The 55,877-nt window shown below is 64.5% G+C and carries 52 protein-coding genes (2 of these 52 running past the window's edge); 34 read left to right on the top strand and 18 right to left on the bottom strand.

The genetic code is table 11. The annotated features are described in order from the left end of the window. The 3 genes from MRBLMU1_RS06375 to MRBLMU1_RS06365 all read right to left on the bottom strand — a co-directional run. Positions 1-688 carry the 5' portion of a sensor domain-containing diguanylate cyclase gene (locus MRBLMU1_RS06375; protein WP_363498689.1) on the bottom strand. Its footprint begins 353 nt before the window's first position, so 688 of the gene's 1,041 nt are visible here — the first part of the coding sequence; the start codon lies at positions 686-688; the stop codon falls past the left edge of the window. A 489-nt stretch (positions 689-1,177) separates the two neighbouring features. After that, positions 1,178-1,786 carry a hypothetical protein gene (locus tag MRBLMU1_RS06370; protein ID WP_363498686.1) on the bottom strand — a complete coding sequence of 203 codons (609 nt, stop codon included), beginning with the start codon at positions 1,784-1,786 and terminating at the stop codon, positions 1,178-1,180. A gap of 364 nt (positions 1,787-2,150) precedes the next feature. After that, positions 2,151-4,382: an NADP-dependent isocitrate dehydrogenase gene (locus MRBLMU1_RS06365; protein ID WP_363498683.1), complete on the bottom strand. Its 2,232-nt coding sequence runs from the start codon at positions 4,380-4,382 to the stop codon at positions 2,151-2,153. Between the two features lie 303 nt (positions 4,383-4,685). On the opposite strand from MRBLMU1_RS06365, the gene MRBLMU1_RS06360 reads away from it, so the two are divergent. The 4 genes from MRBLMU1_RS06360 (at position 4,686) to MRBLMU1_RS06345 (ending at position 9,088) form a co-directional block, all read left to right on the top strand. After that, a complete protein-coding gene (locus MRBLMU1_RS06360) occupies positions 4,686-5,414 on the top strand; it encodes a Crp/Fnr family transcriptional regulator (RefSeq protein ID WP_363498680.1) in 729 nt (242 codons plus the stop codon). Beyond that, the gene (locus MRBLMU1_RS06355) at positions 5,411-7,108 is read left to right on the top strand and encodes a hybrid sensor histidine kinase/response regulator (protein WP_363498678.1); all 1,698 of its coding nucleotides are present in this window, start codon (positions 5,411-5,413) and stop codon (positions 7,106-7,108) included. Before MRBLMU1_RS06360 ends, MRBLMU1_RS06355 begins: the two co-directional genes overlap by 4 nt. Further along, positions 7,101-7,916, top strand: coding sequence for a response regulator (locus tag MRBLMU1_RS06350; RefSeq protein ID WP_363498675.1), 816 nt, complete (start codon positions 7,101-7,103; stop codon positions 7,914-7,916). Before MRBLMU1_RS06355 ends, MRBLMU1_RS06350 begins: the two co-directional genes overlap by 8 nt. Before the next feature lie 203 nt (positions 7,917-8,119). Next, entirely contained in the window at positions 8,120-9,088 is a 969-nt protein-coding gene (locus MRBLMU1_RS06345) for an ornithine cyclodeaminase family protein (protein WP_363498672.1), read from the top strand. Here MRBLMU1_RS06345 and MRBLMU1_RS06340 read toward each other — a convergent pair. From MRBLMU1_RS06340 to MRBLMU1_RS06315, 6 genes are all read right to left on the bottom strand, one after another. Then, complete coding sequence (locus tag MRBLMU1_RS06340; RefSeq protein WP_363498669.1) at positions 9,079-10,041, bottom strand: hypothetical protein; 963 nt, start codon at positions 10,039-10,041, stop codon at positions 9,079-9,081. The two genes, MRBLMU1_RS06345 and MRBLMU1_RS06340, sit on opposite strands and share 10 nt — an antisense overlap. Positions 10,042-10,098: 57 nt before the next feature. Next, a complete protein-coding gene (locus MRBLMU1_RS06335; RefSeq protein ID WP_363498666.1) occupies positions 10,099-11,058 on the bottom strand; it encodes a hypothetical protein in 960 nt (319 codons plus the stop codon). Positions 11,059-11,132: 74 nt separating this feature from the next. After that, positions 11,133-11,564 (bottom strand): hypothetical protein, encoded by a 432-nt coding sequence (locus MRBLMU1_RS06330; protein WP_363498663.1) that lies wholly within the window; start codon positions 11,562-11,564, stop codon positions 11,133-11,135. Next, a complete protein-coding gene (locus MRBLMU1_RS06325) occupies positions 11,561-12,424 on the bottom strand; it encodes a CsgG/HfaB family protein (RefSeq protein ID WP_363498660.1) in 864 nt (287 codons plus the stop codon). The genes MRBLMU1_RS06330 and MRBLMU1_RS06325 overlap by 4 nt, the downstream gene beginning before the upstream one ends. Next, complete coding sequence (locus MRBLMU1_RS06320; RefSeq protein WP_363498657.1) at positions 12,421-12,870, bottom strand: curli assembly protein CsgF; 450 nt, start codon at positions 12,868-12,870, stop codon at positions 12,421-12,423. Before MRBLMU1_RS06320 ends, MRBLMU1_RS06325 begins: the two co-directional genes overlap by 4 nt. Before the next feature lie 16 nt (positions 12,871-12,886). Beyond that, complete coding sequence (locus MRBLMU1_RS06315) at positions 12,887-13,303, bottom strand: CsgE family curli-type amyloid fiber assembly protein (RefSeq protein WP_363498654.1); 417 nt, start codon at positions 13,301-13,303, stop codon at positions 12,887-12,889. Between the two features lie 224 nt (positions 13,304-13,527). On the opposite strand from MRBLMU1_RS06315, the gene MRBLMU1_RS06310 reads away from it, so the two are divergent. Next, complete coding sequence (locus MRBLMU1_RS06310) at positions 13,528-13,860, top strand: DMT family transporter (protein WP_363498651.1); 333 nt, start codon at positions 13,528-13,530, stop codon at positions 13,858-13,860. A gap of 87 nt (positions 13,861-13,947) precedes the next feature. Continuing rightward, positions 13,948-15,384 (top strand): esterase-like activity of phytase family protein, encoded by a 1,437-nt coding sequence (locus tag MRBLMU1_RS06305; RefSeq protein ID WP_363498648.1) that lies wholly within the window; start codon positions 13,948-13,950, stop codon positions 15,382-15,384. 137 nt (positions 15,385-15,521) lie between these two features. Here the strand turns inward: MRBLMU1_RS06305 and MRBLMU1_RS06300 are convergent, their stop codons facing one another. Then, positions 15,522-16,565: a GlxA family transcriptional regulator gene (locus tag MRBLMU1_RS06300; RefSeq protein WP_363498645.1), complete on the bottom strand. Its 1,044-nt coding sequence runs from the start codon at positions 16,563-16,565 to the stop codon at positions 15,522-15,524. Positions 16,566-16,704: 139 nt separating this feature from the next. On the opposite strand from MRBLMU1_RS06300, the gene MRBLMU1_RS06295 reads away from it, so the two are divergent. From MRBLMU1_RS06295 to MRBLMU1_RS06255, 9 genes are all read left to right on the top strand, one after another. After that, complete coding sequence (locus MRBLMU1_RS06295) at positions 16,705-17,811, top strand: S-(hydroxymethyl)glutathione dehydrogenase/class III alcohol dehydrogenase (RefSeq protein WP_363498642.1); 1,107 nt, start codon at positions 16,705-16,707, stop codon at positions 17,809-17,811. A 70-nt stretch (positions 17,812-17,881) separates the two neighbouring features. Further along, positions 17,882-18,565 carry a transglycosylase domain-containing protein gene (locus MRBLMU1_RS06290; protein WP_363498941.1) on the top strand — a complete coding sequence of 228 codons (684 nt, stop codon included), beginning with the start codon at positions 17,882-17,884 and terminating at the stop codon, positions 18,563-18,565. Between the two features lie 153 nt (positions 18,566-18,718). Then, on the top strand, positions 18,719-19,294 hold the full coding sequence (locus tag MRBLMU1_RS06285; protein WP_363498639.1) for a TerD family protein: 576 nt from the start codon (positions 18,719-18,721) through the stop codon (positions 19,292-19,294). 204 nt (positions 19,295-19,498) lie between these two features. Then, positions 19,499-20,545 carry an ATP-grasp domain-containing protein gene (locus tag MRBLMU1_RS06280; protein WP_363498636.1) on the top strand — a complete coding sequence of 349 codons (1,047 nt, stop codon included), beginning with the start codon at positions 19,499-19,501 and terminating at the stop codon, positions 20,543-20,545. Next, positions 20,542-21,720 (top strand): phosphoribosyltransferase domain-containing protein, encoded by a 1,179-nt coding sequence (locus tag MRBLMU1_RS06275; RefSeq protein ID WP_363498633.1) that lies wholly within the window; start codon positions 20,542-20,544, stop codon positions 21,718-21,720. The genes MRBLMU1_RS06280 and MRBLMU1_RS06275 overlap by 4 nt, the downstream gene beginning before the upstream one ends. After that, on the top strand, positions 21,698-22,450 hold the full coding sequence (locus tag MRBLMU1_RS06270) for a hypothetical protein (protein ID WP_363498630.1): 753 nt from the start codon (positions 21,698-21,700) through the stop codon (positions 22,448-22,450). The genes MRBLMU1_RS06275 and MRBLMU1_RS06270 overlap by 23 nt, the downstream gene beginning before the upstream one ends. Next, positions 22,447-23,595: a cysteine protease StiP family protein gene (locus MRBLMU1_RS06265; protein ID WP_363498627.1), complete on the top strand. Its 1,149-nt coding sequence runs from the start codon at positions 22,447-22,449 to the stop codon at positions 23,593-23,595. Before MRBLMU1_RS06270 ends, MRBLMU1_RS06265 begins: the two co-directional genes overlap by 4 nt. Further along, the gene (locus MRBLMU1_RS06260) at positions 23,588-24,529 is read left to right on the top strand and encodes an HpcH/HpaI aldolase/citrate lyase family protein (RefSeq protein WP_363498624.1); all 942 of its coding nucleotides are present in this window, start codon (positions 23,588-23,590) and stop codon (positions 24,527-24,529) included. The genes MRBLMU1_RS06265 and MRBLMU1_RS06260 overlap by 8 nt, the downstream gene beginning before the upstream one ends. 5 nt (positions 24,530-24,534) lie before the next feature. After that, positions 24,535-25,764 (top strand): TerD family protein, encoded by a 1,230-nt coding sequence (locus MRBLMU1_RS06255; RefSeq protein WP_363498621.1) that lies wholly within the window; start codon positions 24,535-24,537, stop codon positions 25,762-25,764. 230 nt (positions 25,765-25,994) lie between these two features. Here the strand turns inward: MRBLMU1_RS06255 and MRBLMU1_RS06250 are convergent, their stop codons facing one another. After that, positions 25,995-27,128 (bottom strand): DSD1 family PLP-dependent enzyme, encoded by a 1,134-nt coding sequence (locus tag MRBLMU1_RS06250; protein WP_363498618.1) that lies wholly within the window; start codon positions 27,126-27,128, stop codon positions 25,995-25,997. A 96-nt stretch (positions 27,129-27,224) separates the two neighbouring features. Here MRBLMU1_RS06250 and MRBLMU1_RS06245 point away from each other — a divergent pair, with 96 nt between their 5' ends. After that, a complete protein-coding gene (locus MRBLMU1_RS06245) occupies positions 27,225-28,163 on the top strand; it encodes a LysR family transcriptional regulator (protein WP_363498615.1) in 939 nt (312 codons plus the stop codon). Positions 28,164-28,259: 96 nt separating this feature from the next. Here the strand turns inward: MRBLMU1_RS06245 and MRBLMU1_RS06240 are convergent, their stop codons facing one another. Both MRBLMU1_RS06240 and MRBLMU1_RS06235 read right to left on the bottom strand, forming a co-directional pair. After that, positions 28,260-28,778 carry a hemerythrin domain-containing protein gene (locus tag MRBLMU1_RS06240; protein WP_363498612.1) on the bottom strand — a complete coding sequence of 173 codons (519 nt, stop codon included), beginning with the start codon at positions 28,776-28,778 and terminating at the stop codon, positions 28,260-28,262. 34 nt (positions 28,779-28,812) lie between these two features. Further along, entirely contained in the window at positions 28,813-29,013 is a 201-nt protein-coding gene (locus MRBLMU1_RS06235; protein WP_363498609.1) for a hypothetical protein, read from the bottom strand. A 223-nt stretch (positions 29,014-29,236) separates the two neighbouring features. Between MRBLMU1_RS06235 and MRBLMU1_RS06230 the strand changes: the two genes are divergently transcribed. The 8 genes from MRBLMU1_RS06230 (at position 29,237) to MRBLMU1_RS06195 (ending at position 41,497) form a co-directional block, all read left to right on the top strand. Further along, complete coding sequence (locus MRBLMU1_RS06230) at positions 29,237-31,246, top strand: hybrid sensor histidine kinase/response regulator (protein ID WP_363498606.1); 2,010 nt, start codon at positions 29,237-29,239, stop codon at positions 31,244-31,246. A gap of 169 nt (positions 31,247-31,415) precedes the next feature. Continuing rightward, entirely contained in the window at positions 31,416-34,394 is a 2,979-nt protein-coding gene (locus MRBLMU1_RS06225; RefSeq protein WP_363498603.1) for a glycoside hydrolase family 2 protein, read from the top strand. 75 nt (positions 34,395-34,469) lie between these two features. Further along, on the top strand, positions 34,470-35,174 hold the full coding sequence (locus tag MRBLMU1_RS06220; RefSeq protein ID WP_363498600.1) for a GntR family transcriptional regulator: 705 nt from the start codon (positions 34,470-34,472) through the stop codon (positions 35,172-35,174). A gap of 238 nt (positions 35,175-35,412) precedes the next feature. Further along, complete coding sequence (locus tag MRBLMU1_RS06215; protein ID WP_363498597.1) at positions 35,413-37,110, top strand: hybrid sensor histidine kinase/response regulator; 1,698 nt, start codon at positions 35,413-35,415, stop codon at positions 37,108-37,110. Beyond that, on the top strand, positions 37,107-38,798 hold the full coding sequence (locus MRBLMU1_RS06210; protein ID WP_363498594.1) for a PAS domain-containing sensor histidine kinase: 1,692 nt from the start codon (positions 37,107-37,109) through the stop codon (positions 38,796-38,798). Before MRBLMU1_RS06215 ends, MRBLMU1_RS06210 begins: the two co-directional genes overlap by 4 nt. Before the next feature lie 96 nt (positions 38,799-38,894). Continuing rightward, positions 38,895-39,512: a TetR/AcrR family transcriptional regulator gene (locus MRBLMU1_RS06205; RefSeq protein WP_363498591.1), complete on the top strand. Its 618-nt coding sequence runs from the start codon at positions 38,895-38,897 to the stop codon at positions 39,510-39,512. 116 nt (positions 39,513-39,628) lie between these two features. Further along, positions 39,629-40,477: an oxidoreductase gene (locus tag MRBLMU1_RS06200; protein WP_363498589.1), complete on the top strand. Its 849-nt coding sequence runs from the start codon at positions 39,629-39,631 to the stop codon at positions 40,475-40,477. 18 nt (positions 40,478-40,495) lie between these two features. Beyond that, entirely contained in the window at positions 40,496-41,497 is a 1,002-nt protein-coding gene (locus MRBLMU1_RS06195; protein ID WP_363498586.1) for an NADP-dependent oxidoreductase, read from the top strand. Positions 41,498-41,588: 91 nt separating this feature from the next. Here the strand turns inward: MRBLMU1_RS06195 and MRBLMU1_RS06190 are convergent, their stop codons facing one another. Continuing rightward, complete coding sequence (locus tag MRBLMU1_RS06190; RefSeq protein ID WP_363498583.1) at positions 41,589-42,434, bottom strand: universal stress protein; 846 nt, start codon at positions 42,432-42,434, stop codon at positions 41,589-41,591. Positions 42,435-42,442: 8 nt separating this feature from the next. Next, on the bottom strand, positions 42,443-43,189 hold the full coding sequence (locus MRBLMU1_RS06185; RefSeq protein ID WP_363498580.1) for a Crp/Fnr family transcriptional regulator: 747 nt from the start codon (positions 43,187-43,189) through the stop codon (positions 42,443-42,445). A gap of 479 nt (positions 43,190-43,668) precedes the next feature. On the opposite strand from MRBLMU1_RS06185, the gene MRBLMU1_RS06180 reads away from it, so the two are divergent. Genes MRBLMU1_RS06180 through MRBLMU1_RS06165 form a run of 4 tightly spaced genes read left to right on the top strand, consistent with a single transcriptional unit; the run spans position 43,669 to position 50,017 of the window. Next, the gene (locus tag MRBLMU1_RS06180; protein WP_363498577.1) at positions 43,669-44,895 is read left to right on the top strand and encodes an efflux RND transporter periplasmic adaptor subunit; all 1,227 of its coding nucleotides are present in this window, start codon (positions 43,669-43,671) and stop codon (positions 44,893-44,895) included. An 11-nt stretch (positions 44,896-44,906) separates the two neighbouring features. Further along, positions 44,907-48,239 (top strand): efflux RND transporter permease subunit, encoded by a 3,333-nt coding sequence (locus tag MRBLMU1_RS06175; RefSeq protein ID WP_363498574.1) that lies wholly within the window; start codon positions 44,907-44,909, stop codon positions 48,237-48,239. Beyond that, complete coding sequence (locus tag MRBLMU1_RS06170) at positions 48,236-49,660, top strand: TolC family protein (protein ID WP_363498571.1); 1,425 nt, start codon at positions 48,236-48,238, stop codon at positions 49,658-49,660. Before MRBLMU1_RS06175 ends, MRBLMU1_RS06170 begins: the two co-directional genes overlap by 4 nt. A gap of 15 nt (positions 49,661-49,675) precedes the next feature. Then, a complete protein-coding gene (locus tag MRBLMU1_RS06165; RefSeq protein ID WP_363498568.1) occupies positions 49,676-50,017 on the top strand; it encodes a YciI family protein in 342 nt (113 codons plus the stop codon). 76 nt (positions 50,018-50,093) lie between these two features. Here MRBLMU1_RS06165 and MRBLMU1_RS06160 read toward each other — a convergent pair whose 3' ends face one another. Next, on the bottom strand, positions 50,094-50,333 hold the full coding sequence (locus tag MRBLMU1_RS06160) for a hypothetical protein (protein WP_363498565.1): 240 nt from the start codon (positions 50,331-50,333) through the stop codon (positions 50,094-50,096). 117 nt (positions 50,334-50,450) lie between these two features. Between MRBLMU1_RS06160 and MRBLMU1_RS06155 the strand changes: the two genes are divergently transcribed. Both MRBLMU1_RS06155 and MRBLMU1_RS06150 read left to right on the top strand, forming a co-directional pair. Further along, a complete protein-coding gene (locus MRBLMU1_RS06155) occupies positions 50,451-51,851 on the top strand; it encodes a PLP-dependent aminotransferase family protein (RefSeq protein ID WP_363498563.1) in 1,401 nt (466 codons plus the stop codon). A 19-nt stretch (positions 51,852-51,870) separates the two neighbouring features. Beyond that, entirely contained in the window at positions 51,871-52,416 is a 546-nt protein-coding gene (locus MRBLMU1_RS06150) for a M23 family metallopeptidase (RefSeq protein WP_363498560.1), read from the top strand. A gap of 69 nt (positions 52,417-52,485) precedes the next feature. Here the strand turns inward: MRBLMU1_RS06150 and MRBLMU1_RS06145 are convergent, their stop codons facing one another. After that, the gene (locus tag MRBLMU1_RS06145; RefSeq protein WP_363498557.1) at positions 52,486-52,992 is read right to left on the bottom strand and encodes a MarR family winged helix-turn-helix transcriptional regulator; all 507 of its coding nucleotides are present in this window, start codon (positions 52,990-52,992) and stop codon (positions 52,486-52,488) included. 22 nt (positions 52,993-53,014) lie between these two features. Between MRBLMU1_RS06145 and MRBLMU1_RS06140 the strand changes: the two genes are divergently transcribed. Further along, positions 53,015-53,737: a siderophore-interacting protein gene (locus tag MRBLMU1_RS06140; protein WP_363498554.1), complete on the top strand. Its 723-nt coding sequence runs from the start codon at positions 53,015-53,017 to the stop codon at positions 53,735-53,737. Between the two features lie 8 nt (positions 53,738-53,745). On the opposite strand, the gene MRBLMU1_RS06135 is transcribed toward MRBLMU1_RS06140, so the two are convergent. Then, positions 53,746-54,408 carry a DUF3313 domain-containing protein gene (locus MRBLMU1_RS06135; RefSeq protein WP_363498551.1) on the bottom strand — a complete coding sequence of 221 codons (663 nt, stop codon included), beginning with the start codon at positions 54,406-54,408 and terminating at the stop codon, positions 53,746-53,748. Between the two features lie 174 nt (positions 54,409-54,582). Here MRBLMU1_RS06135 and MRBLMU1_RS06130 point away from each other — a divergent pair, with 174 nt between their 5' ends. From MRBLMU1_RS06130 to MRBLMU1_RS06120, 3 genes are all read left to right on the top strand, one after another. Then, positions 54,583-55,200, top strand: coding sequence for a TetR/AcrR family transcriptional regulator (locus MRBLMU1_RS06130; RefSeq protein ID WP_363498548.1), 618 nt, complete (start codon positions 54,583-54,585; stop codon positions 55,198-55,200). Positions 55,201-55,308: 108 nt separating this feature from the next. After that, entirely contained in the window at positions 55,309-55,554 is a 246-nt protein-coding gene (locus tag MRBLMU1_RS06125; protein WP_090314202.1) for a hypothetical protein, read from the top strand. Positions 55,555-55,855: 301 nt separating this feature from the next. Beyond that, positions 55,856-55,877, top strand: partial view of a gluconokinase gene (locus MRBLMU1_RS06120; RefSeq protein ID WP_363498544.1) — the beginning only. The gene runs 533 nt beyond the window's last position; the window shows 22 of its 555 coding nt (coding positions 1-22); its start codon is at positions 55,856-55,858; its stop codon lies off the right edge, out of view.

Below are 55,877 nucleotides of genomic sequence, written 5' to 3'. Positions count from 1 at the left end.
TATCCAGATCCAGCACCAGCACCGCGAACGTTCTGCTCGCATCGCGCTTCAGTCTGGCGAAGCTCGCTTCCAGTTCTTCGTTAAAGCGCCAGCGATTGGCCAAGCCGGTCAGGTCATCATGCGATGCTAAAAACAGCGTACGCTCATCGCGTTCACGCTGCACAGTGATATCCCGCGCCACGGCATAGAGGAAGTGAGATCCAGAGGCCGGTGCCGGTGTGGTCCAGTTTAACCAGCGATATTCGCCATTCTTGTGTCGGTAGCGATTGTCAAAGCTGATCGTGTCGATGCCCGTCCGCAGCTTTTGCACTTCTTGCTGGGTCTTTTCAACGTCGTCGGGATGCACCAATTCAAAGAAGTTTCGCGATAACAATTCACCTTGCGCATACCCGAGCGTGCGCTCGAATGCCTGATTGATTCGATGAAAATGTCCGCTGGTCGTGGCGATGCACAGCATGTCCAATGACAGGCTGAAGAAAGCTTCGCGCTCCTCTATTACCTGCTGAACCAACTGCAAATCATGCTTTAAAGAGTCCGCCAGATGATGATGCTGTTCGACTTCCTGCTTGAGGGATGACACCAGCTTATCCAGCAACTCCAGATTTTCGGCACGACAGCGTAAGTTCTCGACCAGGTCATGCAGCGAGGACTGGTCTACTGGATGATGGACAGCTTGTGTCATGGTCATGACCTCTCTGAAAACTTGGCAGTTATAGGATGTATTTTTTGCCGCGCTGAAGCTTCTCAGACAAGCCCTGCCGAAGTCTATTCTGTTTTCAACCTGGCATTCATGTAACCGCAAGATTGCCTAAATCGCCACCGCATATGACCCCGATTGACTTTCAATACGGTACCACGCCGGCTTCGTTCCATCAATTACTCTGGTGAAAACTGCCGGTCGCCGAGGTCTGCCGGGTCCACTCTGTCGCATCCGACAATCGCTGTCCGTTAACATCGGAGTCGCCGGCTGGCGACAAGGCGACCATGGAGTACATCAGTTCCTGACTCCTGAAGTGCCGAGAGCTATATTTGAGGGGTGAGCGCGCGTTCGTAGTCCTGGCGCGGGAATTGGTGAGTTTTGCAGATGAGCAAGCTGTTATCCCGAATGCCGGCTGCCGCGTTCGGCCCGCAGCGGACATTCCGTCGTCATTACAATCCAGCCAGAATTGTTGATCATTTAATAGGCGACGTCTTCCAGCCGATAGCGGAATCTTCTGCGCTCCGGCAAATCCCAGCCGGGTTCGCGGTCGGTGTCGCGCGGTGGCGTGCCAACTGGTGGCGGGGCCTGTGGGGCGGGCGAGGTTGCCGTTGATGCGACCGCCGGCGGCGGGACCGCGATAGGAACAGGCGGGATCGTACCGGCTGGCGTTGCGGAGGCCGGCTTCGACGCCGCGATCAGTTCATCGCGCAGTCGGCATGCTATTTTGAAGGTCTTGTCGCCGGGGCGGCGGATGAATAAATCCTGCCACGCGTTGCGCGTCGAGCGCGCGAACGATTGCGCGAACTGGTTCGGCGACACCGCGCGGCCATTGTGGATGATCTGGTCGCCTTTAACGCGCGCGTAGTTGTTTTCGCCGTAGCTCCATGATTTCAGCACGGTGCCTTCGGGAAGGAACAGTGATTTCCATTGATAGCCGTGCATGTCCTCGGGGTCCGCGCCCGGCGCGAATCTGGCCGGGTCTTCCAGCCAGCATTCGATGGCCTTCGTGATGGCTTCCGAAATATCTTGCGAGCCGCCACGGCGGCGCAGTTTTTCTATTAGCCGGAGCAGGGTGTCGGTGGGCATCTGCACGGTCACTGTGGTATTCATGCGATTTTCTCCCCTATTTTGTTCTGCTTTCCCATATTTAGACCGGGAGGCGCGGCGATAGTTCAATCCTTGGGAAAATAGGGGAAAACAGGGTGTGGAATCGGGCTTTTGCTACATGGAGCGGGACGGCCCACCCGGCAGTCGCCATCAATGGCAGCCTTGTTGCACAGTGCCGGATTGACAGCGGATGTCGAGGCATCGCGGTCGGTGGACGACAAAACACCAGCCGAGCCGCCGAGGTTTGAATGAGTTCGCCAACGTAAAAAAGGGAAGCCCGTGGGCTTCCCTTTTTTGCTGTGCAGGCGCGGCGCCAGGCGCCGCGCTGCTCACCGGCTTATCGTCAGATGCTTTCCAGCGCCGCGTTGAAGCTGGCGCTAGGACGCATGATCGCTTCGGTCTTGGCTGGGTCCGGATAGTAGTAGCCGCCGATGTCCATCGGCTTGCCCTGTACATCCTTGAGCTCGCCGACGATTTTGCCTTCGTTCTCGGCCAGCGCCTTGGCCAGCGGCGCGAAGTGCGCCTGCAGCTCGGCGTCGTCGGTCTGCGCGGCCAGCGCCTGCGCCCAGTACAGCGCCAGGTAGAAGTGGCTGCCACGGTTGTCGAGCTCACCGGTGCGCGACGACGGCGATTTGCTGTTGTCGAGCAGCTTGCCGGTGGCGACGTCGAGCGTTTGCGCCAGGATCTTGGCCTTGGCGTTGCCTTCCTTGATGCCCAGCTCTTCCAGCGAGACGGCCAGCGCCAGGAACTCGCCCAGCGAATCCCAGCGCAGGTGGTTTTCCTCCACCAGCTGCTTGACGTGCTTCGGCGCCGAACCGCCGGCGCCGGTCTCGTACATGCCGCCACCGGCCATCAGCGGCACGATCGACAGCATCTTGGCGCTGGTGCCCAGTTCCAGGATCGGGAACAGGTCGGTCAGGTAGTCGCGCAGGATGTTGCCGGTCACCGAGATGGTGTCGAGGCCGCGCGAGACGCGTTCCAGCGTGTAGCGCATGGCGCGCGTCTGCGACATGATGTGGATGTCCAGGCCGCTGGTGTCGTGGTCCTTGAGGTAGAGCTGGACTTTCTTGATCACTTCGGCTTCGTGCGGACGGTAGGTGTCGAGCCAGAACACGGCCGGCATGCCGGACTGGCGCGCGCGGGTGACGGCCAGCTTGACCCAGTCGCGGATCGGCGCGTCCTTGACCTGGCACATGCGCCAGATGTCGCCCGCTTCCACGGTCTGGGTCAGCAGCACTTCGCCCGTGTCGAGGTCGGTGATGTTGGCGATGCCGCCTTCGGCCACTTCGAACGTCTTGTCGTGCGAGCCGTATTCCTCGGCCTGCTGGGCCATCAGGCCGACGTTGGGCACGGTGCCCATGGTGGTCGGGTCGAAGTTGCCGTGCCATTTGCAGAAGTTGATCATCTCCTGGTAGATGCGGGCGAAGGTCGATTCCGGCATGACCGCCTTGACGTCGGCGGTGCGGCCGTCGGCCCCCCACATCTTGCCGCCGATGCGGATCATGGCCGGCATCGAGGCGTCGACGATCACGTCGTTGGGCGAATGGAAGTTGGTGATGCCCTTGGCCGAGTCGACCATGGCCAGCTTGGGACGGTGCTCCAGGCAGGCGTGCAGGTCCTTCATGATCTCTTCCTTCTGCGACGACGGCAGCTTCTCGATCTTGTCGTACAGGTTGACCATGCCGTTGTTGACGTTCACGCCCAGTTCCTCGAACAGCTTGGCGTGTTTCTCGAACGCGTCCTTGTAGAAGATGCGCACGCAGTGGCCGAACACGATCGGGTGCGACACCTTCATCATCGTCGCCTTGACGTGCAGCGAGAACATCACGCCGGTCTTGTAGGCGTCGTCGATTTCCTTCTCGTAGAATTCGAGCAGGGCTTTCTTGCTCATGAACATGGAGTCGATGATCTCGCCAGCCTGCAGCGCGACCTTCGGCTTGAGCACGATGGCCTTGCCCGACGCGGTCAGCAGTTCCATCTTGACGTTGCGGGCCTTGTCCAGGGTCAGCGATTTTTCACCATGGTAGAAGTCGCCGCCGTGCATGTGCGACACGTGGGTGCGCGACGCCTGGCTCCATTCGCCCATCGAGTGCGGGTGCTTGCGGGCGTATTCCTTGACGGCCTTGGGGGCGCGGCGGTCGGAGTTGCCTTCGCGCAGGACCGGGTTCACGGCCGAGCCGGTGCACTTGCTGTAGCGCGCCTTGAGGGCTTTTTCCTCGTCGGTTTTCGGGTCTTCCGGGAAGTCGGGCAGGGCGTAGCCCTTTTCCTGCAGTTCGCGGATGGCGGCCTGCAGCTGGGCCACCGAGGCCGAGATGTTGGGCAGCTTGATGATGTTGGCTTCGGGCTTGAGGGTCAGCGCGCCCAGTTCGGCCAGGTTGTTCGGCACTTTTTGCGCGTCGGTGAGGAATTCCGGGAACTCGGCCAGCACGCGGGCGGCGACGGAAATATCCTTGGCGACAACGTCGACGCCGGCCGGCGTGGTGAACTTCTTGATAATCGGTAGCAGGGAATACGTCGCCAGCAACGGCGCCTCGTCAGTCAGTGTGTAGATGATTTTTGACTTTTGTGTTGACATTGTCATTCCCTTGTATACGGTAGTGTAGTTAATGTTTCCGCAACGGGGGCAGGATCGTCTGCCTGGAACCCGGGGCGGATGGTGCGCTGGCGCGGTCGCCATTCCCACTCAAGTGCTTATTTTAGGACAATACGGGCCGGCTTGGGCGGAAACCCCTTCATCGGGCGGGGTGGCGGGCCGGTTTTTTGCCGTTTCCGGGGCGTGGGCGGGGCCGGCGGGGCCGAATGTGTTATCCTGAGGCACGGTCCTCGTTCACCGTCCCCGTAGCCCGCCTAGTTGACGACTGGAAAAACAAGTTTCTCCATGCGTCTCAACGACCCCAATCAAAACCACCTGCTCGCCGCCCTGCTGGAGTCCGATTTCGCGCGCCTGTCGCCGCACCTCGAACCGATCATGATGCGGCTGGGGGACGTGCTGTACGAGTCCGGCGGCCAGCTACAACATGTCTATTTCCCAACATCGGCGATTGTTTCCCTGCACTACGTGCTGGAGAACGGCGGTTCGTCCGAGATTGCCGGCGTCGGCAACGAGGGCATCCTCGGCATCTCGCTGTTTATGGGCGGAAATACAACGCCCAGCCGCGCGGTGGTCCAGACGGCCGGCCACGGCTACCGCTTGAAGTCGCACATCCTGATGGAGGAGTTCAACCGCGCCGGCCCCGTCATGCGGCTGCTGCTGCGCTACACGCAGGCGCTGCTGACGCAGATGTCGCAGACGGCCGTCTGCAACCGCCACCACACCGTCGAGCAGCAACTGTGCCGCTGGCTGCTGCTCACGCTCGACCGCTTGCCGGGCAACGAGCTGACGATGACGCAGGAATTGATCGCCAACATGCTCGGCGTGCGCCGCGAGGGCGTCACCGTGGCCGCCGGCAAGTTGCAGGAGAACGGCTACATCAGCTACCGCCGCGGCCATATCACCGTGCTCGACCGCGTAGGCCTGGAGGCCGAGGTGTGCGAGTGCTACGACGTCGTCAAAAAGGAATTCGCGCGGCTGATGTCAGACGTGCTGCAACGCCAAGGATCGCAATGAGCCCCCACCACACCGACGCGCCGCTGCTCAAGGCCGACGCCCTGCAGCAGGCCATCTTCAAGAGCGCCAATTTTTCCTGCATCGCCACCGACGCCCAGGGCGTCATCCAGCTGTTCAACGTCGGCGCCGAGCGCATGCTCGGCTATAGCGCCGGCGAGGTCGTCAACCTGATCACGCCGGCCGGCATTTCCGACGCCCAGGAGATGATCGAGCGGGCCGAGGCGCTGAGTCTGGAGCTGGGCACCCCCATCCGCCCCGGCTTCGAGGCGCTGGCGTTCAAGGCCTCGCGCGGCATCGAGGACATGTACGAGCTGACCTATGTGCGCAAGGACGGCAGCCGTTTTCCCGCCATCGTGTCGGTCAGCCCGCTGCGCGACGGCGACGACAAGATCATCGGTTATCTGCTGATCGGCACCGACAACACGGCCCGCAAGCAGGTCGAGGACGCCCAGGCGGTGCTCGACGCCCGGCTGCGCGAGCAGCAACTGGCGCTGCAGGAGACCAACGTCGAACTGGAGGCCGCGCGCGCCGCGGCGGACAAGGCCAACCGGGCCAAATCGGAGTTCCTGTCGAGCATGAGCCACGAGCTGCGCACACCGCTCAACGCCGTGCTCGGCTTCGCGCAGCTGCTGGCGTCGGACAAGCCGCCGCCGACCCCTTCGCAACTGCGCTCGATCGACCAGATCCTCAAGGGCGGCTGGTATCTGCTGCAACTGATTAACGAAATCCTCGACCTGGCCATGATCGAATCGGGCAAGGTGACGATGTCGCAGGAATCGATGGGGCTGTCCGAGGTGCTCAAGGATTGCCAGGCGATGGTCGGGCCGCAGGCGCAAAAGCGCGGCATCCGGTTGGTGTTCAACCCGATGGCGCGGCCGTTCTTCGTCCACGCCGACCGCACCCGCGTCAAGCAGGTGATGATCAACCTGCTGTCGAACGCGATCAAGTACAACCGCGTCGGCGGCAGCGTGACGGTGACCTGCGGCGAGGGCAGCGACGGCATGGTGCGCGTCAGCGTGGCCGACACCGGCGCCGGCCTGAGCGACGAGCAGATCGCCCACCTGTTCGAACCGTTCAACCGCCTCGGGCAGGAGGAGGGCGGCGAGGAGGGCACCGGCATCGGCCTGGTCGTCACCAAGCAACTGGTGGAACTGATGCACGGTTCCATCGGCGTCGACAGCGACGTCGGCGCCGGCACCACGTTCTGGGTCGAACTGGCCGCCAGCGACGAACCGGTGCTCGAGATGGCCGCCTTCGACACCAGCACCTACATCGATCAACAGGTCGACGCCGCGCCGCGCACGCTGCTGTATGTCGAGGACAATCCGGCCAACCTGAACCTGGTCGAACAGCTGATCACGCGCCGGCCCGACCTCAAGCTGCTGACGGCGATCGACGGCTACGCCGGTATCCAGCTGGCGCGCACCTACCAGCCGGACGTGATCCTGATGGACATCAACCTGCCCGGCGTCAGCGGCTTCGGCTGCCTCAAGATCCTGCAGGAGGACGCGACCACCGCCCACATCCCGGTCATGGCGCTGTCGGCCAACGCCATGCCGCGCGACATAGAAAAAGGCGAGGAGGCCGGTTTCTTCCGCTATCTGACCAAACCCATCAACGTGGCCCAGTTCATGGACGCATTGGACCTGGCGCTGGCGTTCGCCGCCGCCCATAAGGAAGTGCACCATGATTGACGCCACCCAGCTGTTAAATGCCAGCATCCTGATCGTCGACGACCAGGAGGCGAATGTCATGCTGCTCGAGCGCATGCTCAGCAACGCCGGCTACACGCAGGTCACCAGCACGATGGACCCGTTCGCCGTCGGCGCGCTGCACCTGGCCAACCACTACGACCTGATCTTGCTCGACCTGCAAATGCCCGGCATGGACGGCTTCGAGGTGCTCGAGGCGCTCAAGCTGATCGAGCCCGACGGCTACGTGCCGGTGCTGGTCGTGACCGCCCAGCCCGGCCACAAGCTGCGCGCTTTGCAGGCCGGCGCCAAGGACTTCGTCGCCAAGCCGTTCGAGCTGGTCGAGGTCGAGACGCGCATCCACAACATGCTCGAAGTGCGCCTGCTGCACCGACAGCTCAACCGCTACAACCAGCAACTGGAGCACCAGGTGATGGAACGCACGGCCGAATTGCGCGCCAGCGAGGCGCGCTTCCAGCGCTACGCCGAGCTGTCGAGCGACTGGTACTGGGAGCAGGACGCCGAAGGCAAGCTCAGCCATTGGTCGGGGCCGGTGATGGACATGGTCGGCATCGGCGCCGGCGCCGCCGACGGCTGGGATGTCGCCGAGCGCGCCACCCTGGAAGCCAATATCGCCGAACGCAAGCCGTTCCTCGACTTCGTCTACCGGCGCACCGCCGCCAATGGCAAGGTGCAGTACCTGCAAGTCAGCGGCGAGCCGATGTTCGACGAGGCCAGCCGCTTTGTCGGCTACCGTGGCGTCGGGCGGGATGTGACGGCGATGGCGGCGATGTTTGCAGCAAGCAACTGACCAGGGACAGTGAAATACCTCGGAGACACGTAGGGCGGATTAGCGGGCAAGGCCCGCTAACCGCCGGGAGGGCCATCGAAGGAGCGTCCTCCTGCCGGAGGACTTGAGAGGCGGAACGCCGTAATCGGCCATGCGTGCGCCGCTGGCGGCTCATGGCCGATTACGCTACGCTAATCCGCCCTACGTGGAATAGAGGAATGCCCATGCTCCTGCCCAATGAATCATCGCTCATCGACGCGCTGCCTTTCCCGGCATTGATCCAGGCGTTGCGCGACGCCTTCGCCACCGGCGCCGACGTCCCGCTGCGCCACACCCACCACATCGGCAGCGGCGACACCGCCGGCATCTCGCTGCTGATGCCGGCCTGGGACGCCGACGGCTTCTACGGCGTCAAGATCGTCAACATCCACAGCAACAACCACAAGCGTAACAAGCCCGGCCTGCACGCCACCTACATCCTGCACGACGCCACCACCGGCGAGCCGCTGGCCATCTTCGACGGCAACGTCATCACCTCGCGCCGCACCGCCGCCGCCTCGGCGCTCGGCGTCGACTACCTGGCCCGCAAGGACGCGCGCTCGCTGCTGGTGTGCGGCGCGGGGCGGGTCGGCAGCCTGCTGGCGCCGGCCATCGCCACCGTGCGGCAACTGGACGACATCATGGTCTGGGACATCGACGCCGGCGCCGCCGCGCGGACGGTGCGGGCGTTGCTGGCGCGGGGCTTGCCGGCCCGCGTCGCGCCCGCGCTGGAGCCGGCCGCGCGCGGCGCCGACATCATCAGCTGCGCCACGCTCGCCAGCGCACCGTTTCTGCGGGCCGAATGGCTGGCGGCGGGCAGCCATGTCGATCTGGTCGGCGGCTTCACGCCGCAGATGTGCGAGGCCGAACCGGCCTGCTTCGCCGGCGCCGGCGTCTGGGTGGACACGGCCGAGGCCACGCAAAAGTCCGGCGACATCCTCAACGCCATCGCCGCCGGCTGCCTGAAGGGGGAGGAGATACGCGGCGATCTCGCGGCGCTGGCGCGCGGACAGTGCGCCGGCCGCACGTCGCCGGAGCAACGCACGGTGTTCAAGGCGGTCGGCACGGCGCTGGAGGACCTCGCCGCCGCCAAGTTGGCCTTCAAGAACCTGGGAGCCCCTGTCTCCACGCATCGTGTACACCCTCAATGCTGATAGACGCCGGCGCTGTTGCCGCTGCCAGCCTGCGTGACGCCGGCCACGAAACCTTCGCCCGTTTGCGTGATCCAGGCGAGGTTCGGCGTGACCGACCCGGGACCGGACTGCGTCACCGAGGCGGTGTTGAGTGAGCCGAGCTGGCTGATGGTCGCGCCGTTCGATCCGGAGTTCTGGCTGACGATGGCGGTGTTGGCGTTCCCCGTTTGCGTCGTCACCGCCCCGCCGGCGGCGTAGACGTTGGTGATCGCCAGATTGTCGGCGCCATTCTGGCTGATCTCGGCTTGCGTATCGAAACCGGTCGAGGTCATGTTGCCGCGCGCCTCGTTGCCGGTGCCGACCTGGCGGATGCTGATGCCCGAGTAGAAGGCGTCGTCGTAGGTGACGGTGGCGCGGTTGGCCGTGCCTTCCTGGTAAATCGGCAAGCCCGCATAGCCCGACCAATTCCGTCTGACGGTGATGACATTGTCCGAGCCGTACTGCTCGGGACGGAAGCTGACCGCCCCGACTTCGGTGGCGATGTCATCGATGATGTTGCGCTCCCCGTGCTGTTCCACGCGGATGGTCGATTCGTACGCGCCGTTCTGCAGCAAGGTGGCGACGTTGCCGCTGCCGGACTGGTTGAGGTAGGCGAAGCCGAAGAGGCCGCCTTCGTTGATGTGCTGGAGCGTGAGCCGGTTGGCGTCGCCCATCTGGCTGACGGCGACGATCATGCCGGGCGTGTCGTGCAGCAGGATGCCGCCGGTGCGGCTGCCGGGGTCGCCGACCATGTTGTAGTTGCCGGTCTGGACAATGGAGACGGTGGAGCGTTCGCTGGCTTGGTTCTGGTCGACGTAGGCTTGATTGCCGATGCCCGTTTGGGTGACCGTGGCGGAAGTGGGGGACGATTGCGCGAACGCGCCGGCCATGGCCAGGGCCAGGGCGGCGGCGACGGTGGATTTCAGATAGTTCATGATAGCTCCTTGCGGTAAACGTTGAGAAAAAGGGGGCGTGGCCACGTGCCGGCAAACTCAGCGCTGTTGGATGCCGGAGCTGTTGCCCGTACCCGTCTGCGCGATGCCGGCCACGTGTCCGTCCCCGGTCAGCGTGATCCAGGCGCTGTTCGGCGTCGCGCTTTGCGGCGCCGGAAGGCCGGTTTGCGTGATGGACGCCGTGTTGAGGTTGCCGGTCTGGAGGATGATCGACTCGCTCAGGTATTGGGTCTGATTGACGGTTGCGCTGTTCTGGTTGCCGGCCTGCGTGATCGTCGAAACGTTCTGGCTGCCGCCGAGGTTGGCGGTGGCCTGGTTGGCGTTCCCTGTTTGCACGATGAACAAGGTGGTCGACAGCGTGTCGATGTGGTTGACGGTCGCCTGGTTGTCCATGCCCTGCTGACTGACGCTGGCGAAGGAGAAGAACGCGTTGTCCTGCGTGACCGTCGTCCTGTTGCGTTCGCCTTCCTGGGTCACGATCGGTCCCGAAAAGCCCGACACGCTGGTGGTCACGCCGACCATGTTGTCGCTACCTCGCTGTGTGATGGTGGAGCCGGTCGCGAGGCTGCCGCTGTTGCGGATGTCGATCATGTTGCGCTCGCCCTGTTGCACCACGTTTTCGACCGATTGAAACACGTCGGTCTGCAAGATCGTGGCGGCGTTGTCCGCGCCGGACTGGTCGACACGTACGATATTGCGGTCGCCGACACTTTGCTGCAGCGTGAGCCCGTTGTTGTCTCCCGATTGCGTCACCGTGATGCCGGAGCCGTTCATATCGCGTTGCAGGATGCCGCCGGTCCGCGCGGCCGGGTCGCCGACGCTGTTGTGGTTGCCGGTCTGCGTGATGGACACGTTGGCGCTGGTGGCGCGGTGTTGTTCGACATAGGACTGGTTGCCGATACCGCTTTGAGTGAGCGTGGCGGTGTTCGGGAATTGCGCGGACGCGCTGGACGCGGCCAGCAGCAGGCCGGCGGCGATGGTGGAAATTGCGTATTTCATGATGTCTCCTTTGTGGTGGTGAAACGATGACGCGGGGTGTTGCATGGTTCGATGCCGGGCATCGGTGCTGACCATCAATGCTGAATCACGATGGCGCGCTTGCCGTTGCCGGTCTGGGTCACACGGGCGCTGGCGTCGTGGCCGTGCTGTTCGATGCGCGCGCTGTTGGCGTTGCCGTGTTGGTCGACGAGCGCGCTGTTGCCGGCGCCGCCCTGGACGATGGTGGCCTCGTTGCCGTTGCCGTTCTGTTGCAGTTCGACGGTGTTGGCGTATCCCTTCTGCGTCGCCGCCGCCGCGTTGTCCCGGCCGCGCTGCGAGGCCGACAGCCTGTGATCGCGGCCACCCTGGTCGACCGCGATCACGTTCACGGTGCCGCGCTGGCCGACCGTGGCCAGCGAGCCGCCGGCCAGCAGGCCGCCGGACGGCAACTCGGCGCCGGCCAGATCGCCGGCGGTGGCCAACCGGGCGGCGAACAGGGCGGCCACCACGCCCAGCCGGGCGCTCATGGCATCCCCCCGGCGGCGTTGTGGCGGGTGTCGCGATCGGTGGCGTAGCGCTGCACCACCGGATCGGACCAGCGGGCCGGGTCCTGCAGCGCCCAGTGGCCTTCACGCACGCCCTGGACGATCAGATGGGCCACGCCGGCCTCGATGGCCTCGTTCACGCACAGCTGGGTCGGTTCATTGCGCGTCATGCCGGCCTCCAGCTCCAGCAAATCCTTGACGTTGACGAACTTGAACAGGCTCGGATGCACTTCGTACGCGTAGACCGTCTTGGTGGTCGACACGCTTTGCAGGATCTGGCCGCTGCGGATATCGATGGTGCGCAGGTTGACGGTGACCTGGTCGACCCGGTACTGCGTGCTGACGCCGATGCCGAGAAAGCGGGCGCCGGCGCCGCCGGTGCGCACATTGCTTTCGAACGCGGTGATGCCGCCCTCGATCAGCACGGACGCCGCCAGCAGCGGCGGAATTTGCACCGCCGGCGTGCCGGCCGGTTGCGGCATTTCCAGCGCGCGCATGATCTTGCGTTCGGTGAGCAGGTTCTGCAGGTTTTCGCGCTCGACCGGAATGAACCAGCCCGATTCCTTGAGCGCCTTGATCAGCATCGACGACGCGCCTTGCGTGACGGCCGTGGAGAACGAGCTGTCCGGCGCCGGCTTGTACTGTCCGGTCTGGTCCCGGATGCCGTAGACCGCCACCGCCACCTTGCCTTTGGGCGGCGGCAGCTGGCGCAGGTCGCCGGTGGCGGCGGTCGATGGCGTCAACTGCGCGTCCTCGCGCGCCACCGACGGCGGATGGGTGATGGCGCAGCCCGACGACAGCAGCAGGGCCGCGACCGCCACGGCGAGCGGCGCGGGCTTCATTGCGCCACCTCGAACGAGGTCGATGCGCCGGTCGCCTTGTCGGTGGTGGTGATGCGCAGCATGCCGCCGCCCAGGTCGACCACGTTGATGGTGAAGTTCTGGGTGGAGAACGTGCCGGGCACCAGTTTGCCGTCGGCGCCGGTCAGCTTCGAGGTGGCGGCGGCGGCCAGTTGGCTGAGCACGGTGCGTTCGAGCGTCTGGTTGAACTGGGCCAGCGGCGACTGGTCCAGCATCGAGCGCCCCAGGCCGTCCTTGCCGACGTGCTTGTTGGTGGCCGTCGCCGTCGCCAGCAGATGCTGGCCGTTGGCCGGGTAGCCGCCGAACGCCGGGTTCAGCGGCTGGTAGACGATGTCCGTCGCGCTGGCGCCGCCGGCCAGCGGCAGGGCAAGGCAGGCCGCGAGGCCGGCGGCGGTCCGGGCGTGGCGTGTCGATCTGAGGATGGGCATGGCGGGCTCCTAAGTGTCAGAATTCATCGGGGGCCAGGTCGGCGTCCCGGACCAGCTTGCGCTCGACGTCGGTTTGCAGCACTGTCTGCCAGACCGTCTCGGCCGCGTTTTCGCTCAGCGAGCGGATGGCCGCGCGGGCCGGCGGCAGGCGGGTTTGAAACACGCGGCGTTGCGCGAAACCGATCCACACCTCGCTGCCCAGGCGCGCCGACGGACGTTCGTTGATCGACAGCGTGTAGTGCTCGCTGCCTTCCTTGTCGCGCCAGGCGGCCAGAAAGTACTGCGAGAAATCATGGCCGGCGATGGTCACCGTCTGCACGGTCACAACGCCCGCCGCCGGTTCGGGCTCGGCATCGGCCGCCGTGGCGGGCGCGCTCCAGACGCCGCCCAACCCCAGCAGGGCCGCGGCGATGACGATGTGACCAGTTGACATGTGGGCTCGCAGAGAAGGGGGGGCGGAAGGTGTGAAGTTCAGTATAGGAGCCGAGTCCCCTCCCAATTTGACGGCGATCATGCGGACTCGTCGTGGCACGTCAAGAAGGCGGGCCCGATTTGTATGGCGGAAATTGCTTGATTTGCGCACAGCCCGGCGGGTTTGAACAGACTGGTTTCGAAGACGAAACTTCTGCATACTGGCCACTCGACAGGAGGAGCACAATGAACAAATGGTTGATGCTGGGTATTGCAATCGTCGCGGAAACCATCGCGACATCCGCGCTGAAATCGAGCGAGGGGTTTTCCAAACTGGTGCCGTCGGCGATCGTGCTGGCCGGCTATGGCGTGGCGTTTTATTTTCTGTCGCTGACCTTGCGTTCGATACCGGTCGGCATCGCGTATGCCGTGTGGTCGGGCGTGGGGATCGTCCTCATCACGGTGGTCGGCTGGGCCTTTTTCGGTCAAAAGATGGATGCGCCGGCGCTGATCGGCATGGCGCTGATCATCGCCGGCGTGGTGATCATGAACGTGTTCTCGAGCGCCGGCGCGCATTGAACGGAAGGGCGTCTCGTTGGCTTCATGTCATCATCGCGTCACGGTCGGGAAATAAACTTCACACTTTTCAATCCGACCGAATCTGACATGAACCATCCCCACGGAACACAACTTCGCGTCCTGCTTGGCTCGGCGGCTATCTTGCTGGGGCTGCTCGGCTGCGGCGGTGGCGACGACCCCGACGTCACCGTCCCGACCCTGATCGGCTATGCCGTCCTGCCGGCGGATTCGTTCGTGGCCGGTCCCACCTCGGGCCAGTTCATCAGCGGCGGCGACTACACCAACGCCACCGCCAACTACGGTTACAGTTTGCCCATGGTGAACCAACAGCCGATGCAAGGCTTCTCGGCGCTCGCCAACGGTCCGCTTGCCGGCTGCTACTACGTCATGCAGGACAACGGCTTCGGCAGTAAGGCGGCGTCGCCGGACGCGTTGCTGCATGTGTATGCGATGAAGCCGGACTGGGCCAACGGTAAAATCATCCCGGCGAATTTCTCGACCTGCGACAGCCTGGCCGGCTTCGACGCCAGCAGTTTCATCCGCCTGCGCGACCCGGACCGCAAGCTCGGTTACAGCCTGGTGGCCGATGGCGTCAACTATCCCGGCACCACGACCGGCGGCAAAACCGTGGCGGTCGATCCGCTGATCAAGAGCAATCGCCTGCTGACCGGCGGCGATGTCGATCCGGAGTCGATGCTCATCGATGCCGATGGCAATTTCTGGTTCGGCGACGAATTCGGTCCTTTCCTGATCAAAACGGACAAGACGGGCAAGGTGCTGGCCAAGGAGATCGCCGTGCCCAACACGCGCAAGCTCGGCAACAATCCGCTGGTGCAAAGCCCCAGCAATCCATATCTGGGATCGGCCACGCCCAATCTGGCCAATTCGGGCGGGCTGGAGAGCATGACGATCAACACGTCGCGCACCCGTATCTACGCGCTGACCGAAAAGGAATTGACCACGGACAGCGATGCGCAGCGCCGCATCTTGAATGTGTTCGATATCGCCAGCGGGGCTTTCCTCAGCACCACTTACGCCTACCGCGTGGACAGCGGCACCTATGTCAATGCCGCCGGGGCGACGGTGTCGGAGAATTTCACCGTCAACGACATCACGGCCATCAACGACCATGAGTTCCTGGTGGTGGAGAAGGACCGTGGGGCGGGCGATGCGCGGTCGGGCAATTTCCCCGCATCCGGCGCGGATCGGGTGGCGGCCAAGGTCAAGAAGGTGTTCAAGATCGACCTGGACAAGGTGGATGCCAATGGCTATCTGGTCAAGGAGTTGGTGCTTGACCTGATGAATATCGCCGATCCGAAACGGCTGGGTGGCGCGGCGACGATCAACGGCGTGTTCACGTTCCCGATGGAATGCGTGGAGGCGGTGCGGGTGGTCGACAAGCGCACGCTGATGCTGGTCAACGACAACAATTACCCGGGCGCCGCGGCCTCGCGCAATCCGAAGAAACCGGACAACGATGAGTTTATCCTGGTGAGGTTGCCGGTAGCGTTGAACACGCCGTGATACGCTTGGTAAGTGTCGTGGCCGGGGTGCCGGCATTCCGCAGTTCCCCGTAGGGCGGATTAGCGAAGCGTCATCGGCCATGCATGCGCCGTCGGCGGCTCATCGATGGCCGATTACGGCGTTCCGCCTAATCCGCCCTACGTGTCTCCGTTGATTAATTTAGGCCCCGGTGCTATGCCCGTCGTGGCGAAGCGCTCCCGGTACAGCTTGGGCGTGATGCCCAGCCTTTTCTGGAACACGCGCCGCATATGCGCTTCGTCGCTGAAGCTGGCGCGCGCGGCCACCGTTTTGATCGGCAGCGCCAAATCCGCCAGCAACTGGGTGGCGCGCTCGAAGCGGCACGCCTCGATGAACGCTTGCGTGCTCACGCCCACCTCCTGCTGGAACACGCGCGTGAAGTGCCGCTCGCTCATCATCGCCCGCTGCGCCAGCTGGGCGACCGACAGCCGCTCATGCAGGTTGTCCAGTATCCAGTTCTGAATATCGCGGATGTTGGGCTTGGCCGTGCGCTCGCTCAGCAAATGCGCGCTGAACTGCGACTGCCCGCCCGGCCGCTTCAGATACACCACCATCTCGGTCGCCACCTCCAGCGCCAGGTCGCGGCCGAAATCCTCCTCCACCAACGCCAGCGCCAGATCGATGCCCGCCGTCACGCCCGCCGACGTCCACAAATTGTCCGCGCGGATGAAAATCGCGTCCGCCTCCACCGATATCGACGGGAAGTCGGCCTGCAGCCGGTCGGCCACGCTCCAGTGCGTCGTGGCGCGTTTGCCGTCCAGCACACCGGCCGCCGCGAGGAAAAACGCGCCGGAGCACAAGGCCGCCAGCCGCTTCAGGCGCGGCGCCGAGGCCGCCACCCAGCCGACGATGTCCGAGCCGTCGGCGAGCGCGGCCTGGATGTGGCGCGCGCCGACAATGATGGCGTCGTCCGGCAACGCCAGCGGGCTCAGCGCCTTGGTGGCGTCGAGCGACATCAAGGTATCCGAGCGCACCGGGCCGATCGCGGTCGAGGCGATGCGCACATCGTAGCCGGGCGCGCGGCCACGGCGCTGCAGGTGGAGGTTGGCGTATTCGAAAACGGACATCGGTCCGATCGCTTCCATCGCCTTGAAGCCGGGATAGACAACGATATCGATTGTCCTCGCGACAGTCCTGGCTGCCGTCGCTGGCTTGGCGTTCATGTGTTTGCGGTCACTGTTGGTCCTTAAAATCCGGTCATTATGGCACCATTTCCGGCCATTCTCATCCGTGGCGGGGCGCTTCGCGCCGGGCCGGCGGCACAATGGCGGATTCCAATATTGCCTCCCACGGAACCTGACCATGAAAACCAAAGCTGCCATCGCGTGGCGCGCCGGCGCGCCGCTGACCATCGAAGAAGTCGACCTGCAAGGCCCCAAGGCCGGCGAGGTGCTGATCGAGCTGAAGGCCACCGGCATTTGCCACACCGATTACTACACGCTGTCGGGCGCCGATCCGGAAGGCATCTTCCCCGCCATCCTCGGCCATGAGGGCGCCGGCATCGTCGTCGATGTCGGCCCCGGCGTCAAGACCCTGAAAAAAGACGACCATGTGATTCCGCTGTACACGCCGGAATGCCGCGAGTGCAAGTTCTGCCTGTCGCGCAAAACCAATCTGTGCCAGGCGATCCGCTCGACCCAGGGCCGTGGCCTGATGCCGGACGCCACCAGCCGCTTCTCGCTGGACGGCAAGCCGCTGTTCCATTACATGGGCACGTCCACTTTCTCCAACTACATCGTGGTGCCGGAAATCGCGCTGGCCAAGATCCGCGAGGACGCTCCGTTCGATAAAGTTTGCTACATCGGTTGCGGCGTGACCACCGGCGTCGGCGCCGTCTTGTTCTCGGCCAAGGTGGAGGCGGGCGCCAATGTCGTCGTGTTCGGCCTGGGCGGCATCGGCCTGAACGTGATCCAGGCGGCGCGCATGGTCGGCGCCGACAAGATCATCGGCGTCGACATCAATCCGGCGCGCCAGGAGATGGCGCGCAAGTTCGGCATGACCCACTTCATCAATCCGAAGGAAGTCGAAAACGTCGTCGACAGCATCGTGCAGATCACCGACGGCGGCGCCGACTACAGTTTCGAGTGCGTGGGCAACACCACCACGATGCGCCAGGCGCTGGAATGCACGCACAAGGGTTGGGGCAAGTCCTTCATCATCGGCGTGGCGGCGGCGGGGCAAGAGATCTCCACCCGGCCGTTCCAGCTGGTGACGGGACGCGAGTGGCGTGGTTCGGCCTTCGGCGGCGCGCGCGGCCGCACCGACGTGCCGAAGATCGTCGACTGGTACATGGAAGGCAAGCTCAATATCGACGACCTGATCACGCATCGCCTGCCGCTCGAGCGCATCAACGAAGGTTTCGATCTGATGAAAAGCGGGGAGTCGATCCGCTCGGTGGTGTTGTACTAATTAGTATGACAGCGGCCTGTGCCGCAGCGTAGAATTGGCATCTTTTGCTGAGGACAAGGATGTCATCGTGATGCGTTTCGCGTGCAAGGCCGTGCTGGCGATGATCCTGCTGGCGGCCGCCTATCTGGGGCTGGTCGCCGTCTGGGCGTCGACCTCCTTCAATGCCGTCATGGAGGCGGTGCCGGCGCCGCCCATGATGCCGCTTTCCGCGCGCCAGACCGCCATCCTGTTGCGGGTCGAGGACCCCACCTTCTTCAAGCATCCGGGCGTGAGCCTGGCCGAGGGGCAGGGCGTGGCCACGATCTCGTCGGCGGTCGCGCGCGACCTCTACCTGTCCGACCGGCCGCTGGCCGGCGTCTCCGGCGTGTTGCAGCGTTTTTACACACGCGTGTTCGACTGCTGCAAGAAGTTCGACCTGGGCCGCGACGTCATGGCGTTTGTGTTGAACGCGAAACTGCCCAAGCGTAACCAGTTGGCCTTGTACGTGGCCGACGTCTACATGGGCAGCCACGACGGCAAGCAGGTCATCGGGCTGCCGATGGCGTCCGACACCTATCTGGGCAAGCCGCTCGACGAGGCCAGCGAGGCGGAATTCATCGGCCTGGTGGCGATGATCAAGGCCCCCAACCAATACCATCCGCTGCTGCATCCCGAACAGCACGCCGCCCGCGTGGCGCGGATCCAGGCGTTGCTCGACGGAAAATGCAAGCCGGACGGCTGGTTCGATACCGATTACGACGCCTGCGCCCAATAGTTATTGTAAGATCGATTGAAAGATTATATTCGGACAGTATTGATTTTCGCGCAAATGTCGCCACATACTTTGGGATGAAATTTAAAGCCCGTTCCGCGACACCCGGTCGGTGGACGAATGTTGATAATTTGAAACTTTAAATGGGAGACCAGTATGGCGATCAGTTTGCAAAAAGGCGGTAACGTCAACCTCAGCAAGGAAGCACCCGGCCTGACCAAAGTCGTTATCGGCCTGGGCTGGGACCCGCGCGCCACCGACGGCGCGGCATTCGACCTCGACGGTAGCGCCTTCATGCTCAAGGCCGACGGTAAAGTGCGCGGCGACAGCGACTTCATCTTCTACAATAACCTCAAATCGACCGACGGCTCGCTGGTCCACAACGGCGACAACACCACCGGCCAGGGCGAAGGCGACGACGAGACCCTGACCGTCGACCTGGCCCGCGTGCCGGCCGAAATCGACCGCCTGTCCTTCTGCGTGACGATCCACGAAGCCGAGGCGCGCAAGCAAAACTTCGGGATGATCGGCAAGGCCTTCATCCGCTGCCTGAACGCCAACGGCAATGCCGAACTGGCCCGCTACGACCTGTCGGAAGATAGCTCTGTGGAAACGGCGATGATCTTCGGCGAGCTGTACCGCGCCGGCGCCGAGTGGAAATTCAAGGCCGTCGGCCAGGGCTTCAAAGGCGGCCTCGGTCCGCTGGCGCGCTCGTTCGGCGTCAACGCTTAACATCTAGTACGAGTACCCCATCCGGCGCCCGTCGCGCGCCGAACGTTCAAACCGGGAGGCCAGCGTCTCCCGGTTTGCTCGTGCGCGCAAGGTACGTGTGGCCGGGGCCGGTGCCTGCACTGTTTTTACCATCGATCGACATGAGGACTGCATGAGCATTTATCTGAGCACGGGACGCCACACCTTTCTGTCCGGGGCTTTCCTGTGAGCGCGCCGGAACGGGTTTGCCGCGTCTGGTATAACAGCGCCTTCTCGTCCATCGCGAACGTGCTCACGCTCATCCGCGAGGCCGACCTGGCCGGTCGGTTCCACACCATTTACACGCACCCGCACGCCCATACCTCGGCGGCCGGCGCCGCGCACGAGTTCCACCTCGAGCCGAAAGGCCTGGCGGCGGCCGATTATGTCGATTGGTGCCTGGAATTTTGCCGCGAGCACAAGGTCGACGTGTTCGCGCCGGCCAAGCACGCGTCCGCGCTGAGCGCGGCGCGCGGGCGCTTCCTCGAGCACGGCATTCGGGTGCTCAGCGCCGCCGCGTCCGACAAGCTCGACATGATCGACGACAAGGCCGCCTTCTACGCCAGCGTGGATCTGCCGCTGGCGCCGCCGCCGGAGTTCCGCGTGTTCAAGGACATCGCCCAGTTCGAGGCCGCGCACGCCGAGTTGCGTCCGCTGCACGACGTGCTGTGCGTCAAACCGGCGCGCTCGGTCTACGGCCTCGGCTTCAGCGTGCTGGACGAGGAGCGCAGCAGCGCCGCGTTGCTGCTGGCCGGCTCCAGCTACCGTATCGGCCTGGGCGACCTGCGCCGTGGTCTGGCCGAGCTGGAAACCTTCCGCACCATGCTGCTGATGGAATATCTCGACGGTTACGAATACAGCGTCGACTGCGTCGGCGCCAACGGTCATCTGGTCAGCGCCGTGGCGCGCAAGAAGCTACCGCAGCCCGGCCACGGCCAGGTGATCGACATGCGCGCCGACATCGTCGAATCGTGCGCCAAGCTGGCTGCCGATTTCGGCCTGGGCGGTATGTTCAACGTACAGTTCCGCGAAGGCCGCGGCGGCCTGCGCCTGCTGGAAATCAACGCGCGCGCCTCGGGCGGCATCGGCATGGCTTGCCTGGCCGGACCGAACCTGCCTTATCTGGCGCTGATCAGCTTTGTCGACGGCCATGAGGGGCTGACGCATGAACAACTGACGGTGCGCGATGGCATGCGCGTGGGCGAGCTGGGCACTGCGGTGGAATTGCCATGAACGGGCCCTCGCCATTTCTCGGGAATGTCGAGGTGGAACTGCCGACCGGCACCCTGGAGCTGCGGGTGGCCGACAGCGAGTTCGCGCCGGACAGCCTGCTGGGCTTTGCCGCGCGCGACAACGCCAAGCGCGGCTTCCTGTTCCTGAGCAAGGTGCTGGGCAAGCACTGGCCGGTGACGCCGCAACGCATGGCCGAGATCCACGAGAGCCTGGCGGCCGGCGTGCCGGAACTGCCGGGACCGGTTGTGTTCATTTCGATGGCCGAAACCGGCATCGGCCTGGGACAGGGCATGTTCGAAGCCTGGCAGCGCGCCCATCCCGACCAGCCGGCGCTGTTCCTGCACACCACCCGCTACCGGGTCGGCGACGAGCCGCTGATCGAATTCGAGGAGGCGCACAGCCACGCGCCGCGCCAGTTCCTGCATTGGCCTGCCGATCCGGCGCAGCGCGCGCTGTTCGCCGGCATGCGCTCGCTGGTGCTGGTCGACGACGAGGCCAGCACCGGCAACACCTTCGTCAATCTGCTGAACGCCTGTCGCGAAGTGCAGCCCGACATTAGTCATCTGCATCTGGCGGTCATCACCAATTTCATGGGCGAGCAGGGTGTGGCCGCGTTGGCGGAACGCTGCGCCTTGCCGATGACCCTGGGCGCCTGCCTGCATGGCAGCTACCGCTTCACGCCTGGCGCCATGGAATCGGGCGCGGCCCCGGCGCAGCGTTTCGACGCCGACGCCGAACGCGGCGCCAGCGACCGGTTCGGCCGTCGCGGCCGCACCACGCCGCTGCGCCTGCCACAGGCGCTGGTGTCCGCGCTGGCGGCCGGCATCGGCGCCGGCCAGACAGTGCTGGTGCTGGGCACGGGCGAATTCATGCACGCGGCCTATGCGTTGGGCGCCGGTCTGGCGCGCGACGGCGTCGAGGTGATGGTGCAGTCGACCACGCGCTCGCCGATCCGCCGCTGGGGCGCGGTGGCGCACACCCTGGCGTTCGCCGACAACTACGGCGAAGGTATTCCCAATTTTTTGTACAACGTCGCTCCCGGTCAGTACGACCATGTTTTCATCTGCCACGAGACGCCGCCGAACGCCGCGTTGTCCGAGCTGGCCGCGCTGCTCAAGGCGCGTCTGTTCCATTTTAAGAGTGAGGCCCTGATTGAAGAAATTCCTGTTTGCTGACCTGGACGACACGCTGTTCCAATCCCTGGAAAAGTGCTCCGGCCGCGACGACCTCGAACCGGCGGCCGTGCTCAAGGACGGCGTCGCCTGTTCGTTCACCACCGCTGGCCAGCGCGCGATGTTCGAGTTCATGAATGACGGCATGACCATCATTCCCGCGACCGCGCGCAACCAGGACGCCTACAGCCGCGTCAAGATCGACTTCACCAGCTATGCCGTGATCAACTACGGCGGCGTGGTGCTGCTGCCCGACGGCAGCGCCGACCGCGCCTGGCTCGAACGCATGCGCCCGGCGATGCTGGCCGCGCAGGACGGCCTGGCCGAGCTGGGCCGCCTGATCGACGCCTACGTCGAAGCCGCCGGCCAGAGCAGCCGCTGCCGCATCGTCGAGGACTATTCGATTCCCTTCTATCTGCTGATTAAGGACGCCGACAAGATCGCCGCCCGGCTCGAACCGATCGAGCGCGAGGTGGTGCGGCCGTGGCTCGAGGCGCGCGGCCATGACTACTTCATCCACCGCAACGCCAACAACCTGGCCATCCTGCCCAACGCGTTGAACAAGTCGCACGCGGTGGCCTACGTCACCGAACTGCTGCGCGCCGAGCACGGCCCGCTGCTGACCTTCGGCATCGGCGACAGCCGGTCGGACGCCCGCTTCATGGCCGCCTGCGACTACGCCATCGTGCCGCGCGGCACGCAGCTGGCGGGGATCGCCCTGGAGCCGCTATGAACTTCAGCGGCAGCTACCACGGCGACGACGTGCGCTTCCTGCTCAAGCGGCTGGAGCTGGCCTCGTTCGTCGACGTGCCCGACAAGGAACGCCTGATCCAGTCGGGGCAGCGCCACTACAGCGAGATGCTGTCGCGCGAGTCGCTGCCGTCGCCGCGCTACCTGGACGTGTTCGGCCAGGCTTGCGCGGCCAACCTGGAGCGCATGGCGCGCGACAGCGTCACCCTGGCCGGCCTGATCGCGCGCCGCCGCCCCGGACCGGTGACCCTGGTGTCGCTGGCGCGCGCCGGCACGCCGGTCGGCGTGGTGCTCAAGCGCCTGCTGGGCGGCGTGTTCGGGCGCGAGGTCGCGCACTATTCACTGTCCATCATCCGCGACCGGGGCATCGACCAGGTCGCGCTGGAGTACATCCTGGCGCAGGGTCACGCGCCCGAATCGATCGTCTTCATCGACGGCTGGACCGGCAAGGGCGTCATCGCCGCCGAGCTGCATGCCAGCATGGCGGTGTTCAACGCGCGCCACGGCTGCGCCATCGACACCGGCCTGTACGTGCTGTCCGACCTGGCCGGCGTGGCCGCCCGCGCCGCCGGCCATGACGACTATCTGATCCCGTCGAGCATCTTGAATGCCACCGTGTCCGGCCTGGTCAGCCGCTCGATCCTGAACGACGAGATCGGTCCGGACGATTTCCACGGCTGCGTGTACTACGCCGAGTTCGAGCCGCAGGACCAGTCGCGCGCCTTCGCCGACCGCCTGGTCGAACTGGCACAGCAGTGGGCCGACGGTCCGGCCGCCATCGACGCCGTCATCGGCCCGGCGAGCGAACCGGCCAGCGCCACCACCGCATTGGCCGAAGCCGCCACCGAGGCCGCGCGCGCGACGGCGGCGCGGGTGTCGCGCGATTACATGGAGACGGCCATGCGCGTGCACGGCATCGCCGACCGCAACCTGATCAAACCCGGTCTGGGCGAAGCCACGCGCGTGCTGTTGCGGCGCACGCCGGACAGACTGATCGTGCGCGACGCGGCCAGCGCCGACGTCGCCCATTTGCTGGTGCTGGCACGCGAAAAAGACGTGCCGGTGCAACTCGATCCGGAGCTGCCTTACCAGGCCGTTTCCATCATCAGGAGTATCGCCGATGGTTAAGACACTAGGGGCTTCGCTGTACGTGCCGGCGACCCACAAATATCTGATGGACGTCGCCAGCGGCACGCGCCTGGGCAATGTGCGCTCGCTGATCATGTGCACCGAGGACGCGGTCGCCGACCGCGAGCTCAGCTACGCCTTGTTCAACCTGTCGCTGGTGCTGGCCAATATGCCGGTGGCGAGCCAGGCCGAACGCTTCGTACGGGTGCGCAACCTGGACGTGATGACGCGCGTGCTGGCCATGCCCGGCGCCGACAAGCTGACCGGCTTCGTCATCCCCAAGGCCACCCAGTACAACCTGCCGATGTACTGCAACCTGGTGCGCGATACCGCGCACGTGCTGATGCCGACCCTGGAGACGGCCGAGGTGTTCTACGACGCCGAGATGCACGCGCTGCGTCATCTGATCAGCTCGCCGGGCATCCGCGAGCGGGTGGTGGCGCTGCGCATCGGCGGCAACGACCTGCTGGCGCTGCTGGGCCTGCGCCGGCCGCGCAACATGACGATCTACCGCACGCCGCTGGGGCCGGTGATCGGGCGCCTGGTGACGACCTTCCGGCCGCACGGCTTCGCGCTGACGGCGCCGGTGTTCGAGCATCTGGACCTGCCCGAGCTGCTGGCCGAGGAGGTCAACGAGGACCTGGCGCACGGCATGGTGGGCAAGACGGCGATCCATCCGAGCCAGATCGATCCGATCGAAAGCCATTATCGCGTCTCCGCCAGCGACCTGGAGGAGGCCTCCGCCATCCTGCGGCCGGACAGCCCGGCGGTGTTCGCGATGAACCAGTCGATGTGCGAAGTGGCCACCCACCGCGCCTGGGCCGAGAGCACGCTCGAACGCTCGCGACTGTTCGGGTCCCATCCCCGCCAGGCGCAGGAGACCATGCAGGCCGCAACTTCGCCGGTGCTAACGAGTCAAACTATTCTGAGGTGATTGAAATGAAACAATTCTCGCGTGGACAAAAGAGCAAACTCGACGACCTGGGCTGCGGCCAGTCGTTCAACGTCGATGTGGAACTGAAGCTGGCCGGCACCAGCGCCGACGTCTCGTGTTTCGGACTCGACAGCGCGGAGCGCCTGTCGGACGACCGTTACATGGTGTTCTACAACCAGCTGGCCAGCCCGGGCGATGCTGTCAAGCTGACCATCGCCGGCGACCGTTCCAGTTTTGCCGTCAACCTGGCGGCGCTGCCGGAGTCGATCTCCAAGCTGGTGTTCACCGCCGCCATCGACAGCGGCGCCATGCGCTCGCTGAGCCAGGGCAGCGTGACGGTCGGCGGCGTGGCGCAGTTCCCGCTGGCCGGCGCCGACTTCCAGGATGAGAAGGCGGTGATTCTGGCCGAGCTGTATCGCAAGGATGGGCTGTGGCGTTTCGGTGCCGTGGGGCAGGGTTTCAACGGTGGTTTGTCGGCGTTGCTGACGCACTTCGGCGGAAGCGAGAGCGCGTCGTCGTCGGCTTCGGCGCCGTCGGCCGCGCCGGCCCCTGCGCCCGCGCCCGCGCCGCAGGCCAGGGTGTCGCTGTCGAAGGTCACGCTGGAAAAGCGTGGCGACAAGATCTCGCTGGAGAAATCGGCGTCGCGCGGTTTCGGCCGTATCCACGTCAATCTGAACTGGAACCGCTCGGCGGCGGTCGCGCCGGCGGAGAAGGGCGGCTTCCTGTCCAAGCTGACGGGTGGCATGCGCTCGTCCAAGGGGCTCGATCTGGATCTGGCCTGCATGTTCGAGCTGGCCGACGGTTCCAAGGGCGTGGTGCAGGCGCTGGGCAACAGCTTCGGCAATTTCAATGGCCGTCCTTACATCCAGTTAGAGGCCGACGACCGCACCGGCGCCAATGTCGATGGCGAGAATCTGACGATCAACGGCCAGCACTTCGACGAAGTCAAGCGGGCGTTGATTTTTGCGTTTATTTACGAGGGCGCGCCGAACTGGGCTGCGACGGATGGCGTGGTCACGATCAATGTGCCGGACCAGCCGCCGATCGAGGTGCGTCTGGACCAGGGCGCCAGCCAGCGCATGTGCGCGATCGCGATGATCGAGAATGTGGGCGGCAAGCTGCAGGTGACCAAGCTGGTGGATTACATCGTACCGGAAGGCGGCAAGAGCATGCACGAGGTGATGGATCGCAAGTACAACTTCGGCATGAAGTGGGTGGCGGGTAGCAAGGGCTGATAACCCGGGTGCTCGTGTGGATGGGGCTCAACATGGACCGTTGAACCACGCGTCGATCTACATCACGTAGGGCGGATTAGCGAAGCGTAATCCGCCATGTGTGTGCCGCCGACGGCTCATAAATGGCGGATTACGGCGTTCCGCCTAATCCGCCCTACGTGTTTTAGAATTTGATCACTACCGCGATCACGACCGCGACCAAGGACCGTTTCGCACGCCGCAGCTGCCCGTCACCACCCGTTCAAACGGGGCCAGCGGGCGATGGGCCCGTTGCCGTCGAGCGCCTGGTATTCCGGATATTGCGCCCCGGTGGCGCAGGCGTGGTTGGGCAGGATGCGCAGCTGGGTGCCGATCGGAAAGCGCGCGGCGATGTCGCCATCGACGCCGTCGCGCAGTGACAGGATGCCGTGCTCCTGGTTGGCGCCGCTGAGCACATAGCCGGCGATCGGCGTGCCATCGACGTCGCACACCTGGCCGTAGCCGAAGTCCTGTTTCTGTTTTTGCGTGCCACGGTCGCGGCTCATCGCCATCCAGCCGGCGTCGACGATGGCCCAGCCTTTTTCCTCCTGGTGGCCGATCACCGTGGTCAGGACGCTCAGGGCGATCTCGTCCATCGCGCACACGCCGATGTTGTGCATCACCAGATCGAAGAACACATACACGCCGGCGCGCACCTCGGTGACGCCGTCGAAGGATTGCGCCGACAGCGCGGTGGGCGTCGAGCCGATGCTGACCGCCTCGCACGGCAGGCCGGCGGCGCGCAGCCGGCCTGCCGCGCCGACACAGGCCTTGCGCTCCTGCTCGGCGATGGCGGTCAGCTTGACCGGGTCGTCGAGGTCGTAGCTGGAGCCGGCGTGCGTCATCACGCCGCCCAGCAGCATTCCGCCTTCGTGCAGATGGCGTCCGACCTCGAGCAGCGTGTCGAGCTCGGGGCGGATGCCGGAACGGTGGCCGTCGCTGTCGATCTCGATCCAGACTTCGAACCGCATGTCGTGCTCAGTGCCGAAGCGTACGATGGCCTCCGCCGAAGCCAGGCTGTCGGTGATGATTTTCAGGTCGCAGCCGCGCCGGCGCAAGGCCATCGCCTGCGGCAGCTTGCTGCCCACCATGCCGACCGCGTACAGGATATCGGTGGTGCCGGCCTCGAAGAAACGCTCCGCCTCCAACAAGGTGGAGACCGTGATGCCGCGCGCCCCGGCGGCCAGTTGCATCGCCGTCACCGGCTCGCTCTTGCTGGTTTTGATGTGAGGACGGAAGCGCACGTGCATCGTGTCCATCCTGTCTTGCATGCGTGCGACGTTGCGCCGCATGCGCGGCACATCGATGATGGCCGCAGGCGTGTTCAGACCGGTAAGCGCCGACATGTTTTCTCCTTGATGAATGAACTAATGCGCCTAATGTAAGTCTTATTCGTCAACTTATGTTTAAATGGAAGACAATAAAAGCTTAAGCAAAATTGAATGATCAAGATAGAAGACCTGCGGCTGATGACGACCTTGGCGCGCAGCGAGTCGCTGAGCGAGGCGGCCAGGGCGCTTAACGTCACGCCTTCGGCGCTGTCGATGCGCTTGCGTGGCCTGGAGCGGGAGCTGGGCCTGTCGCTGGCCACCCGCACCGCGCGCATGCTGACGCTGAGCGCCGACGGCGAGTTGCTGGCGCAGGAGGCGGGCGCGCTGCTGGCGCGCCTGGAACAATTGCCGGACCTGTTCGAGCGCGGCGCGCAGAGCGTGAAGGGCAAGCTGCGGGTGGCGGCGCCATTCGGCTACGGCCGCCAGCACATCGCGCCGTTGATCGCGCGACTGGCCCGGCTGTATCCCGAGCTCAGCGTTCAACTGGATTTGCGCGAGACGCCCTGGCCCGAGCGCGCCGAGGCCGATATCGTATTCCACATCGGCAGTGTGCGCGATTCGTCCTGGGTGGCGCGCACCATCGCCGAGAACGAGCGCTGGGTGTGCGCCAGTCCTGCCTATCTGAACAAACACGGCACGCCACGCACGCCGCGCGACTTGCTCGATCATCCATGCATCTGCATCCGCGAGAATGACGAGGACGTTACCCTGTGGCATTTCAGGAAGGAGAAGGGCACGGCGGACGGACGCCTGGGCGGGCGCGAATCGGTGCGCATCCATCCGGCGATGGAGAGCAACGACGGTGGCACGGCGCGTTACTGGGCCGAGCAGGGGCTGGGCCTGGTGTTGCGTTCGCAATGGGATGTGGAGGAGGTCGTGCGGAGGGGCAAGTTGGTGCGGGTGCTCGAGGAGTGGCAATTCGATGCGGCGCCTATCCTGATACTTATACCGTCAAGCAAAAATCTACCGTCGCGGGTGCGAACGGCGTTCGACTTCTTCATCGAAGCCCTGCGGCCAAAAGTTACCACGGATCCACGTAGGGCGGATTAGGCGGCACGCCGTAATCGGCCATAGAAAAGCCGTCGACGGCGCGTGCATCGGCGGATTACGCTGCGCTAATCCGCCCTACGTGTTTCCGAAGTTCATTTAGTGCGGCAGGGACGGCATCGGCAACTCGACCTCTTCCTTGCGCGCGGCGATCGCTTCGCCCAGCGCCGCCAGGTCCAGCTTGGCCTTGCGAGCTTTCGGGAACATTTCCTTCTCTTCTTCCTCGACGTGGTGCTCGATCTGCTCGGACAGCACCTTCACCTTGGCGTCATACAGATCGTCGCCCGGTTCCATCTCCAGGATCTGCGCGATCAGGTCCTTCGCCGAAGCATGCTCGACAGTAGCCTCGTCGACCAGATCTTCGGTGTCGCCGCTGGCTTCGCGCACGGCCGGATAGAAGATTTCTTCCTCGGCGGTGGCGTGCTTGGTCAGTTCCAGGCAAATCTGCGTAGCCAGTTTTTTCTTGCTGGCGGTCGAGCGGTCGCTCAGGTTCTCGTATTTTTCAAACAGTTCCTTGACCGTTTTGTGATCCTGCGTCAGCAGTTCGATGGCGTCGATGGAGCCGGTGTCCTGCGGCGCGCGCGGCGCCTTGCTCTTGGCGGTGGTGGTGGTGGTCATGTCGTTTGCCTCGTATCGGTAAGGGGTTGTATGGTTATTTCGATTTCGAGCCGGAGGAGGATTTGCCGGCGGTCGATTTTGCCGACGACTCGCTGGCCGATGCCTTGCTGCCGGACGTGGCGGACTGGCTGTTGCCCTTGCCGCTGCCGCTGTTGCCAGCGTTCTTGGCGGTGCCGGTTTCTTCCAGTTTGCTGTTGCCGCCGTTTTTGCCGCCTTGGGTTGGTTTGCTCATCATCGTCTCCTGGGGTTCAGTGGGTTGTACCGCTAAAGTTAGCAATTGAAAAGCTTTGCTATGGAGTCATAGTAGACGCGCGCTCAACCATCCGCTGTAGGACCGCTCCCTGTGTCCGTGTAGGTCGTGTTACCCAACAGTTGTGTGGTCGAATGCTACAATTGGAAGCTTGCTTTTACCCAATAATCCTGGCCACTGCGGGGCCACATTCCTTAAAGAAATTCGCATGACGTCCGACACTTCCCTGATCGTGCAATCGTTGCCGTTTGCCATACTTGTCCTCGACGCCACGCCGGATTTTGTCATCCGCCACGCCTCTGACGAATACCTCGAGGCGACTTTGACGAGCCGGGCCGATCTGATCGGCCGGCCCCTGTTCGAGGCCTTCCCGGGGGATACGGCCGAAGCCGAGGGGCCGGTGCGGTTGCGCGCCTCGCTGGAATCCGTGGTGCGCACCGGACGGATGCACGCGATGGAGGTCCAGCGCTACGACGTGCCGGACCGGAACGGCGGCGGCTTTATCGTCAAGTCCTGGCTGCCCACCAACATCCCGGTGCGGGGCGAGGACGGCCGCGTGCGCTTCATCCTGCACCGCGTCTACGACCTGACGGCCATCCTGGCCAGCGAGGATGGGCAGGGCGTGAGCAGCCAGCCGCCACACCTGACGCGTTCGCTCCAGGACTTGCGGCAGTTGGCCGAACTGATGCGAGAGGGCGAGGGCCGGCGCCGCCACGCCGAGGCGCGCGCGACCGAGGCGGGCGAACGCCTGGAGCTGGCCGTCGCCGCCGGCGAACTGGGCACGTTCTACTGTCCCATGCCGATGGGGAAGATCTTCTGGAACGACAAGTGCAAGGAACATTTTTTCCTGCCCGAGGACGCCGAGGTCGACTTCGATGTCTTTTATAGCCGCATCCATCCGGACGACCGCGAGCACACCCGTGCGGCGGTCGACGCCAGCGTCGTGGATAAGAAGGGGTACGACGTCGAGTACCGCGTGCTGGCGCCCGACGGGCGCGAGCGCTGGCTGCGCGCCAAGGGCCGCACCTATTACGACCGAGACGGCGCGCCGACCCGCTTCGACGGCATCACCATCGACATCAGCGACACCAAGCGCATCCAGACCGAGCTGGCGCGCAGCAACCAGCAGAAGGACGACTTCCTGGCCATGCTGGCGCACGAGCTGCGCAATCCGCTGGCGCCGATCACGGCCGCCGCCGACCTGCTGGCCATCGCGCCGCCGGAGCCGGCCCGCATCGCCCGCATGAGCGAGGTGTTGTCGCGCCAGGCGCGGCACATGTCGGCCATGCTGGACGACCTGCTCGACGTCTCGCGCGTGACGCGCGGCATGGTCGAGCTCAGCAAGACCGTGATCGATTGCAAGCAGGTGGTAGCCGCCGCGCTGGAACAGGTCAACCCGCTGATCGAGACGCGCGGCCACAAGGTGAGCACGCAGATCACCTACGAGCAGGCGCGGGTGGTCGGCGACGAGAAGCGGCTGGTGCAGGTGCTGGCCAATCTGCTCAACAACGCGGCCAAGTACACGCCGGCCAGGGGCGCGATCGAGCTGGCGCTGCGCGTCGACGGCGGCGAAGTGGTCGTCACGGTGGCCGACAATGGCGCCGGCATCGCCGCCGACCTGCTGCCCCATGTGTTCGAACTGTTTGTCCAGGGCGCGCGCACGCCGGACCGGGCGCAGGGCGGGCTGGGGTTGGGACTGCCGCTGGTTAAGAGTCTGGTCGAGTTGCACGGCGGGCGTGTGGCCGCCAACAGCGGCGGCCCCGGCGCCGGCAGCGTGTTCGAGGTCCGCCTGCCGCGCCATCAGGTGGCCGATGCGGGCGACGCCACCGGCGGGTTGGCGCCGCAAGCGGGGCAGGCGTTGCGCATCGTGGTGGTCGACGACAACGCCGACGCCGCGTGGACCCTGGCCACCTGCCTGCGGGCGGTCGGCCACAGTGTCGAGGAGATGACCAATCCGCGCGCGGCGCTGGCCATCCCGGCGGGCCGCGTGCCCGACGTGTTCCTGCTCGATATCGGCATGCCCGACATCGACGGCCACGAACTGGCGCGCCGCCTGCGCGATCAGCCGCATACGGCCGGGACGCGGCTGATCGCCGTCACCGGCTACGGCAACATCGAGGAAAAGGCGGGCGGCAAGGGCCACTTCGACCGCTATCTGGTCAAACCGGTCAATTTCGGCAAGCTGATGCAGTTGCTCGAGGACGTGATGGCCACCTGATTCCGGTGAATCGGGTGATTACGGCGTTCCGCCTCATCCGCCCCGCGTATTTCCGTGGCTTTGCTCAGCTTGTTGATCAATGCGTGGAGAGGGCTTTTTCCCGGCGGCTAAAATGCTAATATTTCAGTGAGGGTTGGCTTGGGGCCGACTATATACATTGAAAGCGTTTATGACACGTCGACGTCTCCCGGCCACGACCCTGCCGGCGTTCTTGATCACCTGCTGCATCGCGCTGACGTTCCCGGCGCAGGCCGAACGCCTGGCCTACAACTTCAACCCGGACTGGCGCCTGGCCGTCGCCGATCCCGCCGACGCGGCGCAGGCCAGCTTCGACGACCAGGCCTGGAAGCGCGTGACCCTGCCGCGTGCCTGGAACGAGGACGACGCCTTCGGCAAGGATATCGTCGACCAGTCGACCGGCGTGGCCTGGTACCGCAAGCGCTTCACCCTGCCGGCGGCCGCGCGCGGACAGAAGGTGTTCCTGGAATTCGAAGGCGCGCGCCAGGCGGCCGAGGTCTACGTCAACGGCAAGCGCATGGGGTTGCACGAGAACGGTATCAACGCCTTCGGCTTCGACATCACCGCCGCGCTGGTCGACGGCGAGAACACGGTGGCGGTGCGCACCGATAACAGCTGGGACTACCGCGAGAAGGCCACCGGCCAGCGCTATCAGTGGTCGGACAAGAACTTCAACGCCAACTACGGCGGCCTGTCGAAGAACGTGCGCCTGCACGTGACGGACAAGCTGTATCAGACCTTACCGCTGTATTCGAGCCTGGGCACCACCGGCGTCTATGTGTACGCGGGCGACTTCGATATTCCCGGGCGCCGGGCGACGGTGACCGCCGAATCGCAGGTACGCAACGACTACGACCAGCCGCGCACCTTCACCTACGAGGTGCGCATACGCGACCGCGAAGGCAGGCAGGTGGCCGCTTTCAGTTCGCCCGCGCAGACGCTGGCGCCGGGTGCGATGACGATCGTCAAGGCCAGCGCGCCGGTCAAGGACCTGCACTTCTGGAGCTGGGGCTACGGCTACCTGTATGACGTGCGGACCATCCTCAAGGTCGACGGCAAGCCGGTCGATGAACTGGCGACGCGCACCGGTTTCCGCAAGACCGGCTTCGCCGACGGCATGGTCAAGCTGAACGACCGCGTGCTGCAGATGAAGGGCTACGCGCAGCGCACCTCCAACGAGTGGCCGGCGATCGGCATGTCGGTGCCGGCCTGGCTGAGCGACTACAGCAACGGTCTGGCGCTGGCCAGCAACGCCAACCTGATACGCTGGATGCATATCACGCCATGGAGGCAGGATGTCGAATCGCTCGACCGGCTTGGCTTGATGCAGGCGATGCCGCCGGGCGATTCGGAGGCCGACGTCACCGGCCGGCGCTGGGAGCAGCGCATTGAAGTCATGCGCGACGCGATCATCTACAACCGCAATAGCCCGAGCATCATCTTCTACGAGAGCGGCAACCGTGGCGTGAGCGAGCCGCACATGCTGGAGATGAAAGCGCTGCGCGACCAGTTCGATCCGCACGGAGGCCGCGCCTCGGGCAGCCGCGAGATGCTCAGCGCGCGCCTGCAGCAGGTGGCCGAGTACGGCGGCGAGATGCTATATGTGAACAAGAGCGCGCGCATCCCGATGTGGGCGATGGAGTATTCCCGCGACGAGGGCGCGCGCAAGTTCTGGGACGATCTGACGCCGCCGTTCCACAAGGACGGCGACGGCCCGCTGCACAAGGGGCAGGACGCCAGCGTCTACAACCGCAACCAGGACACGCACGCGATCGAGAACGTCAAGCGCTGGTACGACTACTGGCGCGAGCGGCCCGGCACCGGCACGCGCGTGTCGTCGGGCGGCGTCAATATCGTTTTCTCGGACAGTAACACCCACCATCGCGGCGCCGAGAATTACCGCCGCAGCGGCGAGGTCGATGCGATGCGCATTCCCAAGGACGGCTTTTACGCTCATCAGGTCATGTGGGACGGCTGGGTCGATGTCGAAAAGCCGCGCGCCCACATCGTCGGCCACTGGAACTACCAGCCCGGCACCACCAAGGCGGTGACGGTGGTCTCCAGCGCCGACAAGGTGGAGCTGCGTTTGAACGGCAAGCCGCTGGCGCAGAGCCAAGGCCGCCAGAGCGAACGCTTTTTGTTCACGTTCGACGACGTGGCATGGCAGCCGGGCGAGCTGAAAGCGGTGGGCTTCGACGCCGCCGGCAAGCAGGTGTGCGAAGCGGTGCTGGCGACGGCCGGCGCTCCGGCCGCGCTCAAACTGACGTCGATCACATCGCCGTCCGGCCTGCGGGCCGATGGCGCCGACCTGGCGTTGGTGCAGGTGGAGGTGGTCGACGCGCAGGGACGCCGCAATCCGGTCGCGCTGGATACGGTCAGCTTCGACCTGCAAGGGCCGGCCGAATGGCGCGGCGGTATCGCGCAAGGCCCCAACAACCATGTGCTGGCCAAGACCCTGCCGGTCGAGGGTGGCGTAAACAGGGTGTTGATCCGCAGCGCCACGCAGGCCGGCAAGATCGTCGTGCGCGCCAGCGCCCCCGGTCTGGCGGGCGCGGAACTGGTGCTGGATGCGCTGCCGGCGCCGTCGGTGAACGGCCTGTCGACGCGTTTGCCGGGCGCGGACCTGCCCGTGCATCTGGAGCGCGGGCCGACCCCGGCCACGCCGTCGTACAAGGTGACGCGGGTGGCGGTGCAACCGGTATCGGCCGAAGCGGCCAGCAACGCGGCCGATGTCGCCAACTCCTACGACGATGACGAAACCACCAAGTGGGTCAGCAAGCCGGGGGAGGGCACGCCGTCCATCACCTACCGGCTGGCGCAGGCGGCCACCTTGAACGAGATCGCGCTGAAGTTGTCGGGCTGGCGCGAACGCAGCTATCCGCTGAGGATTTCGGTCGACGGGGAGGTGGTTTTCTCCGGCATGACGCCGAAAAGCCTGGGTTACGTGACCTTGCCGCTCAAGCCGCGCCGGGGCAGCGTGGTCAAGGTGGAGTTGAACGGCGTGGCCGAGGAGGGCAATACCGTCAAGATGACTGAGGTGGCCAATCAGGCGATCGTCGACACCGGTGCCAACACCACGCCGAAAGGGGTGCTGTCCATCGTTGAAATCGAGTTTTACCGGGCGCCGTGAGGCCGGCCTCAGGACTGGATTGTGATGCTGATATGTTAATATATGAGCCCTTATCACACGCCAGTCTCCTCCTCTATGGCTTTGCAATCGCTGCCGGGCACTTTTTCGTTGGATCGTACGCGTAACGCCACCGCGCAAGTGTTTGAACACTTGCGCGAAAAGATTGTCACCAATGTGCTGGAGCCGGGCACCGTGCTCGCGCGGCAGCAACTGGCCGATTACTTCAAGCTGTCCATCACGCCGATCCGCGACGCACTGCTGCGCCTGGAGGAGGAGCGGTTGGTGGACATCTATCCCCAGCACCTGACGCGCGTGAGCGCCATCGACCTGACGTCGGCGCGGCAGGCGCACGTACTGCGGCTGTCGGTGGAGCTGGAGACGGCGCACCAGTTGTGCGGACGCCGTCCGCCGGCCCTGGACGGCGAACTGGCCGACCTGCTGGCGCGCCAGCGCATGGCCCTCCAGCGCGGCGACCTGGAGAGCTTCGCGCGCGCCGACCTGGCGTTCCACCAAACCTTGTACATGGCGGCCGACGTCGCCGACCTGTGGCATCTGGTCCGGCGGCTGAGCGGCAATCTGGATCGGCTGCGCCGCCTGCATCTTCCCCTCAACAGCAAGGCCCAACGAATACTGGACGATCACGGCGAGATCGCCGACGCCATCGCCGCCGGCAACTCCGAGCGGGCGCGCGACGCGGTGCGCCGCCATTTGTCCGGCACCTTGTCGGAACTCGACGCGCTGCGCGAGAAATATCCCGATTTCGTTTTACCGCCGGGTTAACGCGGCTTAATAGTCGCGGTCAGCTTGTTAAATGGAAGTGTCGGAAAAAACATACCATTTTAAATTCTCTCGCCAACACCGATCCGTGTGATCTAAAATATAATATATGGACGCCGCCTATATGTCGCGGTGTTGCCGTCCAATCCGGAATTGATACCAATGCGATAGTTTTGGTTATTCCGGAAGGCGTCCTCAGGATACCGCATAAGATAATAATATATTAATACACGGGTGCCCTATGCAGGCTGCGATCACTCCGACCCTGGAAATATCCGCCAAGGCCGCGCGCATTTTGATTGTCGAGGACGAAAGGGTGGTGGCGCTGGATCTTTCCTTGAGCCTGGAAAAGCTGGGATATTCCGTTATTGGAAACGTGATTTCAGCGCCGGAAGCGATCGAGTGCGCGCGCGCTAAACAGCCGGATCTGATTTTAATGGACATCCGCTTGAATGGATCGAGCGACGGGGTCGATGCCGCAAGGGAAATCCACCGGTTCATGAATTGTCCAGTCATTTTTCTGACGGCATACTCCGATGAACAAACCCTGCAACGCGCCAAGCAGGCGACGCCGTTCGGCTATCTGGTCAAGCCTTTTAAGATGCTGGAGCTGCGCTGCACGATTGAGGTCGCCTTATATAAAAATATGGTCGAGGAACGTTTGCGCGAACAGGAGCGCTGGTTTTCAACGACGCTTCGATCGTTGAGCGACGCCGTGATCGCGACCGACCCGGCGGATAAAATCAGGTTCCTGAACCCTTCGGCTGAAACGCTCACGGGTTGGCGGGAGACGGAGGCGCAAGGTCTCGAATTACAAGAAGTTCTCGGACTGGTTCGAGCCCAGGTGTCCGTGCCCGAAGTGACAAGACGCGATGGCGGCGGATTCAGGAGTTTGTCGCCTCCCGTGGAGTTGCAGACTTTTTTTATCAATAGACAAGGGGAAACCATAGAGATCGACGATGCGACCGCGCCTATCGTCGATGACAATGGAGCTTCCTTGGGCAAGGTGATGGTATTTCGTGATATCACGGAACTACGCCGCAGTCTGGAGCAGATCCGCCAGTTGACCGTCGAGCTGGAGTGGCGGGTGGGCGAGCGGACGGCCCAACTTCAAGCGGCCAATGGCCGGCTCCAGGCGGCGACCCGGGAGAAAAGTGAATTCCTGATCAGAATGTCGCATGAATTGCGCACCCCGTTGAATTCGATCATCGGATTCGCACGGCTATTCCAGATCGGTAAAATTGGCGAGCTAACGGAAAATCAACGCAGGTATATCTCGTTAATATGTGAAAGCGGCGATCGTCTGTTGTCGCTGGTTAATGGCATTCTCGATTTATCCAAGATCGAGGCCGGGAAAATGACGCTGGAACTCGAACCCGTGGATGTGAATGCCGAAGTCACTTGCTGCCTTGCCGCGCTGGCCGAACCCATTCAGCGGCGCGATATCGATGTTCGGGTCGTTCCGTTCCTGCCGACGCGGCCGCTGTGGGCGGACCGGTCCAAGATCCGGCAGATAATCTTTAATTTGCTGTCGAACGCCGTGAAATTCATGGACGACCGCGGAAAGGTGGTCGTCACCGTGCGCGAAGTGCCGCGCGCGGCGGTCTGCATCGACGTTCCGCTGGCCGGAGCGGCCCGGTTGCTCCCGCTGCCCGACCATGAATTTGGCGAGTTCGTCGAGATCGCGATCGTCGACAATGGGATCGGCATCGCCGATCTGGACGAGATTTTTCATGCGTTCACACAAATCGATTCGTTGCTCGCGCGCGCGCGTGGCGGTCCCGGACTGGGGCTGATCGTCGTCAAGGAGTTCGCCGAATTGCATGGCGGCACAGTCGCCGTCTCCAGTATTGCGGGGCAAGGGTCCACCTTCGTGGTATGGCTGCCCTTGCGCGACATGGAACAGGCCGGCACGACTGCGCACGAGGCCGTCTCGTGAACGCGCCGGCGTCGCCGCGCGGCGCGGCGCCCGGGCATGACTGCGCCGTGTTTATCGTCGATCTGGACGGCGAAATCGTGAGTTGGAATGCCGGGGCGTCGCGCTTCAATGGCATGCAGGCAAAAAACATACTGGGGCGTGTTTTCTCCAATGTATTCGCGCCCGGCGATGAACTGGCGGCCGTGGCCGAGCGAGGCGGCTACGCCGGCGACGGCTGGTGTCTCGGCACCGATGGCGTCAAGTTTTGGGCGAGCATCGTGATCACCGCGATGAGCGATTCGGCCGGCACCGCGACCGGATTTTGCGTCGTCGTTCGCGACCTGGGGGACAATTCCCTGGGGGCGCAGCATTTCCGCCTGGCGATCGAGGCCGCGCCGACCGGCATGATCGTGACCGACGCGGCCGGACGGATCGTGCTCGTCAACGCCCACGTAGAAAAGTTGTTTGGTTATACGCGCGGCGAGTTGACGGGCCAGCCGGTCGAGTTGCTGGTGCCGCCGCGATTTCGCGGCGCGCATCCGTCGGCCCGTTCGGCATTCTTTCGCGCGCCGCACGCCCGGATGATGGGGGCCGGGCGCGATCTCTATGGGCTGCGCAAGGATGGACGGGAGGTGCCGATCGAGATCGGCCTCAATCCGCTCGAAACGCCCGAGGGCGTCTTCGTGCTCAGTTCGATCGTCGACATCACGGAGCGCAAACGCGCCAGCGAGCAGTTTCGCCTGGCCATCGAGGCCTCGCCGACGGGCATGATCATGGTCGATCGGGAGGGCTGCATCGTCCTGGTGAACGCCCACGTGGAGGCATTGTTCGGTTACGCGCGCGAGGACCTGATCGGGCGCGCGGTCGAGATGCTGGTGCCTCAGCAACTACGCCAGCGCCATCCGGGATTCCGGCACGATTTTTCCAAGGCGCCGCACACCCGCCCCATGGGCGCGGGACGTGATTTGCGCGGGCTCCATAAAAGCGGGGCGGAAATTCCGATCGAGATCGCGCTGAACCCGATCGACACCTCGGACGGCGCCTTTGTCCTTTGTTCCGTGGTCAATATCACCGAGCGGATACGCGTCCAGCACGAACGCGAGACGCTGTTGAAGGAAATCCACCATCGGATCAAGAACAATCTGCAGGTGGTTTCCAGCCTCATCAGCATTCAATTGAACCGCACGGACGACGCGGCGAGCCGGGACTCGCTGGGCGGCTGCGCCGCGCGGGTGCAGGCCATCGCGCTGATCCACGCGATGCTCTATCAAACCCGCGACTACCTGCATATTCCGTTTTCGGAGTACGTCGACAGGCTGGCGGGGAACGTCTTTAGCGTGGCCGAAGGCGGGGCTGGCGCCGGCCGCGTTTCCCTTGAGCTGGCGGTCGAGAATGTCGAGCTGCACGTGGACAAAGCGGTCCCCTGCGGACTGATCCTGAACGAGTTGATCACCAACGCGCTCAAGCATGGATTTCCCGATAACCGCCACGGGATCGTGCGGGTCGAACTGCGCTCGGCAGGTCCCGACCGGTTGTGCCTGATCGTGCGGGACAACGGCGTTGGCGCGCCATCCCACCTCGACCTTCTTGAAGCCAGGTCCATGGGCATGCAACTGGTGCGCGAACTGGCCATGCAACTGCGATCGACGCTGGAAATCGAGCGGGACGGCTGGACGTCGTTCAAGCTCGAATTCTCGCGCGAGGCGTGACGAGCGGCCACACCAAGAGGTTGGCGCCTTAGCCACGATCCCGCCGATTTGGAGATCGCCGGGCGGCCAATCGAAAAATAGTATATGATGGTCGTCATGGGAATAGATATCAAACCGAAAGCCAAAGCGCCGCAGGTGCGCGCGACGCAGGCGCGCAAGGAAGTGACGCACGAGCGCATCGTGGAAGTGGCTTCGAGGGCGATACGCCGCAGCGGCTACGACGGCACCGGCGTGGCCGATATCATGAAGGAAGCCGGCCTGACGCACGGCGGGTTCTATGCGCACTTCGCCTCGCGCGAGGCGCTGCTGGCCGAAGCGGCGGACCGCGCCCGCGCCGAGGCGCTGGGTTGGACGGCCCAGGTCTTCGAGGCCGTGCCCGAGGGGCAGGGCTTGCAGGCGTTGATGCAGGCGTACCTGTCGGACGCACATTTGAACGGCGTCGAAGGTGGCTGCGCGGTCTCCGCGCTGGGCTCGGAGATGCACCGCCAAGCGCCGGAAGTGCGGCACGTGGCCACGCGCCACATCCAGCAGTTGATCGATCTCGTGGCGAAACAGATACCGGAGGGCGGAGATCGCAGCGCGCACGACGAGGCGATGGTGAGGATCAGCGCGATGGTCGGCACGGTGGTGCTGGCAAGGGCGGTGGACGATCCCGCGCTGGCGAAGTCGCTGCGCGAAGCGGCGCTCAACTATTTTTCACCGGTGGGCGACTGAAGGTCGTCCGCCAGGCGGCGGCCGCGACGGCCGTTTTTTTTAAACCAAAATATGATGATCATCATATTTTATTTTGTACTTGCCGCCGTCAATGGGGCCACAATAGGGGAATCACCATGAACAACAAGATTGCAATCGTTACCGGCGCCTCGTCGGGAATCGGCGAGGCAACGGCCGAGTTGCTGGCCCAAGCCGGCTATAAAGTCTACGGCACCAGCCGCAAGGGGGCCTCGACTTCGCGGCACGGCTTCGAGATGCTGGCGCTGGACGTCACCAGCGATGAATCGGTGGCGGCGCTGGTGGCCGAGGTGATGCGCCGGCACGGCCGCATCGACCTGCTGGTCAACAATGCCGGCTTCGGCGTGGCGCCGGCGGCGGCGCAGGAGAGCAGCATGGAGCAGGCGCAGGCCATTTTCGACACCAACTTCTTCGGCCTGGTGCGGATGACGCGCGCGGTGGTGCCGCACATGCGCCGGCAGCGCGAGGGACGCATCCTGAACATCAGCTCCGTGCTCGGTTTCGTCGCGTTGCCGTATGCGGCGCTGTACTGCGCCACCAAGCACGCGGTCGAGGGGTATTCGGAGTCGCTGGACCAGGAGCTGCGCACCCAGGGCGTGCGGGTATCGCTGATCGAGCCGGCGTATGTGAAGACGCCGTTCGACGCCAACCAGCTGCAGGCCGACGCCCAGCTGCCGGAGTACCGCGCGCTGCGCGCCGCGCTGGCGGACACGGTGAAGCAAGCGATGGAAAAGGCCGACGGCCCCGACGTGGTGGCCGCCACCGTGCTGAAGGCGGCGCGCGACGCGCGGCCGAAGGTGCGCTACACGTCGGGTGTCATGGCGGGGCGCCTGCGGGCGTTGCGCCGGTTCGCGCCGGCCGCGCTGGTGGAGGCGGGCATACGCAAGGACCTGAAGCTCGATTCGCAGCCGCCGGTCGGTCCTGTCGCCGCCGCGCTGGAACAATAACAATCATCGGAGCGAGACATGAAGGCCTTCATTATTGACCGTTACGGCAAAGCCGATGTGCTGCGCGCCGGCGAGATGCCGGAGCCGGAGCTGCGCGCCGACGACGTGCTGGTGCAGATCCACGCCGCCAGTGTGAACCCGTTGGACCTGAAGATCCGCGACGGCGAATTCAAACTGCTGCTGCCGTATCGCATGCCCCTCATCCTGGGCAACGACATGGCCGGCGTGGTGGTCCGCGTGGGCGCGGGCGTGCGCCGGTTTAATGTCGGCGACGAGGTGTATGCGCGGCCCGACGACGACCGTATCGGCACGTTCGCCGAATTCATCGCGATCAAGGAGGATTCGTTGGCGCCCAAGCCGAAGACCTTGACGATGGAGCAGGCGGCGGCGATGCCGCTGGTGGCCCTGACGGCGTGGCAGGCGCTGGTCGAAAAAGGCAATTTGAAGAAGGGACAGAAGGTGCTGATACATGCCGGCGCCGGCGGCGTGGGGACGGTCGCCATTCAGCTGGCCAAGCACCTCGGCGCCACCGTCGCCACGACCGCCAGCGCGGCCAGCGCGCCCATGCTGAAAGAGCTGGGCGCCGATATCGTGATCGACTACAAGAGCGACGACTTCTCGCTGCGGCTGCGCGATTACGACCTGGTGCTCGATTCGCAGGGCGGCGTGACGCAGAAAAAATCGCTGAGCGTGCTCAAGCCGGGCGGAAAAGTCGTCGGCATCGCCGGGCCGCCGGACCCCGACTTCGCCAAGGCGCGCGGCGTGAACGTGCTGGTGGGGCTGGTCATGCGCGCGCTCAGTTACGGCATACGCAGCAAGGCCAAGGCGGCGGGCGTCAGCTACTCTTTCCTGTTCATGCGCGCCAGCGGCGAGCAGTTACGGCGGATCGCGGACCTGATCGACGCCGGCGCCATCCGGCCGGTGGTCGACCGCGTGTTCCCGTTCGACCAGACCAGGGAAGCGCTGGCCTACGTCGAAACCGGCAGGTCCAAGGGCAAGGTCGTCATCAAGGTGCGCTGATACCCAGCGGATACTCCGGGGTCACGTCCACCAATTCTACACGGGCTGATCTATGGGGGGATTTGACCGCCTTCGATCGGCCACCAGCGCGTCAATGCGACATCAAGACGGGCAATGTCATCGACCGCAAAACCGTGCGCGTGACGCCGCCCATCAGCACCTCGCGCCAGCGCATGTGCCCATACGCCCCCATGACGAGCAGATCGGCGTTGATGTCGGCCGCCAGCGACAGCAAGGCATTGCCCACGTCTAATCCCGGCGGCGTGTCCTGCCGCAGCACCTCGACCTTGACCCCATGCCGCGCCAGGAACAGCGCGATGTCGGCCCCCGGCTGCTCGCCGTGCACGCCATACTGCCGCTCCGGATTGAACAAGGCCAGCGTGACGCTGCCGCTGCGCCGCAGCAGCGGCAGCGCGTCGGTGACGGCGCGGACGGCGGAACGGCTGCCGTCCCACGCCACCAGCGCGTGACGGTCGATGCGGTCGAATTGGCCGGCATACGGCACCACCAGCACCGGCCGGCCACCCTGTAGCGCCGCGTATTCGGGCAGATCGCGGGCCGCGCCGGTTTGCCTGTCGTCCGGGTCATGCTGGCCGACCACCACCAGATCGGCGTAGCGCGCCTGCAGCACGATGTCGTACTGCGCGGTGTCGTCGCTCAGGCGCCGTTCGATGGCCTCGATGCCGGCGCCACGCGCCACCTTCTCGAAATTGTCCAGCGCCCGGTTGGCTTCGGCCCGGCAGGCCTCCACCTCGGCTTCGGGAATGGGTGCGGCCATCATCATCGGATAGGCGCCGTACAGTTCCGGCACGAAGCCGCTGACGGCGGCGCCGACCAGGTATCCCTGTTCGTCGCCGGCTAGGCGGGCGGCCAGCGCGACACGGGCGTCCGTGCGGCTTGAGCGGTCCACGTGGACCAGGATGGTTTTGTAAGACATGCTGCCTCCTATGAAGAAATGGCGATCGCCCGCAGGGCGTCGGCGTCGAGTAACTCGATGCGGCGGTTCTGGACTTCCAGCAGGCCGGCCGCGCGGAACTGCGTCAGTTGGCGGCTCACGCTTTCCAGCGCGAGACCCAGGTGGGATGCGATGTCGTCGCGCGACATGCGCAGCTCGAACGACGGCGCCGGCGGCGCCGGCGCGTGGTGGCTGGTCGCCAGGTCCATCAGAAACGCGGCCAGCCGCTGCGGCGCCTTGGCGTTACCGAGCAATAGCATGTTGCTCTGCTGGCGCGCCAGCTCGGTGCCGAACAGCGCGTGAAAACGTAGCAGCAGGGTGCTGCGCTGCTGTATCAGGCTGGTGAGCATCGCATACGAGATCGCGCACACCGTGCTGTCGCACAGCGCGACGGCGTCGCAGCAAAAGGTGTGCGAAGACAGCGCGTCGAGGCCGAGCAATTGCCCCGGCAGGTAGAAGCCGAGCACCTGCGGGCGGCCATCCGGCATCGGACGCTCGGTTTTGATCTGTCCGCTCGCCACGATGAACAGATGCTCGAGCGGCATGCCGTACCGGTAAAGTCGTTCGTGCCGCTTGAGGTGCTGGCGGCGCTCGACCGTGTGTTCAAAGCTGTGCAGTGCCGCGGGATCGAGGCCGGCCGGCAGGCAATGCTCCCGGGTGGGACAGGCGTGGCAGGTGGAAGGCAGGCCGGCGCTGGGCTGTTCGGAGCGGGGTACTGCTGATGTGGACGACAACATATGTATGACCTGAGGCAAAGTATGGATAGCCTAGCAAGTCTTAAATAAAAAAAAATTGATCTGCATCAAATTCCTCCTGCTTCGGCGGGCGGTCCGGGTGCCGCTGTTGAACATGGTCGCTTTCATATAGCGGTCGAAGAGGCGCGGTATGTGAGAGCTGCCGACGTTGATCAAGGCGCCGCCGTCGCGCTTCATGCGGTGCAGCGCCTCGAGCGAACCGTGGACCACGCCCCGCAAATCGGTTGCCTCCCCACGTGCAGTGTGACGAATATTTTGTCATGCGGGATGAGCTGCGATGTAGGACTGGCGCTTGGGGCAGGTAGGAAGCGAAATGACGGGTTTTTCGGCCTTTTCCGAACGCTATAGTCTTATTGGAGGTTAAAGTTAATGACAAGCCAATTGATTTTTGTCAGAATTCAACTACTTGATTTAGTATCAACGAGTAACTTACCGCTTGTCACCGCTATTGGGAGTCAACGATGGAAATTCTGGCCGTACTGTCACGCTCGGACTGGGCGAAAAATTCCCTAATGTGCGGCCTCGTGCTCACTTTGGCGGCCTGCGGCAAGGGCGATGACGGCGGCCAGCACGCCGGCGGTCCGCCGCCGGTGTCGGTGGCGCCGGTGGTCCAGCGCGAGGTGCAGGAGTTCGACGAGTTCACGGCCAGGCTGGAAGCGCCGGACACGGTGGACATCCGCTCGCGCGTGGCCGGCATGCTGACCAAGGTGCATTTCCGCGAAGGGCAGGTGGTCAATAAGGGCGACCGGCTGTTCACCATCGATCCGCGTCCGTTCGCCGCCGAGGCGGCGCGGCTGGAGGCGCAGCTGTTGGCGGCGAAAACCCAGGGTGAATTGAACAGGACCGAACTGGCGCGCGCCGAAAAACTGGTAGCGGTGCGCGGCGTCAGCCAACAGGAAATCGATCAGCTGCGCGCCGCGCTGGCGAGCGCCCAGGCCAGCGTCAAGGCGGCCGAGGCGGCGCTGGTGCAGGCCAGGCTCAATCTGGAGTTCACCAACATCACGGCGCCGGTCACGGGCCGCACCTCGCGCGCCAACATCACCGAGGGTAACCTGGTCAGCGTCGGCGATCCGGTGCTGACCACGGTGGTGTCGAGCGACCGTGTGTACGCCTACTTCGACGCCAGCGAGGCGATCTACCTGAAATATATGCGCTCGGCGCGCGAAGGCTCGCGGCAGTCGTCGCGCGACACGCCCAACGAGGTGCGCCTCGGCTTGGCCAACGAGGAGGGCTTCCCGCACGCCGGCAAGATGGACTTCGTCGACAACCGCCTCAATCCGGCCACCGCGTCGATGCGCGGGCGCGCCGTGTTCGACAACAAGGACGGCCTGTACACGCCCGGACTGTTCGCACGCCTCCAACTGGTCGGCAGCGGCAAGTACACGGCGACGATGGTGATGGACCGCGCCATCAGCACCGACCAGACGCGCAAGGTGGTGCTTATCGTCGGCAAGAACAACATCGTCGATCAGCGCGAGGTCAAGACCGGAGCGCTGATAGGCGGCATGCGCGCCGTCACCGGCGTCAAGCCCGGCGAACTGGTGATCGTCGACGGCCTGCTGCGCGCGATGCCCGGCGCGCCGGTCACGCCGCAGCAGCTCAAGGTCGATGACAAGGGCATGCCGATTCCGGCGCAGCCGCCGGGCGCTCCCGGTGCTCCGGCCGCCCCCGCCGCCGCCAAGAGCTAAGGGGCGCACGCATGGATATCTCACGGTTTTTCATTGATCGTCCGCGCTTCGCCACCGTTCTTTCGCTGTTCATTTTCCTGGTCGGCGTGCTGGCCATTTTCCAGCTGCCGATTTCGGAGTATCCGGAGGTGGCGCCGCCGCAGATCGTCGTGCGCGCCCAGTTCCCGGGCGCTAATCCGCGCGTGATTTCGGAGACCGTGGCCGCGCCGCTCGAGGAGCAGATCAACGGCCTGGAAAACATGCTGTATTTCGAAAGCCGCGCCACCGCCGACGGCAGCATGGCGCTGACGGTGACGTTCAAGATCGGCACGGTGCCGGAGCAGGCCGAGACGGCGGTGCAGAACCGCATCAACCGCGCCTTGCCACGGCTGCCGGAGATCGTCCGCACCATCGGCGTGACGACCGAGAAGCAGTCGCCCAACCTGACCATGGTGGTGCACATGGTCAGCCCCGACAACAGCCACGACGCGCTCTATCTGCGCAACTACGCCAACCTGAACGTGCGCGACGACCTGCTGCGCATATCGGGCATGGGATCGGTGCTGCAGTTCGGCGCGGGCGACTACGCGATGCGCGTGTGGCTCAATCCCCAGCAGTTGGCGGGACGCGGCATGACGGCCGGCGACGTGGTCGCGGCGATACGCGAGCAGAACGCGCAGGTGGCGGCCGGCGTGGTCGGTTCGCCGCCGGCGCCGGACGACACGGATTTCCAGTTGCAGGTCAACGCGCAGGGCCGCTTGATCACGGAGGAGGATTTTTCCAACATCATCGTGCGCAGCGATCCGGCCAACGGCGCCGTGGTGCGCATCAAGGATGTCGGCCGGGTCGAAATGAGCGCCAGCACCTACTCGCTGCGTAGTCTGCTGAACAACAAGGAAGCGGCGGCGATCGCCATCTTCCAGGCGCCGGGATCGAACGCGCTGCAGCTGTCGGACGACGTGCGGGCGACAATGGCGAGGTTGAAGGCCAACTTCCCCAAGGGCGTCGACTACGACATCGTCTACGATCCGACGCGCTTCGTGCAGACGTCGATCGAAAAAGTGGTGCACACGCTGATCGAGGCGGTGCTGCTGGTGGTGCTGGTGGTGATCATCTTCCTGCAGACGTGGCGCGCGTCGGTGATTCCGCTGCTGGCGGTGCCGGTGTCCATCGTCGGCACCTTCGCGGTGCTGATGTTGCTGGGTTATTCGATCAACACCCTGACCTTGTTCGGACTGGTGCTGGCGATCGGTATCGTCGTCGACGACGCCATCGTGGTGGTGGAAAACGTCGAGCGCAACATCGCCGACGGCCTGACGCCGCACGACGCCACGGTACGCGCGATGAACGAGGTCAGCGGCCCGATCATCGCCATCGCGCTGGTGCTGTGCGCGGTGTTCATTCCGCTGACCTTCGTGCCCGGCCTGTCGGGCCAGTTCTACAAGCAGTTCGCCGCCACCATCGCCATTTCGACGGTGATCTCGGCGTTCAATTCGCTGACGTTGTCGCCGGCGCTGGCGGCGATGCTCCTGCGGCCGCACGACGCGCCCAAGGACCGCCTCTCGCGCGGGATGGACAAGGTGTTCGGCCGCTTCTTCCACTGGTTTAACTGCATGTTCCAGCGCCGCAGCGCGGCCTACAGCCGTGGCGTGACCGGTCTGCTGGGGCGCAAGTCGCTGGCGCTGGTGGTGTATGGCGTGCTGCTGGTGTTGACAGGGCTGCTGTTCACGCGCATCCCGAGCGGCTTCGTGCCGGCGCCGGACAAGCAGTACCTGATCGGCGTGGCGCAGCTGCCGGCCGGCTCCTCGCTGGCGCGCACCGAGAAAGTGATCCGCGACATGAGCGACATCGCGCTCAAGGTGCCGGGTATCACCGATTCGATCGCCTTCCCGGGCTTGTCGATCGCCGGCTTCTCGGCCTCGCCGAACGAGGGCATCGTCTTCTTCGGCCTGGCGCCGTTCGAGAAGCGCACCTCGGGCGACCTGTCGAAGGATGCCATCCTCGGCAAGGTCAATGGCGCGATCCAGCAGATCCAGGGCGCGCGCATGTTCGTGGTGCCGCCGCCGGCGGTCGACGGCCTGGGCAACGCGGGCGGCTTCAAGGTGCAGGTGCAGGATCGCGGCAGCCAGGGGGAGCAGGCGCTGTATGGCGCCGTCTGGGGCGTGCTCGGCCAGATCTACGGCAATAAGAAGTCGAGCATCGGCACGCCGTATTCGACCTACGACATCAATGTGCCGCAGCTGTTCGCGGACGTCGACCGCACCAAGGCCAAGCAGATGGGCGTGCCACTGCAGGATATCTACGACACGCTGCAGATCAATCTCGGCTCGCTGTACGTGAACGACTTCACCCGCTTCGGCAAGACCTACCAGGTGGTGGTGCAGGCCGATGCGCCGTTCCGCTCGCGCGCCGACAGCATCGTGCGGCTGGAGACGCGCAATTCGGCCGGGCAGATGGTGCCGCTGGGGTCCGTCATGCAGGTCAATCCGACCTTCGGCCCGACCCGCGTGACGCGCTACAACGGCTTCCCGTCGGCCGACATCAACGGCGCCGCCAACCCCGGCTTCTCCAGCGGGCAGTCGGAGGCGGAGATCGAACGCCTGGTCAAGACCCTGCCGCGCGGCATGTCGTACGAATGGACCGACCTGGCCTACCAGGACCGGCTGACGCGTTCCGTGACCTTGCCGGGGTTGGACATCAAGATCCCGACATTGGGCGCGGTGCTGTTCCTGTCGGTGGTGCTGGTGGTGCTGGTGCTGACGGCGCAGTACGAGAGCTGGAGCCTGCCGCTGGCCATCATCATGATCGTGCCGATGTGTATTCTGTCGGCGTTGTTCGGCGTGTGGCTGTCGCATTTCCCGCCGTTCGGCCAGGCGGGGGATTTGAATCTGTTCACGCAGGTGGCGCTGGTGGTGCTGGTCGGCCTGGCGTGCAAGAACGCGATTCTGATCGTGGAATTCGCCAAGGAGCTGGAAGAGCAGGGCAAGCCGATGGTGGACGCGGTGATCGAGGCCTGCCATCTGCGTCTGCGGCCGATCTTGATGACGTCGATCGCCTTCTGCGCCGGCGTGATACCGTTGATCCTCGGCAGCGGCGCGGGCAGCGAGATGCGCCGCGCGATGGGGATCGCGGTGTTCTCCGGCATGGTCGGCGTGACCCTGTTCGGGATTTTCCTGACGCCGGTGTTCTACGCGCTGCTGCGCAAGGGCACCGAGAAACGGCGCGCCCACGCGGAAGAACTACGGCGCGAAATCGACGCCGCCGCGCATCCGTTCCACGCCGGTATCGATGATGCCGGTCCGGCGGGTGCGCCCGGCGCGCACAAGGCGCCATCCGCGCACGAACCACGCAAGGAGGACTTATGATCACGTCGCCCCGCATGGCGTCCTTGCGTCCGGCCGGCCTGGCCATTGCCGTTTCGCTGGCGCTGGCCGCCTGTTCGAGCGCGCCGCCCGCCAAGCATTTCGAACCGGTGCTGGGCGCCGGCTTCGCCAACGCGCCGGCCGGCGCCAAGGCCGAGGAACCGGTCAGCCAGTTCTGGCGCGGCTTCAACGATCCGTTGCTGGACAGCCTGGTGGAGCGGGCGCTGTCGGCCAACACCGACGTGCGCTCGGCCGCCGCCAGCCTGCGCGAGGCGCGCGCGCTGAACCGCTTCGCCGACGCCAATCTGCTGCCCAGCATCGGCGTGAACGCGGGCGCCGCGCGCATACGTGGACCGAACGACGCCGGTGTCGTCAGCACCAATAACAACTACTCGGCCGGGCTGGATGTCAGCTGGGAGGCCGACCTGTTCGGCCGCCTGGGCGACGCCCGGCGCGCGGCCGAGGCCAATGTGCTGGCCGGCGCGGCCGGCGTGCGGGCGGCTCAGGTGAGCGTGGCGGCCGAGGTGGCGCGCAACTATTTCGACCTGCGCGGCTTGCAGGAGCAGTTGCGCGTCGCGGTCTCCTCGCTGGAGACGCAGAACGAAGCGCTCAAGCTGGTCGACGCGCGGCTCGACGTCGGCCGTGGCACGGCGCTCGACAGCGAACGCGCGCGGGCGCTGGTCAAGTCGACGGCGGCCAATATACCGGCGCTGGAATCGGCGCTGATACGCACCCGCTACCGCATCGCCGTGCTGTGCGGACAGCAGCCGACGGCGCTCGACGCGGAACTGGAGCCGGTCAAGCCTTTGCCGGGATTGCAGGCGGTCGAACTGTCGGCGATCGGATCGCCGGCGGCGCTGCTGCGGCGGCGGCCGGATATTCAACTGGCCGAGGCGCAGGTCAGCGCGGCGGCGGCGCAGGTGGGCGTGGCGCGCAGCGCGCTGTTCCCGCAGATCGTGCTGGGCGGGACGCTGGGGCAGAACGCGCAGCACCTGAGCGAACTGGCCAAGGGACCGGCCTATGTCTACAACCTGGGCGCGCAGCTGACGTGGAATTTGCTGGACTTCGGCCGCATCCGCGCGCAGATCGCGGCCGCCGACGCGCGCAGCGACGGGGTGATGGTCGCGTACGAGCGCGCGGTGCTAACGGCGCTGGAGGAGACCGAGGGCGCGTTGGCGGCGTACACGCGCAGCCAGCGGCAGGCGGCGTTGCTGTACGAGGCGGCGCAGTCGTCGGAGCAGGCGGCGCTGATCGCGCGCGAGCGTTTCGCGGTCGGCTCGACGGACTTCCTGACGGTGCTCGATGCCGAACGCGAGCTGCTGACGGCGCGCGACAGGCTGGCGCAGTCGCAGGCGGGGGCGGCGACGACCCTGGTGGCCGTGTACAAGGCGCTGGCGGGTGGATGGGACGTGCCGGGCCAATAGACAGGACGCGTGATCATGACGAAATTTCTTATCTCGTTTCCGGCGAGTGCGATGGATGTTCCCGACGACGAGATGGCTGCTGTTTCCGAGGCGTCGCATGAGGTGATCAGGGAGGCCAAGGCCGCCGGGGTGTATGTTTTTGGCGGGGGGATCAATAGCGAGGTCGCTCCGCTGAGGGTCGCGGCCGATGGCAACTGCACCAACGAGACCTACCGGGAGACCAAAGAGCTTGATGGAGGCTTTTGTGTACTTGAGCTGCCGTCCAGGGCGGCAGCTGTCGAGTGGGCGGCCCGGCTTGCGTCGGCCTGCCGCTGTGCGCAAGAACTGCGCGAGTTCTACTATGATCCCGAGAGCTGAATAGACGCGGTTTGCTATCGGCCCAAAGCGGGGATTGCCGCCGCATCAGCGGATATCGGCCGACCAGTCTTTGTCCTCATGGGAAGGTCAAGTCCATACCGAGCATCCTGACAACGACGAAGGTGACGAGGCCCAGGCCCAGCAGCGATAGCACGAAGACTGCCGCCGCTTCGCCGCCCGCGCGCAGCACCGCGCGCCTTTCCTTCTTGTTCGCCTTCTTCCCTTGATCGTAATGCCACTTGATGGCGAAGAACATGCCCGTGCCGAGCACGAGAGCCTTGAACGTGACGAAGACTATAGGGGTCCATTCCATCATTTTGAGTATTCCTAAGCTATTACTTGACACTATCTATCATGAGGAGCACGACGTCAAAACACTGCTGCACCTTCTGAGGCATACTACTTGAAAGCAATTTCCATACATTAAGACAAAATGTCCCAGTTGAAAACCATGCAAGATGAAAATTTGTCAATCTGGGTGCCGCGATTGGCCGTTCACGGCGGGCCACGTTTTTTGCAGATTGCGGATGCCTTGCAGGCGGCGGTGGTGGATGGATCGCTGAAACCGGGTGACCGCCTGCCTACGCAGCGCCAGTTGGCGGCACGGCTGGAGGTCGACCTGACGACGGTCACGCGCGCCTACGACGAAGCCAGGCGCCGCAACTTGCTGGAGGGGCGGGGCGCTCGAGGCACGTATGTCGCGGCGTCGAAAGTCGAATTGACCTCGATCCTCGACCTGAGCATGAACACCCCGCCGCCGCCGGATGGCGTGGACTTCGACGACATGTTGAAACAAGGTTTGTCGCAAGTGCTGATGAGGGCAGATAGTGAATTGCTGATGACTTACCACCTGGCCGGGGGTAGCGACTCCGACCGTAAGGCCGGCGCCAAATGGCTCGAACCGATGTTTGGACATCTGGATACCCGGCAGGTGGTTGTCTGTCCGGGCGCGCAGGCGGCGATCGCCGCATTGATCCTTGCGCTGACGGAGCCTGGCGATGTTATCCTGGCAGAGACTGTAAGCTATCCCGGCTTGCGAGCCGCGGCGGCCCAATTCGGCCGGCATATCATTGCGGTGGAAGCGGACCAGCACGGGATGGTGCCCGGGATGCTGGAGGAAGCGTGCCGCCAGCACAAGCCCGGGCTGGTCTACCTCAATCCGACATTACAGAACCCGACCGCCATCACCATGCCGGAACGCCGGCGCAAGGAGCTCGCCGGCATCGCGAAGCGCTGCGATGTACGCATCGTCGAGGACGATCCCTACTGGCTCCTTGCCGATGCCCCGCCGCCACCTATTGCCACGTTTGCCCCGGAACGGGTGTACTACATCTCGACGCTGTCGAAATGCCTGACGCCCGGCTTGCGTGTCGCGTTCATGCTGGTACGCGACCCGCACGAACGCGAACGTTTCCTGGTCGCGCTAAGATCGTTTGCGCTGATGGTCGCTCCCCTGACGGCCGCACTGGCCACTCAGTGGATACTCGACGGATCGGCCGACGGATTGGTGGAAGGCGTACGCAAGGAGGCGCGCCTGCGCCACCGGATGGCTCGGGATATTCTGGCGGGGCGGTACGGCGGCGCCGGGGATGGCCTGCACGTATGGCTCGAGCTGCCGGCGTATTGGAACTCCTCGCAGCTTGCGCGCGCAGCCGACAGCGAGGGCATCGCGGTCACGCCGGCGGAGGCATTCGCAATTGGCAGCGTATCCGTGAATGCGATCCGGATCTCCTTGGGTAACATCAAGGACCGTGGGCGCTTACAGGCGGGTCTTCAACGGCTGTCCCATCTGCTTGCGCGGCGGCCCGAGTCGTTCAGCGTTGCTGTGGTTTGACTGTCCAGGAAACACTGTGATGCGAACTTTCCTGCGCGCGCTCGTGGTTGCCGTCGTCCTCATCCTGGGCTACGGCTTGCTGGAGCCGGCCATTGAACGGGCGCTATATACGATGCGCCTGGCGGCGATGCCCAAGCCCGAAATGCTTCCGGTACCGGTGGAGGGCGTGCGGGCGCGTGCGCTGCGCGACACCTGGGGTGGCGCGCGCGGTGAGGGTCGCAGGCATGAAGGCATCGATATCTTCGCCAAGCGCGGCACCCCCGTGCTATCGAGTACGGAGGGCATCGTGCTGCGGGTCGGCACGAACCGCCTCGGTGGATTGGTGGTGTGGGTGTTGGGGCCGGGCGGCCAGCGTCATTATTACGCCCATCTCGATCGCTATGCGGACGTGGAGGCGGGCATGCGCATCGAGGCTGGCCGGGTGTTGGGGTATGTCGGCAATTCGGGCAATGCGCAAGGCACGCCGCCGCATCTGCACTACGGCGTGTACGACTTTGGCGGCGCGATCAATCCGTATCCGTTGCTGCGCGCCGAACGTCTTACGGCTGGGATTGTGTCCGAATGACAGACTTGACCCCCGGCCTGTCGGTGTCAGCCGTCGGCGGCGCGGGCATGGCCGATTACGCGCTGCGCGCTAATCCGCCCTACGTGTCTCCGCGGGTTCGGCGCGTTCCAGGTTCGTTCTCACGCGCTGCAGGAGCGCCAGCAATTGCGCGCATTCTTCGTCGCTCATGCCGGTGACGGCGAGGTTCGATACCTCCGCGCCCAACGCCTGTAAGCCTTGAATCACCGTTAGACCTTCTTCGGTCAGGCTCAGCCGCGCGCTGCGCCGGTCGCTTTCGTCGACCTGCGCGTCGAGCAGCTTCTTGTCGCGCAGCCCGCGCATCAAGCGCGCCAGCTGCGCTTTGTCGCGCCCGGAGTGCGCGACCAGCTCGCTTTGGCTGGCGCCCGGATGCTTGGCGAAAAAGCCCAGCACCTTGTATTCCATGTGCGTGAGCTCGTGCCCGGTGTCGCGCAGGCTGCGCAACTGCATCGACCGGTACATGTGCATGAGCGTGTGGATCGAGTCAAAAACGGCCTCGGCCGGACCGCTGCCAAATTGGTTGACAACGTTAACTTGTTTCTGTAGATTGGGGGACATTGTCAACTAACTGGTGAATTGTATGAATGATAAACGTATCCAGCGGGTCCGTCACGAACTCAAGGCGCGCGAAGTGACCGTCAGCGCTGTGAGGCAGCTGGCGCCGAATTTCGTTAGCGTAACATTCAAAGGCGAGAGCCTGCACGATTTCGTCTCTTTGTCGTATGACGATCACGTCAAGTTCATCCTGCACGACGCCGCCGGCGAGCGCGTAATGCGCGACTATACGCCGCGCCATTACGATCGCGACGCCCGCGAGCTGACCCTGGAATTCGCGCTGCACACCGAGGGCCACATGACCGATTGGGCGCGCCAGGCGCGGGTAGGGCAGCAGGCCGTCATCGGCGGGCCGAAGGGATCGATGATCATCCCGGCCGGTTACACCTGGCAGATCCTGGCCGGCGACGCCACCGCCTTGCCGGCGATCCGCCGCCGCCTTGACGAGCTGCCGGCGGCGGCCGACGTGCTGGTGCTGGTCACCGGCGAGGAAGCGGCCGCCCTGGAATTCGCCAGCGCCGCGCGCCTGCGCGTGCAGCTGGCGCCGACGCCGGACGACATCGTCGAGGCGTTCCGCGCCATGCGACTGCCCGAGGGCGACGGCTTTATCTGGTGCGCGGGCGAGGCGCGGATGGCCAAACAGGTGCGCGATATCCTGTTCGTCGAGAAGGGCTTTTCGCGCGAGGCGGCGCGGATTTCGGCGTACTGGAAGAAGGGCGCGTCCGCCCATCACGAGAACCTCGAATAATCCCGCTATTACTGGAGCTGGGCGAGCAGGGCTTCCGCGCCGTTGCGGATTCCGGCCTTCGAGGCGTCCATCAGTCCCAGGCTGGCGCCCAGGTTGTACGGGCCGGGATACTGCTTGGTGACATAGGCGTTGACCAGCAGGTCGGTCGACGCGTCGTACAGTTCAACCGCGTACATCACCGATCCGGTGAAGGCGCCTTCCTTGCCGCGCGCCGCCTGCACCAAGTTATACGGCCCGCCGGCCAGGTCGAAGCGCGACGCGGTGCTCAAAAAACGCGTGTTCGATTTTGCGCCCGTCAAGGTCAACTTGAGGCGCAGCGTGTGCCGGCCGGGATCCCGCGTGAGGTTAAAGCGGCCGCGCAGCTTCGCTTCGAATTCGCTCTGCATATAGGCCGCCAGCGCGGCCTTGTCCTCCTCCGTCACTTCCTCAAACTGGCTGTCCTGGCCGCGATACACCTCTACCGGATCGACGATGATGCTCCTGTATTCCCGCAGGTCCACCTGCGTGGCATAGTTGTAGGGGATCCGTCCCGACTGGTCGTTGAGGTTGGGCCGCAGCTGGCCGGAAGACGCCAGGCCGCCGTAGGGAACCGGTTGCGTGGTGGCGCACCCCGCGACCGCCAGGCAGGCGGCGATCAGCAGGGGAGCGGTGGATTTGAGCGATGTGTACATGGCGATGCCTTTGCGAGAAGAGTTTATGTTTTAAAACTGAACCAACCTGTACAGTATTGATGGCGGGACCGCCGACTGTCAAGCTTAAATTAGGCGGCTTCACCGACTTTCGAGTCTGTTATTCACGCTAAACATGCAATAAAATGTACTTTCAGGTTTGGATATGGGGTTGGCATGAAAGTACGTACGGAGGCGCGCCGCCAGGCGATCATCGAGGCGGCGGCGGAGTTGTTCCAGGAGGCCGGCTACGAGGGCGCGTCGATGAACGAGCTGGCCAAGCGCCTGGGCGGTTCGAAGGCGACGCTTTACGGTTACTTCCCGTCGAAGGAGGAGCTGTTCGGCGCCGTCGTCAGGACCGTGGCCACGGCGCAGTTGTTCGACGCCACGCGGGAGCTGGCGGCCAATGTGGTCGGCCGCACCGCGCTGGAGATGGCGCTGATCCATTTCGGCGAGCGCATGCTGCACGTGCTGACCAACGATAAAAAGGCGGTGGCCGTCTATCGCATGGTGGTGGCCGAGGCGGGGCGCTCGGACGTGGGCCAGCTGTTTTACGACGCCGGACCGAGCGAGTCGATCACGGCCCTGGCGTCGGTGCTGGAGGCGGCCATGGAGCGCGGCGAGATCCGGCGCGCCGACGCGCGCGTGGCGGCGCTGCAGTACACGGCGCTGGTGACGGCCGAGGTGACGGCCCGGATTTTCCAGCAGGACCCGCCGCAGCTGGCGCTCAAGGATATCCAGCAAATGGTGACGCGGGCGGCCGATTTGTTCTTCGCTGGTATGACGCCACGATGACAAAGCGATAGTAAAAAATGATGTGGCTAAATTGCCCAAAGTGAGAAAACGCACGCACCGGACTGGTGCAACGAGCGCACAATATGTGTCTTGTTGAAGGAGATCGTCATGTCCAGTAGTCACACTTTTCGCCCCGATCTGGTGTCGTCGGAAATCGTCAAAACCGGCATCGAACTGGCGGATCGGGAAGGACCGGACAGCGCCGCCGCCTACCTGAGCGAGCGCGGGGTGCTGGAACCGGTGATCGCCAGGGTCATCTCGGAACCGGCGCACCGCCGCAACATGGGGCGCCTGCGCGGCAAGGACGAAAGTCTGCTGGCGGAAGAGGCGTCGCGGTACAAGTTCATTCGCTGAACCGGCCCGCCGTTGGCCGCTCCGGGTGTTGCGAGGCTGCCACGGCGATGTTGCACCGCCGCGAGCCGGTTTGGCAGGCGTCGCCATGCTATTCGATAGTCGCTCGCATGCTGCGATGCAATATTAATAATCCTTTACAAAATCCTCCGTTGCGCTAAAGTTCATCTACCGATGATAACGCTAACTTGAAGTTGGCCGACCTCTGCGGATAAATTCCCAACTCAGACAAGAGACCGTGCCACAGTCTAGGCGCGTTCCTCAGAACTGAAATGATAGCGCTAACTTAGACTTGGAGAGATGGATGGAAAGTTCCAGCAGCCCGC

The organism is Burkholderia sp. LMU1-1-1.1, from assembly GCF_040675865.1.
GTDB lineage: Bacteria > Pseudomonadota > Gammaproteobacteria > Burkholderiales > Burkholderiaceae_D > Rugamonas.
The sequence above is the reverse complement of the archived record's forward strand: the minus strand, read 5'-3'. Positions and strand labels throughout refer to the sequence as shown.

Bases quoted from the DNA above. Each gene is read 5' to 3' on its own strand.
- MRBLMU1_RS06370 (WP_363498686.1), bottom strand. From the start codon at position 1,786: ATGCCCACCGACACCCTGCTCCGGCTAATAGAAAAACTGCGCCGCCGT.
- MRBLMU1_RS06365 (WP_363498683.1), bottom strand. From the start codon at position 4,382: ATGTCAACACAAAAGTCAAAAATCATCTACACACTGACTGACGAGGCG.
- MRBLMU1_RS06360 (WP_363498680.1), top strand. From the start codon at position 4,686: ATGCGTCTCAACGACCCCAATCAAAACCACCTGCTCGCCGCCCTGCTG.
- MRBLMU1_RS06355 (WP_363498678.1), top strand. From the start codon at position 5,411: ATGAGCCCCCACCACACCGACGCGCCGCTGCTCAAGGCCGACGCCCTG.
- MRBLMU1_RS06350 (WP_363498675.1), top strand. From the start codon at position 7,101: ATGATTGACGCCACCCAGCTGTTAAATGCCAGCATCCTGATCGTCGAC.
- MRBLMU1_RS06345 (WP_363498672.1), top strand. From the start codon at position 8,120: ATGCTCCTGCCCAATGAATCATCGCTCATCGACGCGCTGCCTTTCCCG.
- MRBLMU1_RS06340 (WP_363498669.1), bottom strand. From the start codon at position 10,041: ATGAACTATCTGAAATCCACCGTCGCCGCCGCCCTGGCCCTGGCCATG.
- MRBLMU1_RS06335 (WP_363498666.1), bottom strand. From the start codon at position 11,058: ATGAAATACGCAATTTCCACCATCGCCGCCGGCCTGCTGCTGGCCGCG.
- MRBLMU1_RS06330 (WP_363498663.1), bottom strand. From the start codon at position 11,564: ATGAGCGCCCGGCTGGGCGTGGTGGCCGCCCTGTTCGCCGCCCGGTTG.
- MRBLMU1_RS06325 (WP_363498660.1), bottom strand. From the start codon at position 12,424: ATGAAGCCCGCGCCGCTCGCCGTGGCGGTCGCGGCCCTGCTGCTGTCG.
- MRBLMU1_RS06320 (WP_363498657.1), bottom strand. From the start codon at position 12,870: ATGCCCATCCTCAGATCGACACGCCACGCCCGGACCGCCGCCGGCCTC.
- MRBLMU1_RS06315 (WP_363498654.1), bottom strand. From the start codon at position 13,303: ATGTCAACTGGTCACATCGTCATCGCCGCGGCCCTGCTGGGGTTGGGC.
- MRBLMU1_RS06310 (WP_363498651.1), top strand. From the start codon at position 13,528: ATGAACAAATGGTTGATGCTGGGTATTGCAATCGTCGCGGAAACCATC.
- MRBLMU1_RS06305 (WP_363498648.1), top strand. From the start codon at position 13,948: ATGAACCATCCCCACGGAACACAACTTCGCGTCCTGCTTGGCTCGGCG.
- MRBLMU1_RS06300 (WP_363498645.1), bottom strand. From the start codon at position 16,565: ATGAACGCCAAGCCAGCGACGGCAGCCAGGACTGTCGCGAGGACAATC.
- MRBLMU1_RS06295 (WP_363498642.1), top strand. From the start codon at position 16,705: ATGAAAACCAAAGCTGCCATCGCGTGGCGCGCCGGCGCGCCGCTGACC.
- MRBLMU1_RS06290 (WP_363498941.1), top strand. From the start codon at position 17,882: ATGCGTTTCGCGTGCAAGGCCGTGCTGGCGATGATCCTGCTGGCGGCC.
- MRBLMU1_RS06285 (WP_363498639.1), top strand. From the start codon at position 18,719: ATGGCGATCAGTTTGCAAAAAGGCGGTAACGTCAACCTCAGCAAGGAA.
- MRBLMU1_RS06275 (WP_363498633.1), top strand. From the start codon at position 20,542: ATGAACGGGCCCTCGCCATTTCTCGGGAATGTCGAGGTGGAACTGCCG.
- MRBLMU1_RS06265 (WP_363498627.1), top strand. From the start codon at position 22,447: ATGAACTTCAGCGGCAGCTACCACGGCGACGACGTGCGCTTCCTGCTC.
- MRBLMU1_RS06260 (WP_363498624.1), top strand. From the start codon at position 23,588: ATGGTTAAGACACTAGGGGCTTCGCTGTACGTGCCGGCGACCCACAAA.
- MRBLMU1_RS06255 (WP_363498621.1), top strand. From the start codon at position 24,535: ATGAAACAATTCTCGCGTGGACAAAAGAGCAAACTCGACGACCTGGGC.
- MRBLMU1_RS06250 (WP_363498618.1), bottom strand. From the start codon at position 27,128: ATGTCGGCGCTTACCGGTCTGAACACGCCTGCGGCCATCATCGATGTG.
- MRBLMU1_RS06245 (WP_363498615.1), top strand. From the start codon at position 27,225: ATGATCAAGATAGAAGACCTGCGGCTGATGACGACCTTGGCGCGCAGC.
- MRBLMU1_RS06240 (WP_363498612.1), bottom strand. From the start codon at position 28,778: ATGACCACCACCACCACCGCCAAGAGCAAGGCGCCGCGCGCGCCGCAG.
- MRBLMU1_RS06235 (WP_363498609.1), bottom strand. From the start codon at position 29,013: ATGATGAGCAAACCAACCCAAGGCGGCAAAAACGGCGGCAACAGCAAA.
- MRBLMU1_RS06230 (WP_363498606.1), top strand. From the start codon at position 29,237: ATGACGTCCGACACTTCCCTGATCGTGCAATCGTTGCCGTTTGCCATA.
- MRBLMU1_RS06225 (WP_363498603.1), top strand. From the start codon at position 31,416: ATGACACGTCGACGTCTCCCGGCCACGACCCTGCCGGCGTTCTTGATC.
- MRBLMU1_RS06220 (WP_363498600.1), top strand. From the start codon at position 34,470: ATGGCTTTGCAATCGCTGCCGGGCACTTTTTCGTTGGATCGTACGCGT.
- MRBLMU1_RS06215 (WP_363498597.1), top strand. From the start codon at position 35,413: ATGCAGGCTGCGATCACTCCGACCCTGGAAATATCCGCCAAGGCCGCG.
- MRBLMU1_RS06205 (WP_363498591.1), top strand. From the start codon at position 38,895: ATGGGAATAGATATCAAACCGAAAGCCAAAGCGCCGCAGGTGCGCGCG.
- MRBLMU1_RS06200 (WP_363498589.1), top strand. From the start codon at position 39,629: ATGAACAACAAGATTGCAATCGTTACCGGCGCCTCGTCGGGAATCGGC.
- MRBLMU1_RS06195 (WP_363498586.1), top strand. From the start codon at position 40,496: ATGAAGGCCTTCATTATTGACCGTTACGGCAAAGCCGATGTGCTGCGC.
- MRBLMU1_RS06190 (WP_363498583.1), bottom strand. From the start codon at position 42,434: ATGTCTTACAAAACCATCCTGGTCCACGTGGACCGCTCAAGCCGCACG.
- MRBLMU1_RS06185 (WP_363498580.1), bottom strand. From the start codon at position 43,189: ATGTTGTCGTCCACATCAGCAGTACCCCGCTCCGAACAGCCCAGCGCC.
- MRBLMU1_RS06180 (WP_363498577.1), top strand. From the start codon at position 43,669: ATGGAAATTCTGGCCGTACTGTCACGCTCGGACTGGGCGAAAAATTCC.
- MRBLMU1_RS06175 (WP_363498574.1), top strand. From the start codon at position 44,907: ATGGATATCTCACGGTTTTTCATTGATCGTCCGCGCTTCGCCACCGTT.
- MRBLMU1_RS06170 (WP_363498571.1), top strand. From the start codon at position 48,236: ATGATCACGTCGCCCCGCATGGCGTCCTTGCGTCCGGCCGGCCTGGCC.
- MRBLMU1_RS06165 (WP_363498568.1), top strand. From the start codon at position 49,676: ATGACGAAATTTCTTATCTCGTTTCCGGCGAGTGCGATGGATGTTCCC.
- MRBLMU1_RS06160 (WP_363498565.1), bottom strand. From the start codon at position 50,333: ATGATGGAATGGACCCCTATAGTCTTCGTCACGTTCAAGGCTCTCGTG.
- MRBLMU1_RS06155 (WP_363498563.1), top strand. From the start codon at position 50,451: ATGTCCCAGTTGAAAACCATGCAAGATGAAAATTTGTCAATCTGGGTG.
- MRBLMU1_RS06150 (WP_363498560.1), top strand. From the start codon at position 51,871: ATGCGAACTTTCCTGCGCGCGCTCGTGGTTGCCGTCGTCCTCATCCTG.
- MRBLMU1_RS06145 (WP_363498557.1), bottom strand. From the start codon at position 52,992: ATGTCCCCCAATCTACAGAAACAAGTTAACGTTGTCAACCAATTTGGC.
- MRBLMU1_RS06140 (WP_363498554.1), top strand. From the start codon at position 53,015: ATGAATGATAAACGTATCCAGCGGGTCCGTCACGAACTCAAGGCGCGC.
- MRBLMU1_RS06135 (WP_363498551.1), bottom strand. From the start codon at position 54,408: ATGTACACATCGCTCAAATCCACCGCTCCCCTGCTGATCGCCGCCTGC.
- MRBLMU1_RS06130 (WP_363498548.1), top strand. From the start codon at position 54,583: ATGAAAGTACGTACGGAGGCGCGCCGCCAGGCGATCATCGAGGCGGCG.
- MRBLMU1_RS06125 (WP_090314202.1), top strand. From the start codon at position 55,309: ATGTCCAGTAGTCACACTTTTCGCCCCGATCTGGTGTCGTCGGAAATC.